Annotated in this window: 57 protein-coding genes, 3 tRNA genes and 1 riboswitch (2 of these 61 only partly in view); of the genes, 32 read left to right on the top strand and 28 right to left on the bottom strand. The window is 61.8% G+C overall.

Going from position 1 to position 56016, the window contains the following annotated elements; translation table 11 throughout:
* Positions 1–353: the 3' end of a glucose-6-phosphate isomerase gene (locus C816_RS11210; RefSeq protein ID WP_016322502.1), read on the top strand. Its footprint begins 985 nt before the window's first position; the window shows 353 of its 1338 coding nt (coding positions 986–1338); the start codon falls outside the window, past its left edge; the stop codon is at positions 351–353.
* A gap of 181 nt (positions 354–534) precedes the next feature.
* Positions 535–945, top strand: coding sequence for a hypothetical protein (locus C816_RS11205; RefSeq protein WP_016322501.1), 411 nt, complete (start codon positions 535–537; stop codon positions 943–945).
* A gap of 309 nt (positions 946–1254) precedes the next feature.
* Here the strand turns inward: C816_RS11205 and C816_RS11200 are convergent, their stop codons facing one another.
* From C816_RS11200 to C816_RS11165, 8 genes are all read right to left on the bottom strand, one after another.
* A complete protein-coding gene (locus tag C816_RS11200) occupies positions 1255–5712 on the bottom strand; it encodes an S-layer homology domain-containing protein (RefSeq protein ID WP_016322500.1) in 4458 nt (1485 codons plus the stop codon).
* Between the two features lie 678 nt (positions 5713–6390).
* Positions 6391–7662, bottom strand: a complete 1272-nt coding sequence (locus C816_RS11195) for a hypothetical protein (protein ID WP_016322499.1) — start codon at positions 7660–7662, stop codon at positions 6391–6393.
* Positions 7663–7761: 99 nt separating this feature from the next.
* Positions 7762–8079 carry a hypothetical protein gene (locus C816_RS11190; RefSeq protein ID WP_016322498.1) on the bottom strand — a complete coding sequence of 106 codons (318 nt, stop codon included), beginning with the start codon at positions 8077–8079 and terminating at the stop codon, positions 7762–7764.
* Positions 8080–8518: 439 nt separating this feature from the next.
* Positions 8519–9115, bottom strand: a complete 597-nt coding sequence (locus tag C816_RS11185) for a TetR/AcrR family transcriptional regulator C-terminal domain-containing protein (RefSeq protein WP_016322497.1) — start codon at positions 9113–9115, stop codon at positions 8519–8521.
* A 187-nt stretch (positions 9116–9302) separates the two neighbouring features.
* Complete coding sequence (locus C816_RS11180; RefSeq protein WP_016322496.1) at positions 9303–10613, bottom strand: glycosyltransferase; 1311 nt, start codon at positions 10611–10613, stop codon at positions 9303–9305.
* A gap of 253 nt (positions 10614–10866) precedes the next feature.
* A complete protein-coding gene (locus C816_RS11175) occupies positions 10867–11760 on the bottom strand; it encodes an SIR2 family NAD-dependent protein deacylase (protein ID WP_040655461.1) in 894 nt (297 codons plus the stop codon).
* On the bottom strand, positions 11684–12496 hold the full coding sequence (locus C816_RS11170; RefSeq protein ID WP_016322494.1) for a protein-ADP-ribose hydrolase: 813 nt from the start codon (positions 12494–12496) through the stop codon (positions 11684–11686). Before C816_RS11170 ends, C816_RS11175 begins: the two co-directional genes overlap by 77 nt.
* 61 nt (positions 12497–12557) lie before the next feature.
* A complete protein-coding gene (locus C816_RS11165) occupies positions 12558–13349 on the bottom strand; it encodes a hypothetical protein (RefSeq protein WP_016322493.1) in 792 nt (263 codons plus the stop codon).
* A gap of 289 nt (positions 13350–13638) precedes the next feature.
* Between C816_RS11165 and C816_RS11160 the strand changes: the two genes are divergently transcribed.
* The 6 genes from C816_RS11160 to C816_RS11135 all read left to right on the top strand — a co-directional run bounded on the left by C816_RS11160 (position 13639) and on the right by C816_RS11135 (position 16410).
* Entirely contained in the window at positions 13639–13953 is a 315-nt protein-coding gene (locus C816_RS11160) for a winged helix-turn-helix transcriptional regulator (RefSeq protein WP_016322492.1), read from the top strand.
* 44 nt (positions 13954–13997) lie between these two features.
* Positions 13998–14663 carry a Crp/Fnr family transcriptional regulator gene (locus C816_RS11155; protein ID WP_016322491.1) on the top strand — a complete coding sequence of 222 codons (666 nt, stop codon included), beginning with the start codon at positions 13998–14000 and terminating at the stop codon, positions 14661–14663.
* A gap of 74 nt (positions 14664–14737) precedes the next feature.
* The gene (locus tag C816_RS11150; protein ID WP_016322490.1) at positions 14738–14986 is read left to right on the top strand and encodes a ferredoxin-thioredoxin reductase catalytic domain-containing protein; all 249 of its coding nucleotides are present in this window, start codon (positions 14738–14740) and stop codon (positions 14984–14986) included.
* Entirely contained in the window at positions 14958–15278 is a 321-nt protein-coding gene (trxA, locus tag C816_RS11145; protein ID WP_016322489.1) for a thioredoxin, read from the top strand. Before C816_RS11150 ends, trxA begins: the two co-directional genes overlap by 29 nt.
* Positions 15279–15399: 121 nt before the next feature.
* On the top strand, positions 15400–15615 hold the full coding sequence (locus C816_RS11140) for a hypothetical protein (protein ID WP_155978995.1): 216 nt from the start codon (positions 15400–15402) through the stop codon (positions 15613–15615).
* 225 nt (positions 15616–15840) lie between these two features.
* Positions 15841–16410 (top strand): hypothetical protein, encoded by a 570-nt coding sequence (locus C816_RS11135; RefSeq protein WP_016322488.1) that lies wholly within the window; start codon positions 15841–15843, stop codon positions 16408–16410.
* A 109-nt stretch (positions 16411–16519) separates the two neighbouring features.
* Here the strand turns inward: C816_RS11135 and C816_RS25340 are convergent, their stop codons facing one another.
* Together C816_RS25340 and C816_RS11125 are read right to left on the bottom strand one after the other, a co-directional pair.
* The gene (locus tag C816_RS25340; protein ID WP_256378407.1) at positions 16520–16642 is read right to left on the bottom strand and encodes a hypothetical protein; all 123 of its coding nucleotides are present in this window, start codon (positions 16640–16642) and stop codon (positions 16520–16522) included.
* A 425-nt stretch (positions 16643–17067) separates the two neighbouring features.
* Positions 17068–17277, bottom strand: a complete 210-nt coding sequence (locus tag C816_RS11125; RefSeq protein ID WP_016322486.1) for a ribbon-helix-helix protein, CopG family — start codon at positions 17275–17277, stop codon at positions 17068–17070.
* Positions 17278–17737: 460 nt separating this feature from the next.
* Here C816_RS11125 and C816_RS11120 point away from each other — a divergent pair, with 460 nt between their 5' ends.
* The 7 genes from C816_RS11120 to spoIIP all read left to right on the top strand — a co-directional run bounded on the left by C816_RS11120 (position 17738) and on the right by spoIIP (position 22997).
* Positions 17738–17929: a DUF1540 domain-containing protein gene (locus C816_RS11120; protein ID WP_016322484.1), complete on the top strand. Its 192-nt coding sequence runs from the start codon at positions 17738–17740 to the stop codon at positions 17927–17929.
* A 256-nt stretch (positions 17930–18185) separates the two neighbouring features.
* Positions 18186–18542: a sulfite exporter TauE/SafE family protein gene (locus C816_RS24915; protein WP_016322483.1), complete on the top strand. Its 357-nt coding sequence runs from the start codon at positions 18186–18188 to the stop codon at positions 18540–18542.
* Positions 18539–18919, top strand: coding sequence for a sulfite exporter TauE/SafE family protein (locus C816_RS24910; protein ID WP_016322482.1), 381 nt, complete (start codon positions 18539–18541; stop codon positions 18917–18919). Before C816_RS24915 ends, C816_RS24910 begins: the two co-directional genes overlap by 4 nt.
* A 28-nt stretch (positions 18920–18947) precedes the next feature.
* Positions 18948–19047, top strand: a riboswitch (TPP riboswitch).
* Positions 19048–19422: 375 nt separating this feature from the next.
* Positions 19423–19959 carry an energy coupling factor transporter S component ThiW gene (gene thiW / locus C816_RS11105; RefSeq protein WP_016322481.1) on the top strand — a complete coding sequence of 179 codons (537 nt, stop codon included), beginning with the start codon at positions 19423–19425 and terminating at the stop codon, positions 19957–19959.
* 76 nt (positions 19960–20035) lie between these two features.
* The gene (gene thiM, locus C816_RS11100; RefSeq protein ID WP_016322480.1) at positions 20036–20839 is read left to right on the top strand and encodes a hydroxyethylthiazole kinase; all 804 of its coding nucleotides are present in this window, start codon (positions 20036–20038) and stop codon (positions 20837–20839) included.
* Between the two features lie 233 nt (positions 20840–21072).
* On the top strand, positions 21073–21765 hold the full coding sequence (locus tag C816_RS11095; RefSeq protein WP_016322479.1) for a hypothetical protein: 693 nt from the start codon (positions 21073–21075) through the stop codon (positions 21763–21765).
* 56 nt (positions 21766–21821) lie between these two features.
* The gene (gene spoIIP / locus C816_RS11090; protein ID WP_016322478.1) at positions 21822–22997 is read left to right on the top strand and encodes a stage II sporulation protein P; all 1176 of its coding nucleotides are present in this window, start codon (positions 21822–21824) and stop codon (positions 22995–22997) included.
* 3 nt (positions 22998–23000) lie between these two features.
* Here spoIIP and C816_RS11085 read toward each other — a convergent pair whose 3' ends face one another.
* Positions 23001–23936, bottom strand: a complete 936-nt coding sequence (locus C816_RS11085; protein ID WP_016322477.1) for a radical SAM protein — start codon at positions 23934–23936, stop codon at positions 23001–23003.
* A 159-nt stretch (positions 23937–24095) separates the two neighbouring features.
* Here C816_RS11085 and C816_RS11080 point away from each other — a divergent pair, with 159 nt between their 5' ends.
* The gene (locus C816_RS11080; RefSeq protein ID WP_016322476.1) at positions 24096–24509 is read left to right on the top strand and encodes a winged helix-turn-helix transcriptional regulator; all 414 of its coding nucleotides are present in this window, start codon (positions 24096–24098) and stop codon (positions 24507–24509) included.
* Positions 24510–24551: 42 nt separating this feature from the next.
* On the opposite strand, the gene C816_RS11075 is transcribed toward C816_RS11080, so the two are convergent.
* Complete coding sequence (locus C816_RS11075; protein ID WP_016322475.1) at positions 24552–24974, bottom strand: RNHCP domain-containing protein; 423 nt, start codon at positions 24972–24974, stop codon at positions 24552–24554.
* Positions 24975–25250: 276 nt separating this feature from the next.
* On the opposite strand from C816_RS11075, the gene C816_RS11070 reads away from it, so the two are divergent.
* The 3 genes from C816_RS11070 (at position 25251) to metA (ending at position 28731) form a co-directional block, all read left to right on the top strand.
* Positions 25251–26015, top strand: coding sequence for a ZIP family metal transporter (locus C816_RS11070; RefSeq protein ID WP_016322474.1), 765 nt, complete (start codon positions 25251–25253; stop codon positions 26013–26015).
* Between the two features lie 491 nt (positions 26016–26506).
* Positions 26507–27793 carry an O-acetylhomoserine aminocarboxypropyltransferase/cysteine synthase family protein gene (locus tag C816_RS11065; RefSeq protein WP_016322473.1) on the top strand — a complete coding sequence of 429 codons (1287 nt, stop codon included), beginning with the start codon at positions 26507–26509 and terminating at the stop codon, positions 27791–27793.
* The gene (metA, locus tag C816_RS11060; RefSeq protein ID WP_016322472.1) at positions 27793–28731 is read left to right on the top strand and encodes a homoserine O-acetyltransferase MetA; all 939 of its coding nucleotides are present in this window, start codon (positions 27793–27795) and stop codon (positions 28729–28731) included. The genes C816_RS11065 and metA overlap by 1 nt, the downstream gene beginning before the upstream one ends.
* A 113-nt stretch (positions 28732–28844) precedes the next feature.
* Here metA and C816_RS11055 read toward each other — a convergent pair whose 3' ends face one another.
* Both C816_RS11055 and prfB read right to left on the bottom strand, forming a co-directional pair.
* Positions 28845–30224, bottom strand: a complete 1380-nt coding sequence (locus C816_RS11055; RefSeq protein ID WP_016322471.1) for an MATE family efflux transporter — start codon at positions 30222–30224, stop codon at positions 28845–28847.
* Positions 30225–30431: 207 nt separating this feature from the next.
* A complete protein-coding gene (gene prfB, locus C816_RS11050) occupies positions 30432–31556 on the bottom strand; it encodes a peptide chain release factor 2 (protein ID WP_016322470.1) in 1125 nt (374 codons plus the stop codon).
* Positions 31557–31650: 94 nt separating this feature from the next.
* Here prfB and C816_RS24905 point away from each other — a divergent pair, with 94 nt between their 5' ends.
* Positions 31651–31815 carry a hypothetical protein gene (locus C816_RS24905; protein ID WP_196803636.1) on the top strand — a complete coding sequence of 55 codons (165 nt, stop codon included), beginning with the start codon at positions 31651–31653 and terminating at the stop codon, positions 31813–31815.
* Between the two features lie 1138 nt (positions 31816–32953).
* A complete protein-coding gene (locus C816_RS11045; RefSeq protein ID WP_040655451.1) occupies positions 32954–36502 on the top strand; it encodes an S-layer homology domain-containing protein in 3549 nt (1182 codons plus the stop codon).
* 215 nt (positions 36503–36717) lie between these two features.
* Here the strand turns inward: C816_RS11045 and C816_RS11040 are convergent, their stop codons facing one another.
* Positions 36718–37638 (bottom strand): reverse transcriptase family protein, encoded by a 921-nt coding sequence (locus C816_RS11040; RefSeq protein ID WP_016322468.1) that lies wholly within the window; start codon positions 37636–37638, stop codon positions 36718–36720.
* A 314-nt stretch (positions 37639–37952) separates the two neighbouring features.
* Between C816_RS11040 and C816_RS11035 the strand changes: the two genes are divergently transcribed.
* The 3 genes from C816_RS11035 to C816_RS21835 are packed head-to-tail and all read left to right on the top strand — an operon-like array spanning position 37953 to position 40068.
* Positions 37953–38432 (top strand): RNA polymerase sigma factor, encoded by a 480-nt coding sequence (locus C816_RS11035; RefSeq protein WP_016322467.1) that lies wholly within the window; start codon positions 37953–37955, stop codon positions 38430–38432.
* Positions 38419–39312 (top strand): zf-HC2 domain-containing protein, encoded by an 894-nt coding sequence (locus C816_RS11030; RefSeq protein WP_016322466.1) that lies wholly within the window; start codon positions 38419–38421, stop codon positions 39310–39312. Before C816_RS11035 ends, C816_RS11030 begins: the two co-directional genes overlap by 14 nt.
* Before the next feature lie 45 nt (positions 39313–39357).
* Complete coding sequence (locus C816_RS21835) at positions 39358–40068, top strand: hypothetical protein (RefSeq protein ID WP_016322465.1); 711 nt, start codon at positions 39358–39360, stop codon at positions 40066–40068.
* A 138-nt stretch (positions 40069–40206) separates the two neighbouring features.
* Here the strand turns inward: C816_RS21835 and C816_RS11020 are convergent, their stop codons facing one another.
* Positions 40207–41865, bottom strand: coding sequence for a ribonuclease J (locus C816_RS11020; protein ID WP_016322464.1), 1659 nt, complete (start codon positions 41863–41865; stop codon positions 40207–40209).
* A gap of 631 nt (positions 41866–42496) precedes the next feature.
* Between C816_RS11020 and C816_RS11015 the strand changes: the two genes are divergently transcribed.
* Positions 42497–43348, top strand: coding sequence for a DegV family protein (locus tag C816_RS11015; protein WP_016322463.1), 852 nt, complete (start codon positions 42497–42499; stop codon positions 43346–43348).
* Positions 43349–43417: 69 nt separating this feature from the next.
* Here C816_RS11015 and C816_RS11010 read toward each other — a convergent pair whose 3' ends face one another.
* From C816_RS11010 to C816_RS10990, 5 genes are all read right to left on the bottom strand, one after another.
* Positions 43418–44794: a hemerythrin domain-containing protein gene (locus C816_RS11010; RefSeq protein WP_016322462.1), complete on the bottom strand. Its 1377-nt coding sequence runs from the start codon at positions 44792–44794 to the stop codon at positions 43418–43420.
* 320 nt (positions 44795–45114) lie between these two features.
* Positions 45115–45190, bottom strand: a tRNA-Thr gene (locus tag C816_RS11005).
* A gap of 163 nt (positions 45191–45353) precedes the next feature.
* Positions 45354–47273, bottom strand: coding sequence for a heavy metal translocating P-type ATPase (locus C816_RS11000; RefSeq protein WP_016322461.1), 1920 nt, complete (start codon positions 47271–47273; stop codon positions 45354–45356).
* Between the two features lie 194 nt (positions 47274–47467).
* A complete protein-coding gene (locus tag C816_RS10995) occupies positions 47468–47686 on the bottom strand; it encodes a cation transporter (RefSeq protein WP_016322460.1) in 219 nt (72 codons plus the stop codon).
* Positions 47687–47721: 35 nt separating this feature from the next.
* Positions 47722–48084 (bottom strand): ArsR/SmtB family transcription factor, encoded by a 363-nt coding sequence (locus C816_RS10990; protein ID WP_016322459.1) that lies wholly within the window; start codon positions 48082–48084, stop codon positions 47722–47724.
* 158 nt (positions 48085–48242) lie between these two features.
* On the opposite strand from C816_RS10990, the gene C816_RS21830 reads away from it, so the two are divergent.
* A complete protein-coding gene (locus C816_RS21830; RefSeq protein ID WP_016322458.1) occupies positions 48243–48698 on the top strand; it encodes a PaaI family thioesterase in 456 nt (151 codons plus the stop codon).
* Between the two features lie 17 nt (positions 48699–48715).
* On the top strand, positions 48716–49537 hold the full coding sequence (locus tag C816_RS10980; protein ID WP_016322457.1) for a mechanosensitive ion channel family protein: 822 nt from the start codon (positions 48716–48718) through the stop codon (positions 49535–49537).
* 91 nt (positions 49538–49628) lie between these two features.
* Here the strand turns inward: C816_RS10980 and C816_RS24900 are convergent, their stop codons facing one another.
* From C816_RS24900 to C816_RS10960, 5 genes are all read right to left on the bottom strand, one after another.
* A complete protein-coding gene (locus C816_RS24900; protein WP_242832186.1) occupies positions 49629–49727 on the bottom strand; it encodes a DUF1905 domain-containing protein in 99 nt (32 codons plus the stop codon).
* 162 nt (positions 49728–49889) lie between these two features.
* The gene (locus C816_RS10975; protein ID WP_016322456.1) at positions 49890–50102 is read right to left on the bottom strand and encodes a DUF1905 domain-containing protein; all 213 of its coding nucleotides are present in this window, start codon (positions 50100–50102) and stop codon (positions 49890–49892) included.
* A 69-nt stretch (positions 50103–50171) separates the two neighbouring features.
* Complete coding sequence (locus C816_RS10970) at positions 50172–50924, bottom strand: XRE family transcriptional regulator (RefSeq protein ID WP_016322455.1); 753 nt, start codon at positions 50922–50924, stop codon at positions 50172–50174.
* 491 nt (positions 50925–51415) lie between these two features.
* A tRNA-Tyr gene (locus C816_RS10965) sits at positions 51416–51500 on the bottom strand.
* Positions 51501–51510: 10 nt separating this feature from the next.
* Positions 51511–51586 (bottom strand) — tRNA-Thr (locus tag C816_RS10960).
* Between the two features lie 104 nt (positions 51587–51690).
* Between C816_RS10960 and C816_RS10955 the strand changes: the two genes are divergently transcribed.
* From C816_RS10955 to hpf, 5 genes are all read left to right on the top strand, one after another.
* Positions 51691–51879: a hypothetical protein gene (locus C816_RS10955; protein ID WP_040655448.1), complete on the top strand. Its 189-nt coding sequence runs from the start codon at positions 51691–51693 to the stop codon at positions 51877–51879.
* Positions 51876–52109 (top strand): hypothetical protein, encoded by a 234-nt coding sequence (locus C816_RS10950; protein ID WP_016322453.1) that lies wholly within the window; start codon positions 51876–51878, stop codon positions 52107–52109. The genes C816_RS10955 and C816_RS10950 overlap by 4 nt, the downstream gene beginning before the upstream one ends.
* A complete protein-coding gene (locus C816_RS10945; protein ID WP_016322452.1) occupies positions 52090–52386 on the top strand; it encodes a sigma-70 family RNA polymerase sigma factor in 297 nt (98 codons plus the stop codon). The genes C816_RS10950 and C816_RS10945 overlap by 20 nt, the downstream gene beginning before the upstream one ends.
* Positions 52387–52547: 161 nt before the next feature.
* Positions 52548–53432, top strand: coding sequence for a YitT family protein (locus C816_RS10940; RefSeq protein ID WP_016322451.1), 885 nt, complete (start codon positions 52548–52550; stop codon positions 53430–53432).
* A 410-nt stretch (positions 53433–53842) separates the two neighbouring features.
* Positions 53843–54391, top strand: coding sequence for a ribosome hibernation-promoting factor, HPF/YfiA family (gene hpf / locus C816_RS10935; protein WP_016322450.1), 549 nt, complete (start codon positions 53843–53845; stop codon positions 54389–54391).
* Between the two features lie 244 nt (positions 54392–54635).
* On the opposite strand, the gene C816_RS10930 is transcribed toward hpf, so the two are convergent.
* Both C816_RS10930 and C816_RS10925 read right to left on the bottom strand, forming a co-directional pair.
* Positions 54636–55661 (bottom strand): ABC transporter substrate-binding protein, encoded by a 1026-nt coding sequence (locus tag C816_RS10930; protein WP_016322449.1) that lies wholly within the window; start codon positions 55659–55661, stop codon positions 54636–54638.
* A gap of 78 nt (positions 55662–55739) precedes the next feature.
* Positions 55740–56016: the end of an ABC transporter permease gene (locus C816_RS10925; RefSeq protein WP_016322448.1), read on the bottom strand. The gene runs 479 nt beyond the window's last position; the window shows 277 of its 756 coding nt (coding positions 480–756); the start codon falls outside the window, past its right edge; its stop codon occupies positions 55740–55742.

The raw sequence follows: 56016 nt of genomic DNA, 5'->3' as shown, positions 1-56016 counted from the left end.
CGGAGCACCAGCTGTACGTTCCCCGGGACGAGGACGACGGCGACGGGCTGAACTTCCTGGCGGGCAAGCCCATGGACTTCATCCGGGACCGGGCCATGGAGGGCACCTTGCTGGCCCACACCGAGGGCGGCGTGCCCAACCTGATCGTGGAGGCCGGCGGCAAGGACGCCCGGAGCCTGGGCCAGCTGATCTACTTCTTCGAGTATGCCTGCGGCCTCTCCGGCTATTTGCTGGAGGTGAACCCCTTCGACCAGCCCGGCGTGGAGGCCTACAAGAAGAATATGTTCGCCCTGCTGGGCAAGCCCGGCTACGAGGAGCGGAAGGCGGAGCTGGAGGCGAAGCTGAATAAGTAAAAATCGGAGGGCGGCGCCGCAGGGCGCCGCTTTTCGCCCTTTTTCGACAGGCGCGCGTAGAAATTTTGTGAATAAATCCCAAACTCGCGTTTTTTGCATTGTTTTTTTCCGGGGACTATGGTATCCTTAACATATCAAAGTCTCCCCGAACGGAGATTCTAAATGACAGGAGTGATTTGATATGGTCAGACTGATTATGGGCACGAAGGGCTCCGGCAAGACCAAGCAGCTCATCGAATTGATCAACAACGCGGCAAAGGACGAGCCCGGCCACGTGGTATGCATTGAGGCAAACCGCAATATGACATATGATATTCACTATCATATCCGCCTCATCGACGCGCAGGAGTACAAGCTGGACAACTACGATCTGTACCGGGGATTCATCAGCGGCCTGTACGCCGGCAACTACGACATCTCCCATGTGTTTATCGACAATCTGCTCAAGACCGTGGGCCAGGGCATCAACGGTGAGACCGAGGCGTTTTTGAACTGGCTGGACGCCTTCGGCGAGCGCAACGGCATCAAGTTCACCGTTACCATCAGTGCGGATGTCTCCGCCGCCACCGAGGGGATGCAGAAATTCCTGTAAGGAAGCCCTCTGTCTGCGGAACATAAGCCGCCGCGGGACGCGCGGACAGCAAGACGAACCGGCGGCAGGAAAACAAAGACTGCGAAGAGCGGCGCTGCGAAGGCAGCGCCGCTCCTGTTTCCGGCCGAATGCGTCCGCGGCCGCCAGAATTGACGGCGGGCGGGAATCCTCCGCTGGCCTGCGGCGGCGTCGGGAGCACGCCTTTTTGCAAAGCGGCAGGGATTTGGGCTGCTGTAAAGGATGGGGAAAGGCCCCCGGCTTTCGCCGGGGGCCTTTTTGTTCAAGCAATCATTACCTGAGTACCAGCGCTTACGACACGGACACAGTGATGGCAAAGGCATCAGCGGTGATTGTCTTGACGGTAGCGGTCACAGTGATTACGGCCAACGTGCCCGCATCACCTGCACCGGTAGAAGCTACGCCCGGGGTAGTCAGCTCAACTGTGGCTGCTTTCTCGCCCGTAGTCTCGAAAGAACCCTTGGTGCTGGTGACAGTGGCGGTCTTGCTCTCGAAGGTCGTCTCAGTGAGATCAGCGGCGGCATCCTGGGTCAAGGTAAAGGTGATAGTATCACCCACAGAGACCTTGGCGGGAATGGTGCCGCCAACGGTCCAGCCAGCCACGTCGTCGCCACCGGCGATATTGGCCTTGGCCAGAGTGGCAAACAGCTTGACAGCAACCTTGTTGGCGCTCATCATCTCGCTGCCGTTCGCAGGTGTATAGCCCACCTGGATCTCCGCGGCGTCCGTAGTGCCTGCGGCATCCCAAGCCAGACCACTGGCATCAGCGGCCAGAGTTCTGGTAGCCACATTGTTGTTTTCCTCGGTGCCGTAGGTAACCTCAACCTGCAGGCCCGCATCCTCAGCGGCGGCCTTTACAGCGTCAGCGTCACCGTCGTACTTGACCTCGAGCGTAATGTCAGCTGCGCGCGCGGCCGGCAGAATCTCGACCTTGGTCACGTCGGTGCGCTCCTGAACCTGCACATAGATCACATCGCTGTCAGTGCTCTTGACGAGCTTGGTGAAGGTCGTGCCGGTAGCTCCGGTCGTGAGCACGAAACCATCGGGAATCTTCGTGAAGTGCGTGGCGTTCAGATCGGCGAAGCCGGCAGCATCCAGGGTGAGGGTAACATTCTGATAGCCCACCTGGCTGCTGGCCTTGGTAGTATCGTTGGTAAAGTCCGTAGAATAGGCCACGCGCACGGTCTTGGTGCCGGTAGTGGGCCCTTCTCCGCCGCCGCCAATGAGCTCATACTCGAAGGTCACGCTCTTGTTGGCGGCGTTCTTCTCCCAGGTGACGGGGATGCTATCCAGCTTGGGCTGGTAGCCGGCCTTGATGGGGGCGCCGTTCAGGGTGTCGGGGTTAGCGACATCCACGATGGTGCCGACGGCGGGCTTGGCAACCTGGATGGTCCGCCAGTACTCAGCGGCGTCGCTGCCGGGGAACCTGACGTTGATGATCACGTCCATGGTGGCGCCGCCGACGTTGGTGTTGTTGCGGTTCTGCACCATGGTGTCAGAGTAGAACACGATCCACTCGGCGACGCCCTGGCTGTTCAGAACGGCGGTGATGATGCCGCGGAACTCCTTGGTAGCGGCAGAAGTGGTGTCAGCGTCGCCCAGGCTGTCAATGGCCTCCTGAACAGTGCTGTACGCACGGGTTTCCATATCAGCCTTCTGAGCGCCCTGCTCATCCACATAGCCCTCGGGCTGAATCACAACGGCCTTGGCGTCGCGGACGAAGTCCACGCCGTAGTCGTGCTGGCTGGCGTCAATATACAGGGTGCGGCCCTGGAGCTTCAGGGTGCCCATCTGGGTGGTCTTGAAGGTGAAGTCGTTGGAATAGGCGGCCTTATGCTCCTCGGCGTTGTTCCGGGGACGCTCAACCCACGTGAAGACGGTGACGGTATCGCCGGTGGCGGCATGGGTCGTACCGGTATTGCCGGTCAGAACCACATCGTAGACGGTCTCGTTGTCCTTCACCTTATGACCGCCGGTCAGGACCTCGGCGAACGGATAGCCGTAGATCTTGTCGGTAGCAGAGGTGGCGTCGGTATCGTCGCGGTCCAGCTCCTTCACGTCGGTGACGATCTCGCTGTCGGCGGCCTTGTAGCGCAGCTCAACGATCTCGAACTGGTTGTTGCGCATGGTGTCGATGGTGCTGGCGAACTTGCTCTCGGCCTCCTGCTTGACAACCTCGCCGTTGATAACGGCCTCGAACTGCCAGTAGTAGGTGCCGTTCTCATAGCGCTCGTACTTCACGGGATCGAGAATGTAAGCCTTGGTGCCGTTGTTGCCCTCGGCCTCGCCCAGGATGACGGCGCCGATGATAAAGTTGTTCTTGTCAAACACGGCGTAGGCGTTTTCGCCCAGGTAGCTGTGGTCGCCGTTCTGAATGTAGTTGTTCTGGGGATTGGCAGCAACGTCGGTCGTGGACGTCCAATTGTTGGCGGGAGTAGCAGCCAGAGCGCCGCCCTTGGAGGCACGGTAGTCGCCCACAACACGGTCGGTCAGCCGGGTGATGATGTCCACATCCTGCACGCCGGTGTAGACGCCGTTGACTTCGGTGATGGCCTTGGTGATCTTGCCCTGGCCGACGCCGGAGCCAACATAAGCGCCGCTGACATCGTCGGTGTCCACAGTGATGAAGACGGAGTCATCCTCGCCGTAAGCGCGCATGGAGGTCAGGTCAAATTTGGCGGGACCAGCACCGATGTTCACGGTGCTGTTGACGTAGGTCATGGTCTCGCCCATCAGCAGAGCCTCGTCGTCATCCACGCCGTCCAGACGCAGCTTGGCGCAGTTCATCTTCAGCTCGCTGTCGGCGGCGTTGTCGGTCTTAGCGGCCAGCATCATGGCCTCGCCGTCCTTGTTCACACAGGGCTTCAGGGTGTACACGCCGGCCTCGGTCACGGTGTAGGTGTACCAGCGGTTCAGCAGGAACACGCCGTCACTGGCGTTGGTGCCCCAGGTCTGATAGTAGGCCTGCGCATTGGTGTCGCCGTTCGAGGTGACCATGCTCTCGATGTTCTTGTTGGTATCCTTCACGTTAACGGTCATGGTCTCCATGGTGCCGTCCAGGAAGATGCCGGAGGCCTCAGCCGTCTTGATGGAGAGGTTGCTGTTGCGCATGTCGTAGCCGGTCACGAACACATACTGACGGGTGCCCTCGAACAGGTCGATGCCGATGAAGTAGCCGTACTTGTCCAGGTACACGTTGTAGGTGTTGGTGGTCAGCAGGTCGGCGTCGTACTGGTTCAGAGTGTCGGCGTCATAGTAGGCGCGGTTGCTCTTCTTGTACTCGTTGCCGTTGGTGGTCAGGGTCTTGGGATAGAGGGCGGCGGTGTTGTCGTCCTTGCCGTTGGAGAACTTGGTGACAGTGCTCTGCTCCAGGATCTCGGGCTCCTCCAGGTCAACGATCTCCAGCAGAGTGGTGTCCTTGTCGGACATCCGCACCAGATAGAAGGTGTCGCCGGTGACGTCGGCGGCCTCGGGAACGTCCTCGGAGTGGGCGCTCTTGCTGACGCTGACAACGCCGCTGGAGGTCAGGCCCTTGAAGATCTTGAAAGAGGCGGTCTCGCGGCTCTCGTTGTAAGAGCTGGTGGCCTGGCCCAGCCAAGTGTGGATGGAGACAATGCGGATGATCTCGGCGTCGTCGTCCTTGAAGATCTCGGTGAGAACGCCGTTGCCGGTGATGCCCAGATCGTCGGTGTTGGAACGCTTCAGCTCGGCGGAGGCGATCTCCTCATCCGTGCCGGCATAGTTGTACTGAGCATAGTCGGTGGAAGCGGTACCGGTGCTGTTGTTGGCCTCGTGGCCGTCGACATAGACCTCGAGGTCATAGTCGCGGATCACGGCGGAGCCCAGCAGGTCGTACAGGTCGCGGCCGGAAACGCCGGTGGTGTAGGTCTCCAGCAGCTTGTCGGTGTCGGTCCAGGTGCCGATCTGCACCTTCTTGTCGTACACCCAGGTGTGGGCGGGACGCTCGAACTTGTCGCTGTCGGGAGCCTTCACCAGCTTGCTGAAGTACTCCTCGGCAAACTGGATGATCTCATCCTCGCGGATGTTGTTCACCCGGCTCTGCTGAGACTTCCAGGTACGGCTCTGCGCGCCGCCGGAGGACAGAGTGACCTCAGTGCCGTTGATGTTGGTGGTCAGGCGCTGGCCGTACTCCACCAGATCAGCCTGCAGAGTGTTGAAGGCGTACAGGCAGGCCTCCTCACGGGTCACGGCCTTGATGCCGTTAAACTCCTCCACAAGGCCCTTGTTCAGGCCGATGCCGATGGCCTGCTTGGCCACGTTGATGGACCAGTTGGCGCCAACGTAGCTCTCCAGAGTGGCGTCATAGCCCAGGGCGCCCAGCAGCATCTTCATGAAGGCGTAGCCGGTCAGGGTGCCGCCGGGACGGAAAGAGCCGTCGGCGTAGCCGCTGATGATGCCTTCCTTCTGGCAGTAGGCGATGTAGCCGGCGAACTCGCCGTTGGCGGGCACGTCCCGATAGGGGGCGGTGTCCGCGTGCAGCTCGGCGGCGGTGGTGGGACCCAGGATCAGGTTGCAGATGATCTTCGCGGCAGCCTGACGGGTCAGGGTGTTTGCGGGCTTGAAGTCGCCGTCGGCATAGCCGTCGACCACTCCAATTTCGGAGATCACAGCTACGGCTTCATCATAGGTGATGCTGTCGTCGTCCGTGAAGTCCTTGGCCCCGGCGCTGACGGTCACGAGACTCATGACCATAACCAGCGTCAGGACCAGAGAGAGAAATCTCTTCATGGGGTATCCTCCTTTTTTAATTTTGCGAACCGTCCGCCGGAGGGCTTCGGGAACCGTCCGGGCTTCGTGCCGGGGCTAGCTCCCCGCCGCCGGGCCTGTAACCGGTGACGGGGTCCGGCACCAGGCCGGGAAGAGCGCCGGAGCGTCCAACGCCCGCTTCGCAGGTTCAATTTACCAGCCCGAATTTGGTCTGTCTACGATTTCGGGCCTTTTGTTAAGAAGGTGAAAAACGCGGCGCAATGCGCTTTTGCGGTTTGTCGGGAGGGAATAACAAGGGGGGTCATGGGGCTGGGGCATGCTCAGAGGGGGGATGGTCTGCACAGGGGGGAATGGCCCGCACAGGGGGGGATGGCCCGCACAGGGGTGCGGGCCCCACAGTGGAAGTGCCCAGCACCATAGCGGGGCTGGGCACACAATGGAAGTTCCCCTGCCTCACAGGGGGGCTGGGTCCACAGTGAAAGCTCCCTGCCTCACAGGGGGGTCTGGGTCCACAGTGAAAGCTCCCGGCCTTACAGAGGAGTTTGGTCCCGCAATGGAAGTTCCTGGAAGGGCGGAGAGGGACAAAATCAGGACCTGTACTCAACAGATGTGAATACAGGTCCTCAAAGTGGTACTGTCCATCAACGGGAGCCGGCACTGATTTGTGGGGCCCGCACCCCTGTGCGGGCCATCCCCCCATTACTCCGCCTTCCTCTCCTCCGGCGGAGGGAGAAAATATTTCTGCCCATCCTGGGCCAGGGCCCCGGCGGCCACCATGCGCTTTAACAGCAGCGTGCACTGGCGGGGCTCAATGCGCAGCAGGCCGCAGATGTCCTGCCGGTAGGCAAAGCCCGCCTGCTCCAGATAGCCCACCACGGCGGCGGGCTGCTCCTCCGGCGGCACCACCGTGCCGGGGAGGTAGTATTTGCCTCCCACCCGCACCAGCCGGCCCAGGTCCGTCAGACGCCGCAGGCGGCCGTAGACGGCGGTCTTGGACAGCCCCAGCAGGGTCATGATCTCTCCCCGGGAGACGGGCCCCCGCCGGGCAGCCAGGTCCAGAATTTTGGCGTCCTCGTCCTCCCGGGTCTCGTCCCGCCGCAGGTCCCGCAGGGAGACGTGCTCCATGCCGCCCCGGATCAGCGCCGCCCGGGTGATGCGGGACAGCCGGGGCAGGTCCAGGGGACGGCGGGACTGGGCGGTCAGCAGGACATGGGGGCCGCAGTCCGCCTGGCGGCGCCGGGTGTCCAGCAGCAGACGGTGGGCGGCGTTGGTCAGGGAAACCTCCCGGTCCGGCAGGCGGAGGACGTTTTCCGCAAAGTCCACCTGGTCCCAGGTCAGAGAGATGATCTCCACCGCCTGGAGGCCCAGCTGCCAGGTGAGCCACAGGGCCAGTCCCGCGGGCGTGTCCCGCTCGGCCTGGAGGACCTTCCACAGCTTGAACTCGTCCACCTGGGCGGTCTCTGCCCGGGCGGCAGGCTTTTTCTCCGGCACAAAGGCGGCGAACCGGGCCTGGAGGGCGGCCACTTCCACGCCGCTGATCCGAGCCACGGCGGGCCAGTCCTGGGTCTCCAGCTGGCGGATGATCCAGTCGTGGCGCAGGTCCATCAGCCGCACCCCGGTCTGGCCGCCCCGGTCCAGGGCCGTCCGGGCCAGACGGGAGATGGACTCCGGCCGCAGCGGCCTGCCGTCCCGGCTGGAGGCTGCGGCGAAGGGACTCTCCTCCGCATGCCGTTCGTAACGGCGCCAGAGATACGACCGCAGCTCCGGCGCCAGGGGAACCATTCTGTCCGGCAGCTCCAGGCGGCTGTCCAGAAACGAGACCTGCTCCCACCGCAGTTGGGCGATTTCGTCCCGGGTCAGGCCCGCCAGCCACGCCAGACGAAGGATGACGCCTCCCGGCCCGGCGGGCTCCTGCGCCAGGATGCGTTCCATAGTGGCCCTGTCGGGCCGGGTGAAAACGTATTCCCGCACGGCGTCCTCCTTTCCCGGCGGCCGGTTTTGTTATGAACGCATGACAACTCCGGCGGAATTTTGGAAAAATCCGCCAGCGCATAGAACGCCGGGACGGTCTCAGGGGCCGCCCTTTCGCCGCGCCGCCGCCCGGACGCCGGTCAGATCCCAGCAGCCATGGGGCGTAATCAGTCCGCCGGAGAGACGGCCGTCCTGAATGGTAAAGATGGCGTCATAGGGCTCCAGGTCCACCGGCGAGCGCAATGTGCCTGAGATGAAATACTTTCCGCTCTCCAAAAGGCTGCCGGAGAAGCGGTTGCGGTGGCCCAGGAGACTGAAGCTGCCGGAGACGGACCGGTCGTCCTCCTGCAGCAGGAGCTCCCCGGCCCGGGGGCCCAGCTGGCTCTGCAAAACGACTATGTAGAGAAGCTTTTTCACAAAATCACTCCTGTGCAACAAATTATAGCGATATACAGACTTTCCAAAAACAGTCACATTTTGTCAAAACGTCTGTTTTCTGACAGAATTATGTAAATTGTCAAAGAAAAAGCGGACAGGAAGACCTGTCCGCTCTGTTAGCGTTGCGCAATTAGGGCTGTTTGAAAATTGGCGAAATGGCGGATTGGCGCAGGAATTTCAACGAATCTCAAGACACGGCTGCGCCGTCTCGGCGGAAAATGCACCGGGACGGTGTTTTGCCAATCTTCAAACAGTCCCTAAAATCTGGACCTATGACCAAAAATGCCGGATCACGGGATTTTTTCAGCGGTCCCTTAGCGCAGAACAGCGGAAAGGGGACCTGCGCAGAGGATTTTTACAGCTGTAACTCCTTGGGCCTTGTTTGAAAAATATCAAAACGCCCAAATGACGGATCTTGTCATTTATCAACCTGCTCCCGTTGTCCCCATCTGGGAAAATTCTGCCACACCGCGCCCAGCATGCCCAGCCGCACCGATTCCTCCACACGGGCCGTCAGGGCCTCGGGGGTCTGCCGCAGGTCTCCGCAGAGCCAGCTGTCCAGAAGGCCCAGAAACATGGCGGCGGCGCAGGCGTCTATCCCGGCGGGCGGAGACAGCTCCTCCTCGCCGCACCGGCGGCGGTAGTATGCGGAGGTCTGCTCCAGCAAACGGGCGGCGGCGCCGCCGAACATCCGCTGCAGCCCCGGCCGTCCCAGCGTGTTCCGCACGGCCAGACAGTAGTCCCGGTTTCCGGAGATGTAACGCAGCAGGTCCTGAAATGCCTGCTGCCATGTCAGGCAGTTTTCCTGCCGCGAGGACAGGGCCGCCCCCTCCTGTTCCACCGACCAGGCGAAGAGGTCGTATACGTCCGTGAAGTGGTAGTAGAAGGACTGCCGCCGGATGCCGCAGCGCTCCGTCAGCTCCCGGACCCGGATCTGGTCCGGGGATTTTTCCCGCAGCAGTGTCCGCAGGGCTGCATCCAGCTGGGATTTTGTTCTGTTTTTCACCTCTTGCATGGAAAGATACCTCCTGTCTCCGTTTGGATAAGGATACCTCTATTTTCCGCTCTCCGTCAAGATACGACCACATTGTCCGCCGGCGGGCATCCGGCCCGCAGACGAAAAGGTCCGGCCTCCCGCAGGGGGGAGGCCGGACCTGATATGCTTGATTGACGAGGGACCTTCCGATCCCTCCGCGGCGGCGTTACTGCAGCACGTCCCGGATATTGTCCTGGACCCGGCCGGCGAGACGCTCGTACTGCGCGCGCTCCTCCGGGCTGAAGCCCGCCAGCCTCGCGGCGGCATAGTCCTGCCGGGCGGTCTCCAGATCGGCCAGGAGGGAGGCGGCGTCAGGGGGGAAGCTGATCTCGATCCGCCGCTCCCTGCTCTCCGGCTCCCGGAACTCCGCCGCCGTGACCAGGCCCTTTCCCTCCAGGCGGTTCAGCAGCATGGACAGAGCGCCCCGGGAGAGCCCCGCGAAGTCAGCCAGCTCCCGTCGGGTGCCCGCGCCGGACTGCCGCAGGCACAGCAGCAGCCGGGCCTCCTGGAGGGAGAGGCCGTTTTTCAGGGCGGCGGGCTCCAGATAGTAGTCCAGCAGCTTCCGCTCCCGGAAGCGGTCAAAGAGAAGTCCCTTCCCCTCCAGGGCGGAGGAGGAGATCCGCACCCGTTCCCGGCCCAGCCGCGTGGCGGCAGGGAGGGGCGGGACGGCGCCGTCCTGGGCGGCGTCAATGAGGAAGCGGCAGATTTTCAGGCGCTGCCGCTGGTACTCCTCCTCGTCCAGAACGGTTTTGTAAAACTGATTGTAATACGCAAAGACCGTCAGCTTCATCTGGACGGTTTTGGAGATGCTCAGCCCCTGGGCACACAGGGACCCCTTGGTCTTTACATAGTAGTAAACGGGCACGTGCAGGGCGAAAAAGCGCCGGGCGTGGCGGATGTACTCCAGGTTGAACATAAAGTCCTCGCACCAGCTGATGGCCGGGTCCATCCGGAGGCGGTATTCCTCCACAAGACTGCGGCGGTAGAGCTTGTTCCACAGCACGCCGTAGTAAAAGTCCGCGGGGTTCTCCATCATGCAGGCGGCGTACTCCTCCCGGGTCAGGACCCGCGTCTCGCCGATGTCCCCCTTGTGGGAGAGCCGCTCTCCCGCTACGCGGTAGAAATCGGATACCACCAGGTCGCACTGGTGCTCCTCCATGGCCCGGACCAGCAGCCGTGTGGCGTCGGGCGTGATCCAGTCGTCGGCGTCCAAAAACTGGAGGTAGCGGCCCCGCGCCCGGTCCAGACACAGGTTCCGGGTGTCGGAAACGCCGGAATTCTCCTTGTGGATCACCTGGACCCGGCTGTCTTTGGCGGCGAATTCGTCGCAGAGGGCGCCGGAGCCGTCCCGGCTGCCGTCGTCCGCCAGAAGCAGCTCAAAATCTTCGTACTCCTGGTGCAGGACGCTCTCCACACAGCGGCGCAGGGCGGCCCCGGCATTGTAGACGGGGACAATGATGCTGACGGATGGACTCATAAAAACACTCCTAGAGCAGTTCACGGAAATAATGAGAAAAAAGGAAGCGAGGACGGGGATCGCAGGGCAAGGCGGAGGACGCAGGCGGGCTGACGCCCGCCAAGGATGACAACGCAGTCATGCAATTCCCGGACCGCTGAACTTTTCTCAGTATTTTCGGGAACTGCTCTAAGCCAAAAGAGACGGGCCGGGGATGAAAAATCCTCGCAAAGCGCTGTTTTTATGATACCACAAAATGCCCTGACTGCCAACGTCAAGGTTCACAGGCGTCCGCCCCGCCGCGCAGAGCCGCCAGAACCCGGCCTATGTCGCCGTCCAGGCAGACAGAGCGCCCCGCGATTTCGGCGGGACAAAAGCTCTGCCCCAGATTGACGCAGGCGTAGACCGCCTCCGGGTTCCGGGCGGCTTGCTGCCAGAAGGCGTATTTGATAATCCCCGGAGTATTCATCCCCACGCCGAGCTCCAGGTACAAAACGGCGCCCCGGCGATGGCGGCGCAAAAAGTCCTCATACCGCCGGGCGGCGGCGAACCAGCCTCCGTCCTGCACAAAGGCGTCGTCCGCCCGCAGGTTCATGGCCGCAGGCCTGCCGCATCTGGGACAGCGGGGAATCAGCTCCGCTGGGACCCGCATGTCCCGCTGCTCCGCCCACATTCTGCGCACGGCGCCCTCGTTGTCCCAGGTCTCCTGGCAGCAGGGGCCGGAGCATTGGAACAGGCCGTAGTCCCCCTGGGTGTAAAAGAGCCTCTCCTTGTCAAACCCCGCCAGCTGAAATTGATGGTCCACATTGGTGGTGAGGATAAAATAGTCCCTGCCCTCCAGCAGCTTCAGCAGATCCCCATACGCCGGCCCGGGGGCGCGCGCGTAGCGGTTCACCATGATGTGGCGGCTCCACCACGCCCAGTACTCCTCCGGCGAGGCAAAGGGGTAGAAGCCTCCGGAGTACATATCCTCAATGCCGTATTTTTCGGCGAAGTCTTTGAAATGCGCCTTAAACCGTTTCCCGGAGTAGGCGAGCCCCGCCGAGGCGGACAAGCCCGCCCCCGCGCCGACTGCCACGGCCTCCGCTCCGTCAAGCGCCGCTCTCAGGCGGCCGGTCTGGTCCGAGGGCGCGGCGGTAGACCGCCTCGTCCGTATCTGTGAAAACATTGAAAATCACCTTCCTGATAACCGAGTTCCCCCGGAGAAACTCCGTGACAGTCTCCACGGCGATCCCGGCGGCCTCCTGATTGGGGAAGTGAAACTCCCCGGTGGAGATACAGCAAAACGCCACGCTCTCCAGCCCGTGCTCCGCCGCCAGACGCAGGCACGAGCGGTAGCAGGACGCCAGTTCCTCCCTGTCCCGGCGGGTGACACGGCCCTGGACAACGGGTCCCACAGTGTGGAGGACATACCGGGCGGGGAGGTTGTATCCCCCGGTCAGCTTGGCCTGTCCGGCGGGCTCCGGATGGCCCTGGGCCCGCATGATCCGGCCGCACTCATCCCGGAGCTGGAGGCCCGCCGCCGAGTGGATGGCGTTGTCGACGCAGCCGTGGCAGGGGCAGAAGCAGCCAAGCAAAGCGGAGTTGTCCGCGTCCACGACGGCGTCCGCCCGGAGGCGGGTGATGTCCCCCCGCCACAGGGCCAGCCTGGGGTTTCCGGCGGTGACAGGCAGGCTGTCCGCCTCCACCGCGCCCCGGGCCTCCCGCTCCTCCGACAGCAGAGCGTCCTGGAGGGCCAGAAAGTCCCTCCGCAGCGGCATGGGCGGCCGGACGTTCATCAGACTGCGGAGCAGCCGGCGCTGGGCGGCGTCGTCCGGGGGGAAGCCACCCGCCTGGAGGCGGTACTCCGGCATCTCCGCCAGCAGCATATCGTTCAAATTGCGGATGGCCGTCAAGCGGTCCATTTCAGTCCCTCCTATCGCGGGTCCTCCCCCGTCGGGTCCGGGGGAGGACCCCTGTGCAAAATCAGCTGAAGAAAAATCCGGCGGTCATGTCCAGGTAGTTCTCCCCGCCGTAGGCCGGATACCGCTCCCGGACCGCGGCCTTGAAGGACGCGCCGTCTTGGCAGGAGGCGGCGATGGCCTTCAGCTGCTCCAGGTAGCCGATTTTGGTCTCGGCGTCCTTCAGGTCCTCCGGGGTGTAGTGGGAGGTGAGGATCAAGCTGCGCCCGGCCTGGATATAGCCCCGCAGCTGGGCGATCATGGCGTCGGCGCAGTCCGCCCCGGCCACAATGGAGTGGCAGTCGTGGCCCAGCATGTGGGTGTAGACCGCGTTGATCTCGGGAATCTCCACATCATAGGCCTCCGCCGTCCGGCGGATGACGAAGCGGATGCCGCCGATGGCCGTCTCGCCCTCGGCAAGGGTGTGGGTGACGGTGTGGACGGAGCTGTCAAACGCGCTGCCGAAGGCGGCGGCAAACTGGTCGATCAGGGCTTTTCCGCCGCCCTGGCGGGCGTACTCCGCGGCGTTGGCGGTGGCGTACTTGGGGGCGTCCGGCAGGAAGGAGGCGCCGGCGCCGTGATAGGCGATCAGCACGCCGGCCACGTCCCGGCCCTCCAGGTAGGCGTTCAGCGCGGCGACGCTGCTGACAAAGCAGGGGGACTCGATGACGACGAACCGCCCCGCCTTCTCTACAAGAAACACCTCGTCGCCGAGGGGGTCGCCGGTCTGGTAGGCGTGGAGCTTCATGCCGCCGAAGTTATAGATGCGCATCTCGCCCTGGCTCAGCCGGACGGTGGTGAATGTCCTCTTGTTCATAATGTATACCTCCGTAGATGTGTCGTTTGCGGCGGGGGTGTTCCCCGCTCCTGTGTCTGCATCATACAGCGGTGAAACGCCTTTGAAAAGTACGCACAATTTTGTGGCATAGTTACCCCGCGGTAACGATTGAGCGGTTACCGGTGGGTGACCATTGAATGCCTGCAAGCCTTTGCGGGCCGGGGACGGAGGCGGGAAAATTTTTTCTCTCCGCCTTGACCCCGGCCCGGCCGGTACGGTAAAATAGGGCGGTACGGCAATTTGGAAACCAGGAGACGGAGGAGAGATTATGACACTGCCAGCCTGCCCGGTGGAGACCACGCTGACGCTGATCGGCGACAAGTGGAAGGTGCTCATTATCCGGGACCTGATGCCGGGGACCAAGCGGTTCGGGGAGCTGAAAAAATCCATCGGCGGCGTGAGCCAGAAGGTGCTGACGTCCCAGCTCCGGCAGATGGAGGACTGCGGCCTGCTGACCCGGACGGTCTATCCGGAGGTGCCGCCCCGGGTGGAGTACGCCCTGACGGAGCTGGGGCGCAGCTTAAAGCCTGTGCTGGACGCCATGCAGGACTGGGGCGAGGCCTACAAGGCCAACAGTCCCTGACCCGGCGGGGCGGACGGCGCTTTGGTTGACAGGAGGAGCGAAACATGAAGGAAAAGCTGCTTTCAGATGCCTATCCCTTTTGGGAGCGGCTGTCGGCGGAGGAGCGGGCGGAGCTCTTGCAGAGCGCGGCGCTGGTGTCCTATCGGAAGGGGGAGTGCGTCCATCGCTCGGACATGGGCTGTACGGGGGCGGTACTGGTGCTCTCCGGGCTTCTGCGGGTGTACATTGTCTCCGAGGAGGGGCGGGAGGTGACGCTGTTCCGCATCCGCCAGGGGGAGCCCTGCGTGCTGGCGGCCTCCTGCCTGCTGGACGCCATCCAGTTCGACCTTGTGATTGAGGCGGCGGAGGCCGCAGAGGCCGTTGTGATCCCCGCCGGCGTGCTGCGGCCCATCATGGAGAGCAACCCGTATGTGGGCCTCTATATGTACCGCCAGGCCACGGAGCGGTTTTCCGAGGTGATGTGGATGATGCAGCAGATTTTGTTCATGGGGGCTGACCGCCGGGTGGCCATCTTCCTGTGGGAGGAGACGGCGGGCAAGGGCCAGCGTACGCTGCGGATGACCCAGGACGAGATTGCCCGGAACATCGGCAGCGCCCGGGAGGTAGTCTCCAGGGTGCTGAAATATCTGGCGGAGGAGGGCGCGGTCTCTCTGGGCAGGGGCCTGGTGGAGCTGAGGGACCCGGAGAAGCTGAGAAAACTTTTTGAATAATGTGACCCGGTTACATACACCGCCCCCTCTTTTTGATATACTAGGGATGTCAAAAAGAAAGGGCGGTGTTTTGAATGAAAGCGGCGATCTCCCTAAACCCGGACGCCGAGGTGGTCAGGAGCGTGCGGGAGGGCCTGGAGCGCACGGGGGGCTACTGCCCCTGCCGGCTGGAGCGGACGGAGGCCACCAAGTGCATGTGCCGGGAGTTCCGGGAGCAGGTGGCGGACCCCAATTTCGAGGGCTTTTGCCACTGTATGCTCTACTACAAATCCTACGAAAAAAAGGAGAATGAACATGAGAGAAGTAAACGGAAAGAACTTTGAGCAGGAGGTTTTGCAGTCCGACCTCCCCGTGCTGGTGGATTTTTACGCCGTTTGGTGCGGCCCCTGCCAGATGATGGCCCCGGTGGTCCACGAGCTGGCGGAGGCGTACGAGGGGAAGGTGAAGATGGTGAAGGTGAACGTGGACGAGGCCCAGGACCTGGCCATGTCCTACGGCGTGAGCAGCATCCCCACCCTGGCGTATTTTGAGGGCGGGCAGCTGAAAGGCGTCTCCGTGGGGTTTATCCCCAGGGAGGACCTGGAGCGGAAGCTGGCCGAGTGGGAAAAGGGCTGACGCCTTCCCCGGCGGTATGAAAAGAAGGGAGAGGAGGAGCCGTAAGGCTCCTCCTCTTGGACTGTTGGAAAAATCCCGCCGGACGTTTCCGGCAGTCTGAGTATTAGGCCATGTTTGATAAATGGCAAAATGCGCAGCGACGAGAGATTTTTTTGCCGATCAAGGCGATTTGACGCCGGCATACTCTGCGTATGGCAAGGAAAATCAACGCAAAGCGGCGGAAAAAGATCCGTCGCTTGGGCGTTTTGACATCTTTCAAACATGGCCTATTCAAGAAGCACAAAAAATTTTCAAAGGTTTTGTCCGGTTTTGGCGATTTTCAGACACTATATATTGAGCAGGCCTGGAAACCGGAGAACCCGTCCCGTCAGGGACGCGAAAGGAGTGGTCTGATGCAGTAAAACAAAAACGCACGAAATTGGAAATAAATAGTATTTTGACTTCAATGGGTTCTTCACTGGAGAACGGCCAGGCCTTGTTTAATAAATGGCGGAAGGCTCAGCGGCGAGAAATTTTTTCGCTTATCAAGGCCTAATAACCGCTATGTTTAGGAGGTTTTTTTATGGTTACATCTAGCATCCTGGATCGATTTTGGGTAAAGCCATCCGGTGTCCACAAAATGGCCTATCTGGTGCCCAAGAAGGGGGCATGTAGTCTGGAAAGCCTGTTCCCTGAGAAGGCGGCCCAAGACAAGGAGAATCTGCGCGCTTTCATGGAGGATGTAAAAAAGAATGGGACTGCCGTTCAGCTGACAAAGGAGCAGATCAGCCAGCTCTCGGAGAAATTCGAGCCCAACGATATGACCTATGAGGACTATCGTGCCTTCGTCGATCAACTCTGCGACTGGGGCGTTCTGCGCCGGGAAGACGCTCAGTATGTCTCGGTCGGCCCTCAGATGGGGGGGCTGGACCTGATCCCAGTGGACTTTGCTGAGCCTATGGGAAAAATTACACCGGCAAGAAATTATCAGCATTTTGACAGTTGCTTCTCCTCAAGCGGCGGAAACGCGCTGGTGTGGGCACGGTATTTGGCCAGCTTTGAGGACTTTAACCCTGATACGGGTTCCTTTGAGCGTGGTAGAAGCTCCATTTTGTTTGGAAAGATCCGGGATGTTCTGGAGATGATGCGGTAGTCCCGGTGTCAGAGCTTTCATCTCGCGGTAATTCTGAAAGACACGCTAAAAAATAAATTGAGATTTTCTGCTGTTAAGTCAGAAAATTCCCAGCTTCAGAGGAGGAGCCTTACGGCTCCTCCTCTATTTTGATCGTTCCATGCTCTTTTTCATAAGCGGCGATATACTGTTCCAAAGCCACCTCCATCTCTTTTGTGGCGGAACGGTGATGGATTTTGCCGATCCATTTCATTTTCGCAATAACGTCCTCCGAGACACGCAAGGAAAACGGGGTATAATAATTTCCCACAGCAATACCTCAATCATAATGATGTCAATATTATATCAATTCAATTAGAATTCATATTGACATCTATATGATGTCTGTTATAATGAGCATTATGGATTATTTTAATATTGACAAAAAATGATTTGCCGCAATTGCGAGCACTATATTCGTTACTATATGAGGCTGAATCATACGTTTTTCAGCACCCCTGACGGCCGCTGCGGACTTTCGCCGTTTGAGCTCCGGCATTTTCGGTCTCGCGGCTGTCTATATTTTTCCAGGCCCCGAAATCCTCCCGACTAATCACCGCCCGCGCACACTAGGCCTTTTTTCAAACAAGGCCTGGAGCAGTTCCCAAAAATAATGAGAAAGAAGGAAGAGGAGGCGCCTTACGGCGCCTCCTCTTCCTTCTTTATGATACAGTTGTCTGCCGCAAATTTCAAAAATATTCCAATCAACTCATTTCTGGTCCGGCCGGTTTCTTTGGCGATGGAGTCCAGCTTTTCCACAGTCTCTTCACGGACGCGGATGGAAAATGTACGGTATCCATCTTCTCCTTTTTTTCGTTTTGCCTTTTCGCCCAAAACAAGTTTGTCCATTTTATCACCGTCCTTATATCATATTTTCTACTTGAATTCCAAAGAAATATATATTTATAACATATACCCGCATGAAAAAGCACATTCCTCGCGGCCCCGGCTCTCAACGATCTGCAATTTCGAATTTTTTATAGACTAGAGGTGTTCATATGCCAAACCAAACCTGCGAAAACTGCAGACACTTTGTCCAGCACTATGTAAAAGACCGGCGCTCCAAATTTGTGCCCATTTACGAAGGCCGCTGCGGACATCCGCAGCTGAAAGCCCGGAAAACAGACACGCCGGCCTGTGAAAGATTCTCTGCCAGAAAAAGCAATACATAGTTTCTCCGCCGCCCGCGCACACTAACGCCACTGAATCGAAAACACGGCGCGCGGTCAGACGGAACAAGGCTCCGTCCCGCACCGCGGGCGGAGCTTTTGTTCAGTGTTCCAATAAAACACATCGGGAGGAATGGACCATGACCAGAGACTGCACCAACGGCGGCTGCGCCTGCACCCCCAACCAGAGCATCAAGTGCACCGTCAATAACTGCGCCCATCACTGCCAGGACACCCAGTACTGCGGCCTGAACACCATCCAGGTGGGCACCCATGAGACCAACCCCACCATGGTGGAGTGCACCGACTGCCAGAGCTTCAAGCTGAAATAAAGAGGGGACTGCGTCTCCCCCTTTAGATTCTCCCTCGCCAGTCTGCGGACTGGCGGACGCCGCCCCGGGCGGCTGGGTCAATGTATGTTCGACAGGTACACGCCCTGCCGAACATGATTGAAAAACCTTGCTCTGCCGCAGGCAGAGCAAGCGGGGAAACCTGGGTTTCCCCTGAATCCCCTTCCTGCGGGCGGGCGGCCCGGCGGGCCGTCCGTCCACTCGGGAGCGGGGGTACATACGATGGGGAGGGATTGCTTTGAGGAAAAACAGCTGGGCCGCCGCCGCTGCCGGCGGGGCGGCTGGGGCCGCCAACGGGCTTTTCGGCGGCGGCGGGGGGATGGTGTTTCTCCCCATCCTCTCCCGCTGGGGCGGACTGGAGCAGCGCAAGCTCTACGCCACCTGCGTGGGGGTCATCTTTCCCGTGTGCCTGGTGTCGGCGGCGGTGTATCTCCTGCGGGGCGGTGTGTCCGTCATGACCGCTCTGCCGTATCTGGCCGGGGGACTCATCGGCGGTTTCTTCGGCGGAAAGCTCTACGGCAAAATCTCCACCAAGTTCCTCAAGTGGCTCTTCGCCGCCTTCCTCTTCTACGCGGGGGTGAAATATCTGCTGTGACGGACTGGATTTTTCCCTTCCTCTGCGGCCTGGGGGCCAGCGTGATCTCCGCCTGGGGCGTGGGCGGCGGGACGCTTTTGCTGCTGGTGATGACCCTCTTTTTGGGCGTGGACCAGCGGACGGCCCAGGGGATCAACCTGCTGTTCTTTCTGCCCACCGCCGTCAGCGCCCTGGTGTGCCACTGGAAAAACGGCTACTTGGACAAGCCCACCCTGAAAGCCGCCGTCCCCCCGGCGGTGATCCTGGCTCTGGCGGGGGCCTGGGCCGCCACGGCCCTGGATGTGGAGCTGCTGCGAAAGCCCTTTGGGGTCTATCTTCTGCTCTCCGGCGTCAGCCTCGTGTGGCCGGGAAAGAAAAAGGGCGGAAAAGCCTCTTGACAGCCCCGGCGAAAAATGCCATAATGACCATGAAAAACAGGGGAGCCGAAAGGCTGAGAGGAAGCGCCGCTTCGACCCTTTTACCTGATGTGGGTAATGCCACCGTAGGAAGTTTTCATGGAAGCTCCAGGCGGATTCCCACATGGGAGTCCGCCTGTTTTTGATTTCCTTGACAGAGAGGAGCGTGGGGAGAGGTACATAACAGGCATCCCGGTTCACCGGGAGCGGGCCGAGGGGGAGCGCCCTGGGCCCGGGCCATTTGACAGCGATGGGAAGCCGTGTTCCGGCGTGAGAGGGGGCCAGCAAGCCCCGACCGAATTTTCCAGCGGGCGGAAGAACCGTCCGCAGCCTTGCCCTGCAAGGGGAAAACGCTGTCCCCGCCGCTGTTTTCTCCCTGCCCGTCTTTTTCCCGAAGCGGAAAAAGAGACAAAAAGAGCCCTGCCGCGCCCCTGGCACGGCAGAGAGGTCTTTTTGAAATCCGATCTGTAAAGGAGTTGTTTTTTATGATCGTCACCAAATACTGTTCTCCGAAATCTACGAAAAAGCTGGCCTTGGCCGGCGTGCTGTGCGCCGTGGCAATAGTGGGCAGTATGTTCTCCTTCCCCGTGTTCGGCAGCAAGTGCGCCCCGGTACAGCACATGGTCAACGTCCTCTGCGCCGTGTTCCTGGGGCCCTGGTACGGCCTGGGGGCCGCCTTCGCGGCCAGTCTTTTGCGCAACCTCCTGGGCCTGGGAAGCCTGCTGGCCTTTCCGGGCAGCATGTGCGGCGCGCTGCTGTGCGGCCTGGCCTGGAAGAAGTCCAAAAATCTCTGGCTGACCCTGGCGGCGGAGGTCTTTGGCACCGGCATCATCGGCGGCCTCCTGTCCTACCCCATCGCCGTGGCCTTCATGGGCGTGGACGCCGGCACCGTGGCCTTTTACGCCTATGTGGTGCCCTTCCTGGTCTCCACCGTGGGGGGCTCTATTCTGGCGGGGGCACTGGTGTTCGCCCTGCAAAGGAGCGGGGCCCTGGGCACCATGCGTGGCGCTCTGGAGCACTGACCGCGGCAATTTCCGCTGAGCCCGGTCCCCCGACCGGGCCATCCCCGGGAGATCCATTTTTAAGGGAGGGAACCCCATGCCGGACTTCACCTGTCTGGACCGGATTCGGGCCCGCAGGCCCCTGATCCACTGCGTCAGCAACATCGTCTCCGCCAACGACTGCGCCAATCTGGTGCTGGCGGCGGGGGCCGGCCCCATCATGGCCCACGCGCCGGAGGAGGCGGCGGACATCACCGCCGCCAGCGCCGCCGTGGTGCTGAACACCGGCACGCCGGACGAGGCCCGGTTCCGCACCTGCCTTTTGTGCGGGAAGGAGGCGGCCCGTCTGGGCCGGCCCGTGGTCCTGGACCCGGTGGGCGTTGGGGCCAGCCCCTGGCGGCTGGAGCGGGTGGGGGCGCTGCTGGAGAGCTTTCCTGTCTCCATCCTCCGGGTGAACCTGGGAGAGGCCCGGGCCCTGACCGGAGGCGGAGGCGGGGAGGCGGGGGTGGACAGTCCCGCTCCCGCCTCCCTGGAGGAGCGGGCAGACGCCGCCCTGGCGCTGGCGAGGCGGTACCGGGCCGCGGTGCTGCTCACCGGGCCGGAGGACCTTGTCGCCGACGGGGAGAGCGTCCAACAGGTCTTCGGCGGGAGCCCGCGGATGACGTCTGTTACCGGGACGGGATGTATGCTGTCGGCCCTGTGCGGCGTGTTCGCCGCCGTGGAGCCAGCGCCCATGGCCGCGGCCCTGCTGGCCTCCGCCTTCTGGAAGACCTGCGCCCGCCGGGCGGAGGAGCGGGCCGGGGGACGGGGTCCCGGCAGCTTCCGCACGGCCCTGCTGGACGCCGCCGGGACGCTGACTGCGGCGGACCTGGCGGCAGAGACAGATGCGAAGACAATGTAAAAGGCCGCGCCGACAGGCGCGGCCTTTTACATTGTGCCGAACGCGCCGGACGGTGCTCCGGGGATGCACTTGTCAGAGGCGCTTTCACCAAAGATTTTATGCAGAGCCCGCCCCTGCAAAACCGCAAGACCAAATGGCGGATAATAAAAGGCGCGGCCGGACGCTCCCGGCCTGTCCGGCGTATTGTGTTTTCTCCAGGAATTGTCTATAATCGACTTTCGGGAGGGATGCCTATGTTTATGTTTTTATTTCGAAAAGACCCCCGGCTCCCGCCGGACAGGCATGCGGAGAGGGATTTGCCAAAAGAGGCCTTGCAGGCTCTGCTGACAGAGTACTCCTCTCTGCGGGAGGAGGCGCAGCATGACGACACCCATCAAATACAGCTTGTGACGATTACATTTTCCACATTGGCTGCAGCTGCCGGCGCCGCGGCTGCTCTTTTCAGCGAAGTGCCCGAGAAAACAAGCGTGTTCTTCGCCTTCGTCGTCCTGCCGTGCCTTGCGATGTTCATGGGGCTTTTGTGGATTGATCTGATCTACCGGCGGACCCGTTTTGGATGCTACACCAGACTTCTGGAGGATAAAATCAACGCTCTGCTGCAGCCCAATGCACAGCCGCCCCAACAATTCATGGCATGGGAGCACTGGCTGCAGGCGCTTGAAGAGGAGTCCGGTTCCTTTGGGCAGACCCGGTTTTTTCGGGGCTGCATTGTGACTGGAAGCTGGGTTGCGGCACCTTTTTTGATTATGGCGGCCTATTTCCTCCTGGAGGACGGCCCGTTTTTCGCCGCGCTTGAAAGAGTTCACGGCATCTGCCGCACATATTGGCCGGTTACAATTTTCATGCTGGCAGTCTACGCGATTTATTTTTCCCTCTATTTCATGTTCGTGAGGAGAATCCTTCAGTTTCCGTCCAGGGACGCCTGATTGCCGTGATTCTATTTTCCGCCGCCGCCGCATAGGTTGTCCCAGAGGTGATGCACATGAGAAAAAAGCCCATCCTCCCTGCCGGACTCCTCCGGCGGCTGGAGGCAGGAGTCGTGGGGGCGGCGGTGCTGTGGGCGGCGGCGGTCACAGCCGGCAGCGACACCGCCGCCGCGGCCCTCTCGGCCCTGCGGGAAGCTCTGCCAATGGGGGCGCTGCGCTGGGAGCTGGGGGACCTGTGGCCGCAGGACCAGCTGTCTCCCGCCGCCGTGCTGGCCATCAGCCAGGCGCCGCTGCTGCTGTCCGCCCGGGCGGAGGTGGCGGAGCTGTGGCAGAGCGCGGAAACGGCGCCCCCCGCGGCGGCGGACGAGGAGACAGAGGAGGCCGCCCCTACCCCGGTGGAGGAGACGCCCCTGGACGTTCCATCCCCCGCCGCGGCGGAGGACAACGGCGTTCCCGCCCGGACCCTGGTGCCCAACGACCCCAGCGGCTACACCGTCTTTGGGCGCTGCTACATCAGCAATTCCACGGACTATGAGATTCCCCTCACGGCGTTGGGGGAGCCCTTCGCGGCAACTCTTACCGACGAGGAGCCCCAGATTTTAATCATCCACACCCACGGCAGCGAGGCCTACACCCCCGCCCCGGGGACGGAGGTGGTCTGGTCTGGCGACTACCGCACCACGGACACCCGCTACAACGTGGTGAAGGTGGGGGACGAGATGGCGGCGGTGTTCGGCGAGGCGGGGATCTCTGTCCTCCATGACCGGACGCTGTACGACTATCCCTCCTACTCCGGGGCCTATGACCGGTCCCTGTCGGCCATTCAGAGCTATCTGGCCCAGTATCCCTCCATCCGCTTCATCCTGGATGTCCACCGGGACGCCATTGAGGACGGCCAGGGCAACCAGTACAAGGTGGTCTCCCCCGTCGAGGGCCTGGGCACCTCCGCCCAGATGACGCTGGTAGTGGGCAGCGACGGCAGCGGCCTGATGCACCCGGACTGGATGGAGAACCTGCGGCTGGCGGTGGCCCTCCAGCAGGATATATTGGCGGAGTACCCCACGCTGATGCGGCCGCTGCTGCTGCGCAACTCCCGGTACAACCAGCACGCCACCACCGGGTCGCTGCTGGTGGAGGTGGGGGCCGCCGGAAACGCCCCGGAGGAGGCGGCCCTGGCGGGCCGGATTCTTGCCCAGCGCATAACGGAGGTGCTGCGGGCCCAGAGCAAGTAGATCTCACAGGTGGGGAAGGCTTTTTCGGTATTGCCGCAGGGCCTGCTCTCGGGCGGGGTCCCCGGCCTCGTCCAGCTTGGCCAGCAGGGCGGCGCGGTCTTTTGGCAGGTCCCCCTGGACCACCACGGCGTTGGAGGCCCCCAGCGTGGCGAACCACACGGGGATCTCCAGCCGCTCCACCAGGGTCCGGACCTCCTCCAGCTTCTCCACCTCGCTCTCCTCCGACCAGCTTCCCGCCTGCATCTCCCTGTACAGCCGGGACTCCGGGAAGACGGTGAGCATGGAGGAGCCGATGATTTTGGGGTGGGTCCGGTTGAAAACCGCCGCCGAGGCGGCGGCCCCCTCGGCGCCGTGTCCCGCCCCGGGGAGGCCCGCCAGATACATGAAGCAGTAGTCGATTCCGGCGCCGTCCAGGCGGCGGCACTGCTCCACGATGTCCTCCGGTTCGTACCCCTTGTCCATAAAGCGGAGAGAGGGGCCGTGGCCCGTTTCCACGCCGATGCTGAGCCCCGTATAGCCCAGCTCCCGGAGGGCGCGCAGTTCTTCCTCCGTCTTTCTGCCCGCGTCCGTCACCCGGGCGAAGCAGCCGATGGTCCCGCAGGCGGGGAGATACTGCCCGATCAGGCCCGCGATGTGTTTCAGCCGGTCGAAGGACAGGGCGAAGGAATTGGCCCCGGTGAGAAAGACCCGGCGGACCCCGCCGGGCTCCGGCAGGCCCTGGAGCAGGGCGGCCAGCTTCCCCATGGGGTCGTGGGCCGTCATCTGGGCCTCCCGCAGGTCCGCCTCCACCGTCTGCGGCGGCGTCATCCGGAAGCGGAAGGGCAGATCGTCGTAGAGGGTGCAGAATTTGCAGCGGTGCCAGGTACAGCCCGCCGTCACCTCCAGCAGGAGGGAGCCGGCCTCGTAGGGCGGCCGCCAGATGGTTCCCGTGTAGTGCATGTTCATCGCTCCTTTCCCCTGCAATGTAACAGGGAAGAGGGGGGTTCGCAAGTACGGTCTTTTTTCGGCGATACTGTCTTTTTTCGTACCAAAGCCTTTTCCGCAGGCCGCCGGGATGGTATACTGGTCTCCAATCCAAGCGCAAAGGAGGCGCGTTCCGTGTCGGAAAACAAATTCAGCGGTCCGGAGGCCCTGGCCCGCTGCGTCCCCATGAGCCGGCTGCAGTCCGTTCTCTCCGGCAAGTGGAAGATTTTGATTTTGTGGTACGTGGCCTTTTACAAGGTCCAGCGGTTCGGCCAGCTGCTGCGCCGCCTGGACGGCGTCACCCAGTCCACCCTGACAAAGCAGCTGCGGGAGCTGGAGGCGGACGGCTTCCTCTGCCGGCAGGTCTACCCGGAGGTGCCGCCGCGGGTGGAGTACACCCTGACGGAGCTGGGAGAGGGCTTTATGCCGGTGCTGGAGGCCATGCTGCGCTGGAGCGAAAAAAACCTGTGCCCGCCGGGGTATGTGAGCCCCTATGGGGAGGGGCCCCGGGACCTGGGGGACGGGACGGACAGTCCGGTGCTCCAATGACGTGGAAAGGGCGGGACATCTTTCGATGTCCCGCCCTCCGGCTTATTCCAATATTTCACTTCCGGCAAGACCCGCCAGTTTATGCAGGTGCTCAATGGGAAACGGGGGAGCGGCCATGGGCCGCGCCGCAATGGACAGCAGCTTCATGGGATTGTCGTCCGCCGCCACACGGTTGGAAGACAGCGCTCCGCACCGTTTGCAGCGGTGGATGACCGCCCACTCCCCGCCCTTCCGGACCCAGACCGCCACCGGCTCCATCAGCCCGCCGCAGTCCGCCGCCCGGTCTCCGGGCTCGATGTCCAAATGCAGACTGGTGAGGCAGTTGGGGCAGTGGTTGCGGTGTCCGCTTCCGGCCCCCTCGGGGCCCACGGGCCAGCCGCAGGCCTTGCAGGTGAAGGCATCGCCGCAGGGATGGGTCTTGTAATAGCCTTTTTGGAATGTCTTTCTCTTGTTCTCCCGGTTCATGGGGTGATTCCTCCTGATAGAATTGATGCAATCCTATGGGAGGCAGGTTTTGCGCGAAATGTGTCCTGACCTCCCGGTCAGACCACACGCTCCAAGTGTTTGCGCTTCATGGGGCACAGCTCCTTCTCTCGGTTGCTCTGTCCCGCGGGACAGGCCGGAATCAGAATACCATATTGCCCCGCCGCCGTCAACCCTGTCACCGATTCCTCTGCCGCCGCCTATACTGGCATACGGGCGGTGTTCCGCCCGAACCTGAATCAAAGGCGGAGATACGCTATGCTGCAATCTTTACAATGGGCGGCTTTGGGCACCGGGTTCACCTTTTTGATGACCACCCTGGGCGCCGCCACGGTGTTTTTCCTCTCCGGGGAGCCGAAGCCCCGGTTTCAGCGGGCCATGCTGGGCTTTGCCGCCGGGGTGATGACAGCGGCCTCCGTGTGGAGCCTGCTGCTGCCCGCCATCGACCAGGCGGAGGGGGACGGGCGGTTCCCCGGCTGGCTTCCGGCGGCCGCCGGGATGCTGCTGGGGGTGGTGTTCCTGGCGGCTCTGGACGCCATGCTGCCCCATCTGCGGCGAAACCGGGAGCTGACCGACGACGCCTGGCGGCAAAACACGCTTCTGATGACCGCCATCACGCTACATAACGTGCCAGAGGGCATGGCGGTGGGGCTGGCCTTCGCCCTCGCGTCCCAGGGGGAGAACTTCGCGGGGGCGGCGGCCCTGGCCATGGGCATCGGCATCCAGAACTTTCCCGAGGGAGCAGCCATCGCCCTGCCCCTGCGGCAGGAGGGCCGCAGCCGCTTCCGGGCCTTCTGGGGCGGCATGATGTCCGGGATCGTGGAGCCGCTGTTCGGCGTCCTGGTGGTGCTGGCGGCGGCTTGGGCCCAGCCGCTGATGCCCTGGCTTTTGAGCTTTGCGGCGGGAGCCATGCTGTACGTGGTGGTGGAGGAGCTGGTGCCCCAGGCCCACAGCCGGGCAGGCACCTGCGGGTTTGTGACGGGGTTTCTCATTATGATGGTGCTGGACGTGGCGCTGGGGTAATTTCTCGATCAGATCTGCGCCGCCCGCGTTCAGTCTCTCAAATTCCTGTCCCAGTCAGGCAGGCAGCGGCCGCACGGCAAAATCTTGTCTCGGAAAAAATCTCTCGCCGCTGCGCATTGTGCCGTTTATCAAACAGGGCCTAAAGGGCAAAAATCCGCGGTTGACAAATCCGCCGCCGCTTTTTATAATATTCTTCAAAGCGATGACGGAGAGGGACGGGGATGCGAACCCTCAGAGAACCGGCGGACGGTGCGAGCCGGCGGGAACGGTCCCCAGCGCCTATGGCTCCTGAGCCGGACGTTCGATAAGGTAGGGCGTCCCGTGTCCGCCGCGTTAGGGCGGAGGGGCTGTTGGGCCCCGTGAGGGGCGTCCGGCCGCGAGGCCGGCGCAATTTGAGTGGTACCGCGGAAGCAGCGGCTTTCGTCTCAAAGAACTTCTTTGGGACGAGAGCCGCTTTTTCGTCCCGTGCATACCGGAAAGGAGCAACAGCCATGAGCAATTACCGTCCCGAAACCATCTGTGTCCAGGGGGGCTACACCCCCGGCAGCGGCGAGCCCCGGCAGATTCCCATCATCCAGTCCACCACCTTCAAATACGCCACCTCCGAGGAAATGGGCAAACTCTTTGACCTGGAGAGCAGCGGCTATTTCTACTCCCGCCTCCAGAACCCCACCTGCGACTATGTGGCCGCCAAGATCGCCGCCCTGGAGGGAGGCGCCGCCGCCATGCTCACCTCCTCCGGTCAGGCGGCCAACTTCTTCGCCCTTTTTAACCTGGCCTCCTGCGGGGACCACATTGTCTCCTCCTCCAGCATCTACGGCGGAACCTTCAATCTCATCTCCGTCACCATGGCCAGGATGGGCGTGGAGGCCACCTTCGTCTCCCCGGACTGCACAGCGGAAGAGCTGGAGGCGGCCTTCCGGCCCAACACCAAGGCCGTCTTCGGCGAGACCATCGCCAACCCCGCCCTGACGGTGCTGGACATCGAAAAGTTCGCCGCCGCCGCCCACGCCCACGGCGTGCCCCTCATTGTGGACAACACCTTCGCCACCCCCGTGGGCTGCCGCCCCTTTGACTGGGGCGCGGACATCGTCACCCACTCCACCACCAAATACATGGACGGCCACGGGACCGCCGTGGGCGGGGCCATTGTGGACTCCGGCAGATTCGACTGGATGGCCCACGCGGACAAGTTCCCCGGCCTCTGCACCCCGGATGAGAGCTACCACGGCATCACCTACGCCGAGAAATTCGGCAGAGAGGGGGCCTTCATCACCAAGTGCACCGCCCAGCTCATGCGGGACCTGGGGTGCACCCCCTCCCCCCAGAGCGCTTTCTATCTGAATCTGGGGCTGGAGAGCCTCCATGTGCGGATGCAGAGGCACTGCGAGAACGGCCAGGCCGTGGCGGAGTTTCTGGCGGCGCACCCCAAGGTGGCCAGCGTCAGCTACTGCGGACTGCCCGGAGACAAATACCACGCTCTTGCAAAGAAGTACCTGCCCCGCGGCTCCTGCGGCGTAGTGTCCTTTGAATTGAAGGGCGGGCGGGAGGCCGCCGGGATCTTCATGCGCCATTTGAAGCTGGCGGCCATCGAGACCCACGTGGCCGACGCCCGGACCTGCTGTCTCAACCCCGCTTCCTCCACCCACCGGCAGATGACCGACGAGCAGCTCGCCGCCGCCGGCGTCCCCGCGGGCCTGATCCGCATTTCCTGCGGCCTGGAGAGCGGAGAGGATTTGATCGACGACATCCGGCAGGCGCTGGAGGCGGTGAACTGATGCCCATTAAAATTCCAAACCGTCTCCCCGCCACCAAGACCCTGACGGAGGAGAACATCTTCGTCATGACGGAGACCCGGGCCATTACCCAGGACATCCGGCCGTTACAGATCCTCCTTTTGAACCTGATGCCCACCAAAGCGGACACGGAGACCCAGCTGGCCCGGGTGCTGGGCAACACGCCCCTCCAGATCGACCTGGAGCTCATCGCCCCGGCGGGACACATCTCCCGAAACACCTCCCAGGAGCACATGCTGTCCTTCTACAAGACCTTCGCGGAGGTGCGGGAGCGGACCTTTGACGGCCTGGTCATCACCGGCGCGCCGGTGGAGCACCTGCCCTTTGAGGAGGTGGACTACTGGCCGGAGCTGTGCGAGATCATGGAGTGGAGCAAGAGCCATGTCCACTCCACCCTCCACATCTGCTGGGGCGCCCAGGCGGGGCTGTACTACCACTACGGAATCCCCAAGCGGCAGCTGGACTGCAAGCTCTTCGGCGTCTTCCGGCACACCCTGGAGGACCCCAATTTCATTCTTTTCCGGGGCTTTGACGACACCTTCTGGGTTCCTCACTCCCGAAATACCACTGTGGACCGGGAGGACATTGAGGCCGTCCCGGAGCTGAAAATTCTGTCCAGCTCCCCGGAGGCGGGGGTCTACGCCGTCAAGACGGCCCAGGGACGGCAGGTGTTCCTCATGGGCCATGCGGAGTACGACAGGGACACCCTGAAAAAAGAGTACCTGCGGGACGTGGCCGCCGGGGTGGACATCCGCCTCCCAAAGCACTATTTCCCGGAGGATGATCCAGGGCGGGAGCCTCTGGTCCGCTGGCGCTCCTGCGCCCACCTGCTCTACGGCAACTGGCTGAACTACTGCGTGTATCAGACCACGCCCTACGACATCGGGGGCATTCGCCGCGGCGTCCGCACGGACGAGTGAATAAAAGCGCCGTCTCCAGCCGGAGACGGCGCTTTTATTCAGTCAATATAGAACAGTCGAATTTCTGTCCGAATCGGGACACGACTCCGCGGGCCGCTGACTTGGGGAGATTTTCAGTCCGCCGTTCCGATCTGCGCCTCCACCCGCCGCATGGTGCGCCGCAGGAAGATGATGCTCAGCACCAGGGAGACCACCTCCGAGATGGGGAAGCAGAACCACACCAGATCCAGCACCCCCGTCCGGGCCAGAAGCCACGCCGCCGGCAGCAGCGCCACCAGCTGGCGGCAGACGGAGCAGATCAGCGTATATATCGGGTTTCCGATGGCCTGGCAGACGGAGCCGGCGATGATGTCGAAGCCCGCCAGCAAGAAGGAGTAGCTGATGACCCGCAGGGCCACCGTGCCAATGTCCAGCATCTCTGCCGAGGGGCTGAAAAAGCCCAGCAGGGTCTCCGGGATCAGGTTAAAGGCCGCGCAGCCCAGGCACATGATTACCGTGGCGGTGACGGCGGTGAGCTGGAAGGTCCGCTTCACCCGGTCCAGCCGGGCGGCGCCGTAGTTGTAGGAGATGATGGGCACCATGCCGTTGTTCAGGCCGAACACGGGCATGAAAATGAAGCTCTGGAGCTTGAAATAGGCTCCGAAGACGGCAGTGGCGGTGTCGGTGAAGCCCATCAGGATCTTGTTCATGCCAAAGACCATGATGGAGCCGATGGACTGCATCACGATAGAGGGCACTCCCACCCGGTAGATCTCCCGGACGATGGCCCGGTCCGGGCGGATGTCCTTGACGCGGATATGGATGTCCTTGTTGTACCGCAAATTGATGATAAGGCCGATGCAGGCGGCGACGATCTGGCCCAGCACCGTGGCGGCGGCGGCTCCTGCCACCTCCATGCGGGGAAAGCCAAAGAGGCCGAAGATCAAAATGGGGTCCATGACGATGTTGATTACTGCGCCGATCAGCTGTGTAACCATGGAGAATACCGTCCGCCCCGTGGACTGGAGCAGCCGCTCAAAGCAGAACTGGCTGAAAATACCGATGGACAGCCCCAGGCAGATGCGGGCGTAGTCCGTGCCGTAGTCCACAATGGAGGCGATGTCCGTCTGGGCCAGGAAAAAGGGGCGGGCCAGCAGGACACCGCAGACGCCGAAGATGATGGCGCTGAGGAAAAAGATAAAGATACCGGTATTGGCGGCCCGGTCGGCCTGGTCCTGGTCCTTCTCCCCCAGGGAGCGGGAGAGAAGGGCGTTCATGCCCACACCAGTGCCGCCGCCCACGGCGATCATCAGGTTTTGCAGAGGGAATGCCAGAGAGACGGCGTTCAGGGCGTCCTGGCTCAGCCGGGCCACGAAAATGCTGTCCACCACATTATAGAGGGCCTGGACCAGCATGGAGATCATCATAGGCACCGCCATGCCGGCCAGCAGCGGACCGATGGGCATCACGCCCATCTTATTCTCTTGGGTTGATTGCTGAGGGTTATTTTTCATCTTTGCAGTCCTTTCTGTATACACAGGGGTTCACTGAAAAAGGACGCGGCTCTTTCAGCCGCGCCTATTAAAGGCTCGAGAGGGGGGCTGTACCGTGGAAGCTTGGGGGAATGGGGGGAATGTAGGAAATGGAAAGATTGGGAAGATGGGGAGGGATGGCCCGCACAGGGGTGCGGGCCATCCCCCCTCAACCATCCGGCATCAGGATTACTTTTTCAGCTCCCCGGTTGCCAGCTGAGTCAGATAGGCATTCAAAAATCCGTCCAGGTCCCCGTCCATCACGGCGTCGATGCCGCCGGTCTCATAGCCTGTGCGGGTATCCTTTACCATCTGGTAAGGCATGAACACATAGGAGCGGATCTGGCTGCCCCACTCGATCTTCATCTGCACGCCCTTGATGTCGGAAATCTTCTCCGCGTGCTGCTGGGCTTTCAGCTCCAGGAGCTTTGCCCGGAGCATCTTCATGCAGTTGTCCTTGTTCTGGAACTGGCTCCGCTCCTGCTGGCTGGCGACCACAATGCCCGTGGGCTTGTGGATCAGCCGCACGGCGGAGGAGGTCTTGTTGACGTGCTGGCCGCCGGCGCCGCTGGCCCGGTAGACCTGCATCTCGATGTCCTCCTCCCGGATCTCGATGGTCTCGTCGTTCTCGATCTCCGGCATGACCTCCACGGCGGCGAAGGAGGTCTGGCGGCGGGCGTTGGCGTCAAAGGGGGAGACCCGCACCAGGCGGTGGACGCCGTTTTCGCTCTTCAAAAGGCCGTAGGCGTTCTCACCCTCGATGGAGATGGCGGCGGACTTGATGCCCGCCTCGTCGCCGTCCTCGTAGTCCAGAATTTTGTAGGTGAAGCCGTGGCGCTCCACCCAGCGGGTGTACATGCGGTAGAGCATCTGGGCCCAGTCCTGGGCCTCGGTGCCGCCGGCGCCGGCGTGGAACTGCAAAATGGCGTTGGAGTTATCGTACTCCCCGGAGAGGAGGGTGGTCATGCGGGTCTCCTCCACCTGGCGCTCCAGGGCGGCGCACTCTCCCTTGAGCTCCTCCAGGATCTCCTCGTCCTCGGCCTCCTGGCCCATTTCGCAAAGGGCGGTCAGGTCCTCCCAGGCAGTGAGGAGCTTTTCCTGCTTTGTGACCTTGTTCTGGAGCTGCTTGAGGCGCTGCTGCACCTTCTGGGAGCGCTCCAGGTCGTTCCAGAAGCCGTCCTGGGCGGTCTCGTCCTCCAGCCGCGCGGCCTCCTGTCGGGCGCTGTCGATGTCCAGGGCGGCGGAGAGCTTGTCCAGCTCGGGGCGCAGGTCCCGGAGTTTTTGTTTATAGGCGTCGTATTCGATCAAAGCCATAGCGTTTCTCCGTTTCTTCCAATTTCATTAGCCATAGTATTATATAGGAGGAAGATTTATTTGTAAAGGGAAACCTTTTCGAGAGGGGGAGGTTTTGCTCGCCCTTGCGGGCGGGGGGATTTTTGCCATGATGATGGCTGGGCAGATGCACCCCCCATTTTCTCTTTTTCTGCGCGCAGAAAAAGAGAAAACGGGCCGTGCACGGTCCAAAAGAGAAAAAGACTTTTTGGCGCTCGCGGGAGTGTTTCGCTTTAATTGAAGGCGGTCAGCAGGCTTGATGCGTGGACGCAGGGATGTTCTTCTCTTCCCGCGCTTCGCGCCTGGCTGGGTCCATGTGAGATGGTGCCCTATTCTACCGGCCTTCTTGCAGCAGAACTGCGGGGCCAGCAGCCCTCTGCTGGTCATCTTCTCTCAATCTCCAGCACTTTCGCAGAAGACTTGTGGGGCCCGGTCCCCTGACCGGGCCATCCCCCCCAACTCCCCCTGCACTTCCTGCGGAACACCCTGTAGGGGCCGGGCTCTGACCCGGCCCGTTCCCCCGATTGCCTCCGCACCTCCCAACCATCACCGATTTTTGCCTGCGCCGAGAAATTGAAATATTTACCAGGCCAGGCTCCGACGGGGCGGGACCCGCTGGGGCCTGACGGTTTTCACCAGATTGTTACCGATCTGATACGAAAATGTTGCAGGTTGTTCATAATTTGTTCATGATTTTAAGGGCGGTTTCAGCTATCTTTTAGAGAGGTATATTATGTAACCTGTAAGTACCCGCGATCCGACATTTTATGGAGGGATTCTTTATGAATGGATTATGGAAAAAACGTATACCGGCGTTTCTTTTGACGCTGGTGATGATCGTCAGTTTGATGCCTGCGGCGTTGGCGGATGAGCCAAACGACGAAAATACCTCTCCGGAAGGACATACCCATTCCTTTAGTTGGGCAACTACCAAAGAGGCAACCTGTACAGAGGCCGGTGTGCGGACCGGAACCTGTACTGTCTCTAACTGCTCAGAAACAACAACAGAATCTCTTCCGTCTCTAGGCCATCAAATAGGTTCCTGGACAACAGATACAGAAGCGAATTGTACTACCCCCGGTTCTCAATCCGCAATCTGCTCTCGCTGCAATGAGACGCAGACCCGGCCAATCAATGCGTTGGGGCACAAGTATGGCAATTGGACGACAAATAAAGAAGCGACCTGTACCGAAAAAGGTGAGCGTACGCGCGTATGCGAGACTTGCGGTACTCCCCAAACAGAGCCCCTGCCGCTCGCTGAGCACACCTACAATAATTCCAGCATTACTGAGGTCCCCGCCACTTGTACCAATGATGGTTCCAGAACTTATACCTGCGCCGTATGTCGCAAAGTCGGCAAAACAGAGGCCATCAAAGCTTTGGGTCATACAGACGCAAACGGAGACGGCAAATGCGACCGCATTGGATGCGGTGCCACTGTCAGCCATGTCCACACCCCCGGCAGTTGGCAGAAAAACGACACCATGCACTGGCATATTTGCAGCATCTGTCAGACCCGGATGGATGAATCCGCCCACAGCTATACGCTGAATAACAATACAACCTGTATTTGCGGTGTTGTGAAGGCGGCCAATACCTTTACCGTCCGTTTCTACAACGGCAGCACTGTTGTCAGCACTCAGACCGTTGCCCAAAACGGCTATCCCACCGTCCCCAGCCCTCCCACCAAGGGCACCGGCTATGTCTTCAAGGGCTGGGTCACCTCCAATCCCGGAAACACCCTCTGGACCAGCGCCACCTCCATAGCCAGCCCGGCCACCCAGGCCATAACCAAAGCGACGGACTACTATGCCATTTACAGCGTGTCCGCCACCGCCGCCGCTGCCTCGGTTTCCGCCACCACCAACATCGGCGGCCTCCTTTGGAACCAGATCAACACCCGCTGCACCAGTTCCTACGGCATGACCCCCGTCTATGTGCGGTTTTCCTCCCTGCCCAGCAGCACCTACGGCACCCTGTATTCCGACAGCGCCCAGAGCCGCGCCGTGGTGACGAATTCGGACTATCAGTACACCGGATTCCTCTCCATGACTTTTAAGGCCGGCACCGCCAGTGGGTACTCCCTGGGCTATACCGCCTATGACGCCACAAGGAGCAACTCCATCTCCGGCACCATCACCATCGGCGGCACTACTACCTCCAACAAGATCGAGTACACCGTGGCGGCGGGCCGGTCCAAGACGTTCAGCGCCACCGATTTCCGCAATGTCTACCGGGCCGCGGCGGGAAGCGACACCAACCTCTCCTATGTGGTGTTCTCCGCCCCCAGCGATTACAGCGACTTCGGCGCGGTGACCAACGGCTCCCGTACCTTCACCCAGCGCAACCTCTCCGACGACGAGTTCTATTACAGCAACTCCAAGGACGGGGATTACCCCCTGGATTCCACCGCCTTCAAGGCGGACAGCAACGCCAAGAGCGGAACCCTGAAGCTCTCCTTTGTGGCTTACGGCAGCGGGAACAATGTCTCCGGCACGGTGGAGATCACCATCACCGGCACCGCCAAGGGCGACGTGACCTACAACGTGAGGCCCGGCCGCCAGGAGACCTTTAACGCCAAGGACTTCAACGACGCCTTCCAGAAGGTCTTCGGCGACAATCGCACCGACATCACCCACGTGGTGTTCTCCGCCCCCAGCAGCTATGACAGCTTCCGGGGCCAGCTTCTGGTGGGGAGCAAGACCTTTACCCGCAGCACCCTCAACGGCACTAAATTTTACTTCGATACCCGCAGATACGGCGACTACGACCTGGATCTGCTGGCCTTCAAGGCGGACAGCAACGCCAAGGAGGGCGACAGCATCTCCATTCCCTTCAAGGCCTACTACGACACCGGCAACAGCGACTATGAAAACTGCACCCTGGTGATCAACATCGGCGACGGCGTGGCCGGCGGCGGCGACATCAACTACGACGTGGCCCCGGGCAAGACCGTGGAGTTCAAGGCCAAGGACTTCTGCAACTACTACGAGGACAATGCCTCCGACGACTTCGACTATGTGGAGTTTGACCAGCCCGACTCCGACGCCTTCTCCCAGGGCGCGCTGCACCACAACTACGGCACCAACTCCGCCAAGTCCTTTACCCGCAGCAATCTGGACGACTTCAAGTTCTACTACAGCCCCGGCAGCAAGGACTACGGCATCGGCAATCTGACCTTTGCGGCCAACAACAGCTTTAAGGACACGGTGATCCTGGACTTCACCGCCTACGGCACCAGGGGCCGCTCCGTCAGCGGCACGGTGGCCGTCCGCTCTACGGAGAGCGGCAGCGACGGCGACGTCACCTATACGGTGATTCCCGGCAAGTCCGTGGACTTCAAGCGCACCGACTTCAACACCTACTTCCGCAAGAAGTACAACAGCACCGTCAGCTACGTGTCCTTCGAGCGGCCCAGCTCCACCGCCTTCAGCAACGGCACGCTGTACTGCGACTACGGCACCAACGACCAGACCTCCTTCAGCCGCAGCGAGCTGAGCGGCACCCGGTTCTTCTACAACAAGAACGACATGGGCAAAAAGGATTACTACCTGGATGAGCTGACCTTTGTGGCAAATTCCAGCTTCAAAGGCTCCATCACCCTCAACTTCACCGCTTACGGCGAGCGGGACGACGAGTACGTGGAGGGCTCCGTGGTCATCAAGGCCGACGGCGCCGCCGCCGTCACCTCCAGCTACACCGGCGGCATCCGCTACGCCACCATCACCGGCACCAATGTCCAGATCAACGCCAACGACATCGCCCGGTATTTCCGCAAGTCCTATCCCACCTATAATCTCCAGTACGTGACCCTCAACGGCGTCCCCGCTGCCGGCAGCCTGTACTACAACTACTACAATGCCAGCAGCTACGGCACCACCAGCCGCACCCAGATCACCTCCGCCAACTACGCCGGCCAGAGCTTCTACCTCAGCCCCACCTCCACCAGCCAGTACGCTCTGACGGAGCTGACCTACGTGCCCAGCGGCACCAGCTACTGCGCCAGCATCCCCTTCACCGCCTACGGCACCAGCGGCGTCAGCGTCACCGGCAGCATTCTCATCAGCGTCAGCCGCGCCGCGGTGTCTGAGGTCTACGGTGTCACGCCCAAGAACACCGCGGTGAGCTTCCCCGCCAGCTCCATTTACAGCGCGGTGCTCAGCGCCACCGGCTCCGCTCTCAGCGGCATCCAGCTGCTGGAGCTGCCCGCCGCCACCACCGGCACCGTGTATATCGGCACCGGCACGGACCGAGCAGACACCCGCACCATGTACACCTACGCCTCCGGCGCCAATCAGATGAGCCTGCTGCGCTTTGTGCCCACCGCCAGCTACACTGGCTCCGTGGAGATCCCCTACGTGGCCCTGGACGCCAACGGAAACGCCCTGGCCACCGGCTCTTTCTCCCTGGGTGTGCTGAACAACCGCAAGACCCTCAAGGACGTGAACAGCTCCACCTGGTGCTACAAGTACGTCATGGAGCTGACTGACCAGAACGTCATCTCCGGCTACACCGACGGCAGCTTCAAACCCAACAGCACCGTCACTTACGGCGCGGCGCTGAAGCTCATCATGCTGGCCGCGGGCTATTCCGAGCAGGCCCCCACCGGCACGAACGTGTTCAGCGGTTATCTGTCCAAGGCCCAGGCGGACGGCATCGTCACCCGCAGCAACGTGAACCTCTCCGCGCCCATCACCCGCCTGCAGGTGGCCCAGCTGGCCGCCGGCGCCTTGAAGCTGAGCACCAGCAACCTCTCCAGCGTGAAGCCCTTTACGGACACCTCTGATGTGTACGTCCAGGCGCTGAACGCCGCCGGCATTGTGGAGGGCTACTTCTCCAACGGTACCAGCACCTTCCGGCCCAGCAATACCCTGACCCGCGGTCAGATGTCCGCCATTGTGTGGCGCATGAACGAGTACCGCAAATAACAGTCAAAGTTTAGGGCCGCCCTTTTCAAAGGGCGGTGGGGGTGCGGGGGCAAAGCCCCCATGGCTCCAGACAGTGTCCAGAGCCAAGCTCCCGATACAATGCAAAAAGAGCGGGACGGCTTCGCCGTCCCGCTCTTCATCTCACCAGGTCTTGTCTAATAAGCGGCGGAAAAAGATCCGCCGCTCTGCGCATTTTGCCATTTTTCAAACAGAGCCTAAATCCTCCTGCGGCGTTCCTCCAGCAGCCACCGCCTCGCCTCCAGCGCCCAGGCGCAGTCCGGGTCTGCCTGCAGAACATACCCCACCCGGCCCAGCAGCCGGTTCAAGCAGGCCTCCGGCGTCAAACCGACGCCAGTCCTCGCCAGGTGGTCCTCCAAGCCGAAGCGGCGGCAGCAGTACACCGCCTGCCGGATGGCCCGCCGTTCCTCCCGGGGAACACGCACCTTTTCATTCACCACCAGGCCCGTCACCGTCTGCCGCTGTCCGGCGGAACGGAGACGGGTTTTTCGCTCGTTGAGGAAAAAGCCCAAGTCACGCAGCTCCGCCTCCGTCACTGCCCGGACACCGGATAAATCCTCCCCGGAAAAGGTCAGATCGTCGCAGTAGCGGGTGTAGACGATGCCCCGCTCCCGGCACCAGCCGCCAACCCGCCGGTCAAAGTCCCGCAGCAGGATGTTGACAATGGCGGGAGACGTGGGCGCGCCCTGGGGCAGGGCGTCCCGGTAATAGCACAGCATGGTCAGCAGCACCCGCAGGGGCTCGGAGAAGATCTCCGGCGGAAAGACGGCGTCCTTCACGGCGGAATAGCGGACGCTGTCAAAAAAATGGCGGATGTCCAGCCGCAGGACCTGGGGCCGTCCCACGTGCCGGGCGGCATTGCAGACGGCTCCGCCGCCGTAGCGGTAGGCCGTGGCATAGGGGGACACGGGCATGTGGACCAGCAGATTGTTCAAAATGGCCCGCTGGACCCGTTTCAGGGCCTCGTCCGGCACGGTGAGGCGGCGGACGCCGCCGTCCGCCTTGGGGATCTCCACTGTGCGGTAGTGGGCGGGCAGGCTGTTGCTGAGGGCGTAGAGGGTTTTGAGCTCCACGCCCAGGTCTCTGGCCAGGGAGGCGGCCTCCCGGTATACGATCATATGAGGAGGCCCCCTCTCCGGCGCTTCGGAACAAAACCATCTGCATGTCGGGCCGCGGAGCGGTAGCAAGAGCACGGTGCAGCCGTGCGGTTCTACCTCGGAGCGGCGCGGCTGAGCGGAGCGAATACGGTGGGTGTGCGAAAACCGGACGGCGACACGCCGCCGGCGCCAATCGAAATTGGACGGTTCCTTTTGTTCCGTGGGACTATGATACCCCTTTTCCCTGGAAAAGACAAGTGTGCTGAAAAAATTTGAAATGGAGCTGTAACGAATCGCCCCCTAATCCGATATATACCCAGAGAGGAGGCGGGGAAATGGAGGAGCTCTACCAGCAGTATGTGCAGATCGTGTACCGTTTCCTGCTCTCCGCCTGCCGCGATCCCCGGCTGGCGGAGGACCTGACCCAGGAGACCTTCCTCCGGGCCTGGGAGTCCCTGGAGCGGTTTGACCACAGCTGCCGGATATCCACCTGGCTGTGCCAGATCGCAAAGCACGCCTTATACCAGCATTGGGAGAAATACGGGCGGGAGCGTCCGGAGGAGCCGGACCCCCGGCTCCCCGCCCCGGAGGACACGGAGACCCAGGCTCTGCGCCGCATCGAGCTGGCGGAGGTACTGGAGGCATACCGGGCTCTGGGGGCGGATATGCGGCGGGTGGTGGCCCTGCGGGCCATGGAGGGACTGGCCTACAAGGAGATCGGGGAGATCATGGGAAAGAGCGAGAACTGGGCTCGGGTGACCTACTTCCGGGCAAAGGAAATTCTGGCAAAGGAGGCCCATCATGAAGAATCCTGACTGCGACATCATCTACGACCTGCTGCCGTCCTATATTGACGGCATCTGCACCCAGGCCACCCGGCAGTGTGTGGAGGCCCATCTGGCGGCCTGCCCCGCCTGTGAGGAGCGGGCCAGGCGGCTGCGGGAGACCGCAATCTCCGGGGAGAGCCTGGAGCGCATCGCCCTGGACGCGGCGAAGAAGATCAAGCGGTGGGCCGTCTGGCGGACCATTGTCCGTCTGGCGCTGCTGCTGCCCTTCGTCACCTTCGCCAGCCTGGGGCTGAACCTGGTCCTCCAAGGCCGGAATGTGATCTTTACCGGGCAGTTTCTGCCGAAGCAGGGCTTCGGCCTGCTGGCGGTCTGCCTGCTCATCTGCGCCGTCTCTCTCCGGGGGCGGAAATCCGGCCTCCAGCGGGCGGACCGGCGGGCGCTGGCCCTGTCTCTGGCCAGTACGGCCGCCAGCTTTGGACTGATGCTCTACAGCTATTTCGCCTTTTTGGGCAGGCTGTGGGACACCGAGCCAGTACCGGCTTTCTTCGGCCTGATCGACCCCGGCCATGCCGCTCTGACGATGCAGGTGCTGTATGGGGAGCTGTTTTTCCTCCAGGCCGCCGTCTTTCTCTGGGCGCTGGTGCGCCTGCGGAGGCGGGGCGTCCACACCGTGCCCGTCCTGCAGGCCACCATGACGGGTATGATGCTTCCAATGTGCTATCTCATGATGCTGTGCAGCATGAATCTGGACTTTGAAAGGGGGCCCGCGGTGATTCTGTATGTCCAGCTCAGGGACACCGGGACCGCGCTCCTTATCGGGGCCGGCGGCATCGCCGCGGGATTCCTGGTCTCAAAATGGCGGGGGCGGGAAAAGAAAGGCTTGCCATTTGGGAAAGACCTGCTATAATAAAAGTATCAAAGAGCGAAGTCCGCGCTGACAGGAGTGGATGATATGATCGGCGGAGTTTCCGGCCTGAGTTTCTACTACAATCCCTATCAAAGCACCGCCGCCAAGCCGGCGGAGCAGTCCCAAAACGCCCAGAGGACCGGCGGCGTCTGGACGGCCCGGAAGCCCGCCTCTCCGGAGACCCCGGTGCAGCCGGTGCGTCCCGCTCCGGCAATCAGCGGCAACGAGGCCGGGTCCGCCCGGCTGGGCCTGCCCATCCGCCAGGGTGCGGACCCGGTGGAGATGGCCGTGCGGATGCGCATCCAGTACGGCGAGCCCACGCCGGATGGCGTCCAGAATGCGGCGGAGTCCCAGGACGGGCAGACCGCTCTGGGCGCGGAGAGCGTCCAGAAGGCCCTGGAGGAGGGCGAGTGCCAGACCTGCAAGGAGCGGAAGTATCAGGACGGCTCCGACGACGCCGGCGTCTCCTTCAAGACCCCCACGGCGATTGACCCGGACCAGGCCGCCTCGGCGGTCCGGGGCCACGAGATGGAGCACGTCTACCGGGAACAGGCCAAGGCCCAGCGGGAGGACCGGGAGGTGGTCAGTCAGAACGTGACCTACCACTCCGCCATCTGCCCGGAGTGCGGCAGGGCCTATGTCTCCGGCGGCACCACCCGCACGGTCACGGCGGCAAAATCAGAGCCCCAGGGGGAGGACCAGCAGAGCGGCCAGAACCAGGAGGAAGCCCGTACCCCCTTCTCCGCTGTGGCGTAATTTCAACCGAATGAAAAACCGGATGGACGGCAGCCCCGTCCATCCGGTTTCTTACGCTGTATTTATCAGGCCTTGTTTGATAAATGGGAAAACACGCAAGCGCCAGATCTTTTTCCGCCGTTCTGCGCCTACAGCTTCTTACAGCCGTGTCACCACAGGGATGACCATGGGACTGCGCTTGGTGTTCTTAAAGAGGTAGCTGCTGACAGCGGCCTTCACCGCGCCCTTCAGCTCGCCGTCGTCCCGGCCCCGGCGGCGGGTGACGCCCTCCGCCGCGTCCAGGGCCACGCCCTGGAGGTCCTTCATCAGATCCCCGGACTCCTTGACGTAGATGAAGCCCCGGGTGATGATCTCCGGCGGGCTCAGCAGTGCGCCGTTATGGGCGGACACGGGCATGACCACCACTACCATGCCGTCCTCGGCAAGGCGCTTGCGGTCCCGCATGACCACGGCTCCCACGTCGCCCACGCCGGAGCCGTCCACGTACACCTCTCCCGCGGGGACGGTGCCGCCGATTTTCAGCGTCTTGGCAGTGAGCTCGATGACGGAGCCGTTCTCCGCGATGGCGATGTGGTTGCGCTCCACGCCCATCTGCTGGGCCAGCTGGCTGTGGATCTGGAGCATCCGCTGCTCGCCGTGGAGGGGGACGAAGAAACGGGGCTTCGTCAAAGCGTGGATGATCTTCAGCTCCTCCTGGCAGGCGTGGCCGGAGACGTGGAGCATGTCGGCCTTGTCGTAGATCACGTGAACGCCCTTGCGGAACAGCTCGTTGATGACCCGGCTCACCGTCACCTCGTTGCCGGGGATGGCGGAGGCGGAGATGATGACCTTGTCGCCAGGGCCCACCTCCACCTGCTTGTGCTGAGAGAAGGCCATGCGGTACAGGGCGCTCATCTCCTCGCCCTGGGAGCCGGTGGTGACGATGACCTGCTTGTTCTTGGGCAGGCCCTTGATCTTGTTGATGTCCATGAGGGTGTTCTTGGGCACCTTCATGTAGCCCAGAGTCGTGGAGACCTTCATGATGTTCTCCATGGACCGGCCGGTGACGGCAACCTTGCGGCCAAAGGCCGCCGCGGCGTCCAGCACCTGCTGGATGCGGTGGACGTTGGAGGCGAAGGTGGTGACGATGATCCGCTCGTCACAGCCCTGGAACTGCCGCATGAATGTCTGGCCCACGGCGCTCTCGCTCATAGTGTAGCCAGGGCGCTCCACGTTGGTGGAGTCGGCGCACAGAGCCAGCACGCCCTCCTTGCCCAGCTCGCCGAAGCGGGCCAGGTCGATGACCTCCCCGTCGATGGGGGTGGAGTCGATCTTGAAGTCGCCGGTGTGGACCACGGTGCCCATGTGGGTGTGGATGGCAAAGGCCACGGAGTCGGCGATGGAGTGGTTGACATGGATGAACTCCACATTGAACTTCCCCGCCCGCACGGTCTTCCCCGGCTCCACGGTGATGAGCTTGGTGGACTTCACCAGCCCGTGCTCCTCCAGCTTCAAGGAGATGAGGCCAGCGGTGAAGCGGGTGCAGTAGATGGGCATATTCACCTGCTTGAGGACGTAGGGAATGGCGCCCACATGGTCCTCGTGGCCATGGGTGATGAAGAGACCGCGGATGCGGGCGCGGTTTTTGATGAGGTAGGTCACATCGGGGATGATGAGGTCGATGCCGTACATGTCGTCCCCGGGAAAGGCCATGCCGCAGTCCACCACAATAATCTCGCCGCCGTACTCATAGGCGGTCATGTTTTTGCCGATCTCGTCCAGACCGCCCAGGGGAATGATTTTCAGTTTTTCTGCCATAGATACAATAAACTCCTTTGAACTCTTGGAACCTGTATTCCATAGCCGGGAAAAGCCGAATGGGCGGGAAAAGACCGCCCAGACGGCGTTCGACGGCTGCAAATGCAGATTCCTGATATGTAACAGAGGCTCCAAAGGACACGCCCGAGCGGCACAGCCGCAAATGGGCGCACGCAAAGAAGAGACGTCCGTCGCCTGCGCGGCCCCGTTTCGCCGGCAGGGGTTCGGTCACGTCATGTCCGAATGTCCATATTGAGCTTCTGTGATCTATTCGACCGGCGGGAAACCGCGTCCCGTGCCGGTAAAATATCAGAAAAAGGGCGGAGGACCCAGGGCATATTTGGAAAGTGTCAAAACGCTGAATCAGCGAACTTTTTCGCCGCTGCGCATTTCGCCATTTGTCAAACAGGGCTCCTCAACGCCTGATTTTAGCTAGTATATCACATTTGGCCTGGTTTGTATACATAAATTTTTCTCATTTTCTGTCGAGGCGCAGGGATCTTTCTGTTGTAATTTCCGGAAAAGCGTGATATACTCCGGTAGCTCGCCGAAGGGGCGGCGGCGGGAAGACGGCGGTCCGTTCCCCGTTCCGCTCCCTTGCGCAAAAGTATCTTTGAATCGAGGAACCGCTATGAAAATACGCGTCATCACCGACTCCGCCGCCGACCTGCCCCTGCCCTGCCGTCCGGAGGTCACCGTCCTGCCCATGACCGTGACTTTTGGGGAGGAGCAGTTTCTGGACGGCGTGAATCTGACCCACCGCCAGTTTTACGAGAAGCTCATCGAGGGGGACGTTCTGCCCGCCACCAGCCAGATCAACCCCGCCCAATTTGAGGAGGCATTCCGGCAGGCCGCGGAGGCGGGAGAGACGGTGGTGGCCGTGGTGGTGTCCTCCAAGCTCTCCGGCACCTTCCAGAGCGCCTGCATCGCCGCGGAGGAGTTCCCGGGCCGCGTTTTCGTGGTGGACAGCGAAAACGCCACCATCGGCGAACAGATCCTGGTACAGCGGGCCCTGGCCCTGATGGATCAGGGGCTGGACGCCGCCGCCGTCGCCGGACGGCTGGAGGAGGAGAAAAAGGACATCTGTCTGGTGGCCCTGCTGGACACCTTGGAGTATCTCAAGCGGGGCGGCAGGATTTCCTCCTCCGCGGCGCTGGTGGGCGGACTGCTGTCCGTCAAGCCGGTGGTGGCCGTGGAACACGGCGAGGTGGTGATGCTGGGCAGGGCCCGGGGTTCCAAAAACGGCAGCAACCTGCTGGTGCAGGAGATCCGGAAGACCAGGGGCGTGGACTTTGAAAGGCCCTATCTGCTGGGGTACACGGGGCTGGAGGACAGTCTCCTGCAAAAGTACATTGCCGACAGCGCGGCGCTGTGGGCGGAGCACACCGACGCCCTGCCCGTGGGCACCGTCGGCGGCACCATCGGCGCCCATGTGGGCCCGGGAGCCGTGGCGGTGGCCTTCTTTCAGCGGTCTGACGGCTGAGCGCGTGTGAATAGGGATCAAAAAGAAAAACCTCCGGCCGGGCCGGAGGTTTTGACATATGCGGGGCGGTCAGCCCGTTTGCTTTTCAAAGAAGGCGTCGATTTTCCCCTTGAGCTCCGCCGGCTTTAAGTATTTCAGCAGGTATCCCGCCGGCTTTAGAGACAGCAGCTGCTTCACCACCTCCGGGTCTCCCCGGCCGGTGAGAAAGACCACCGGGATGTCCGCAAAGGACTTCTCCAGGCGGAGCATCTCCAAAGTCTGTTTTCCGTCGCAGACGGGCATCTCGTAGTCCAGCAGGACCAGGTCCGGCCGGTTCAGGGTGATGGTGCGGATGGCGGCCACACCGGATTCCACCAGGGTCACTTCGTAGTCGTCCTGCAGCAGCTGCTTCATGGCCTGCCGGATGGTCATGGAGTCGTCCACCACCAGGACCTTGCGCCGGTTGCTGGCCGCGTCCTGGGCGGCCTGCTCCTCCCGCTTTGTGAGGTAGTGCTCCACCTCGGACATGGCGTTGTCCGCCTGGAGGGGCGTGACCACGCCGCTCTCCAGCAGATGGGGCGCGATGGCGCAGTAGGCGAAATACCCTGCGCCGCCGGTGTTGAACAGCAGGCTGACCTGGGGCTTCTCCCGCTCGAATACCTGCCGGAACTGCTCGTAGGTCAGCAGGTTCTCCTCTTTCAAGTTGTAGGTCTTCCACTCCGGGAAGTACTCTGTAAGCCGGCCCACGAACTGCCGGGTGGTATATCTGGCGGCGTTGAGGAGCATGGTGTCCAGCCGGTTGGTCCGCAGACCCATGACCTTGCCCACTGTGTTGATCAGCAGCTTCTCCTCAAAGACCATGAGAATCTCCTGGCGTCTCTCGTCCCGCTCCGTCCCGTAGGCCAGACGGCAGTACACGCCCCGGCCGAACTTCTCGCCGCCGTAGGCGTCGCTGATTGCCTTGGACTCCAGGTGGAACATATCGAACACCAGCTGGATGATGGTCTTCTTCACCGCCGACAGCTGCTCATTCGGCAGGAGATGCTCCCACTTGCTCACCTTGCCGCCGGTGATGGCGTGGTCCTCCGTCATGGTGTGGCCGATGAGCCAGCCGCTGCACACTCCCAGAAAATGGGACATGGAATCCAGCGAGTAATTGGTCCGCTCCAGCTCCTCCTCCAGGGCGGGAAGCGTATTTTCCCGAAAGTCCCTGTGGATGAGGCGGTGCCGCTCAAGCCCCTCGTAGCCGATGGAGGCCATATATCTCTCCTCGTCCGCGAAGTGCTTGACAGCGTGGCCCTTGAAATACTTGATTCCCTCCTGGCACGCCCAGCGGCTCTTCTCCTCTTCCCCTTCCCCGTCAACGGCAAAGAGCTTATTGATGATTTTGAACAGCCGCCGGTGTTCCTTATCGATCTCCTCTACTCCGATATTGTACTCTTCCTGCCACACCAATTGATTATCCATATGGCCCCTCCTTTGACACAGTCAAGCACATGGAAGCTGCATTCACAGGCGTTGAAGGCCGTCCGGACGGGTCTATTCGCGCCGTTCCTCGTTAAGTTTTCTTGAAATGCATCCAGTATTTCTGCGGGCATTTGCCTTGGGCGGCGGGGAAATCCCCCGCCCATCCGGCACTCCTCACCGATGAATACAGCTTCCTATTGTCCGGAAACAGTTCCCGTCGGATCTCCGGCGGAAGAAATTGGCAGAACGCAAAGAAATTCCCCCGCCCGGCGGAGCTTTCCGCCAAGAGCGGAAGCGAGCAGCAAGGGGAATTCCTGAGCTGGAGCTAGTGGGGTGACTCGAACACCTGACCTGCTGATTACGAATCAGCTGCTCTACCGACTGAGCTACACTAGCGGATCGATTGCGTTAGTATCTTAGCATATCGCCGCCAGGATTGCAAGCCCCAAAACAAAAAATATTGCCCGGCGGAAGATCCGCCGAATCCTCCGCCGGGCGGTATCTGTCGAACCCCGTATCACAGCCCCGACCGCCGGGGCTGGCGGTTTCACTGCGGGGTTTATTTTCCGAATTCCTCCACCCGCAGGCAGCGGGTGGCGTTGAGAATGGCCAGGAAAGCCACGCCCACATCGGCGAATACCGCCGCCCACATGGTGGCCATGCCGAAGGCGCCCAGAATCAGCACCGCGAACTTCACGCCCAGGGCGAACCAGATGTTCTGCTTCACGATCCGCAGCGTCTTGCGGGAGATGCGTATGGCGGTGACGATCTTGGCGGGGTTGTCGTCCATGAGGACGATGTCGGCAGCCTCAATGGCGGCGTCGGACCCCAGGGCGCCCATGGCGATGCCCACATCCGCCCGGGTCAGAACCGGCGCGTCGTTGATGCCGTCGCCCACAAAGGCCAGCGCCGCCCCCGGGGTCTTGTCACCCAGCAGACGCTCTACCTGCTCCACCTTGCCGGCGGGCAGCAGCTGGGCATGGTACTCGTCCAGCCCCAGGTCCCCGGCCACGGCCTTGGCCGTGGCCTCGGTATCGCCGGTGAGCATGACCGTCCTTTTCACGCCGGCGGCTTTCAGGCCCTCCACCAGGGTTTTGGCCTCGGGCTTGGGCAGGTCGGAGATGATAATGTGTCCGGCGTAGACGCCGTCCACCGCCACGTGGACAATGGTTCCCGGCAGCTCGCAGGACTCCCAGCGGACGCCCGCCCGCTCCATCAGGCGGCTGTTACCGGCGGAGACGGCCCTGCCGTCCACCCTTGCGGCGATGCCGTGTCCGGCGATCTCCTCCACGTCTGTGACCCGGCTGCCGTCGGCCTCCCCGCCCCACGCCCTGCGGAGGGAGAGGGAGATGGGGTGGCTGGACCAGCTCTCCGCCAGGGCCGCGTACTCCAGCAGGGCCTGCTCCGCAAAGTCCCCGGCGGGGTGCAGGGCAGTGACGGTGAAAGCGCCCTTTGTCAGAGTGCCGGTCTTGTCCATGACCACTGTCTCCGTCCTGGACAGGAGCTCCAGATAGTTGCTGCCCTTTACCAAAATGCCGCACTTGCTGGCTCCGCCGATGCCGCCGAAAAAGCTCAGAGGCACGGAGATCACCAGGGCGCAGGGACAGGAGATTACCAGGAAGATCAAGGCTCTATGAAGCCAGCCGGTCCACGCCGTCCCCGCCAGAAAGGCGGGCTGGGACGCCGCCGGCACCACCGCCAGGGCGATGGTGGGAATCAGGAACAGGGCCAGGGCCGCCAGGGTGACGCAGGGGGTGTAGTACCGGGCGAAGCGGGTGATGAAGTTCTCGCTGGCCGCCTTCTTCTCTCCGGCGTTTTCCACCAGGTCCAGAATCTTGGACACGGTGGACTCCTCGCAGGGCTTGGTGACCTGCACCCGCAGGAGACCCGACTGGTTCACGCAGCCGCTGATGACATCGTCGCCGGGGCCCACGTCCCGGGGCGCGGCCTCTCCGGTGAGGGCGGCGGTATCCAGGGCGGAAACACCCTCCAGCACCATGCCGTCCAGGGGCACCCGCTCGCCGGGCCGCACCACCACGACGGACCCGACCTCCACGTCCTCCGGGTCCACCTCCTCCAGGGAGCCGTCCCCGCGCTCCAGGTTGGCGATGTCGGGGCGGATGTCCATCAGGGCGGCGATGGACTGGCGGGACTTGCCTACGGCGTAGTCCTGGAAGAGCTCGCCCACCTGGTAGAAGAGCATGACGAATACCGCCTCGGCGTACTCGCCGGTGCCAAAGGCCCCCACGGTGGCCAGGGCCATGAGAAAGTTCTCGTCAAAGACCTGGCCGTTTCGGATGTTGCGGAGGGCCTTGTAGAGCACATCCCAGCCGATGACGGCGTAGGGGACGAGATACAAAAGCCACAAAAGCGATATGCCGTCGGGCAGGGGCGGCAGGAGCTTGACAATTGCCAGCAAAGCTGCCGCCGTCAGAATCCGGATCAGCATTTTCTGCTGCTTGCGGGTGAGGTTTTTCATTGGGAGCGCCTCCTTAAGAAAGTCTGTGGTTTCCTTCTTGCATTTCTCTCTCGGGTCTGCTATACTGGAGGCGATCAGACGGCAGGTTTCAACGCCTCCTCTGGGTTTTTGCAGGCTCCCTGTGGTTTGTCAGGCCGGGGGCCTGCTTTTCCCCGCTTTCCGAACGGGCCCGCTCAAAAGCGGGCCCGTTCGCTTTACAGGTTGATGATACAGTCCGGCTCCACCTTTTTGCAGACGGCGACAACCTCTTTCATGATGTCGTCAAAGCGTCCGTCGTCGGCGTCAATGGTCATCTTCTGCGCCATGAAGCTGACGGTGGCGTCGTTCACGCCGTCGATCTTCTTGATGGCGTCCTCCATCTTGGCGGCGCAGTTGGCGCAGTCCAGGTCGGTGAGTTTGTAGCGCTTTTTCATAATCAATTCCTCCAAAATGTAATTTTGCGGGGGATTCACTCGGATACGTGCTCCAGCCCCTGGTCGATGATGGTTTTCACGTGGTCGTCCGCCAGGGAATAGAACACTGTCTTGCCCTCCCGCCGGGACTTCACCAGCCGGGCGTTTTTCAGCGCCCGCAGCTGGTGGGAGATGGCCGACTGGGTCATGCCCAGCAGTGAGGCAATGTCGCACACGCACATCTCCGCCTCAAACAGGACGTACAAAATCCGGATGCGGGTGGAGTCTCCGAAGATCCGGAACAGCTCCGTCAGGTCGTACAGGGTGTCCTCCCCAGGCAGCTGGCCCCGAACCCGCTCCACGATCTCCTCATGGGCGTGGATGAAGTCGCAGCACTCCACATTGTAACGGTCCTCCATGGCCGCCTCCTTTCAACTGAACAATTGAACGACTGTTCATATGTTCATAATACTACCGCCGCCTGCATTTGTCAACCGCATTTTTGAAAAAACGTGGAAAAGTGGAGACAGGCGTGATATACTTGTGAAAAACTGATTTCAGAGGAGAGCAGACCGCCATGGACGATTTACTGACAAACACCCGGGAACGCCTGTCCCGCAACGCCTTTATGCGCTACAACCATATGGAGCTGGAATCTGTCCAACCGGACCGGGCCGTGTTCCGGCTGGACATCCGGCCGGAGAGCCGGAACCCCTTCGGCATGGTCCACGGCGGCGCGCTGTACACCCTGGCGGACAACGCCGCCGGCGTGGCTGTCCACACCGACGGCCGGGCCTATGTGACCCAGGCCGGCTCCCTCCACTTTCTTCGCAACCAGTCGGAGGGCACGGTGCGGGCGGAGGGCCGCGTCCGCCACCGGGGACAGTCCACCTGCCTGGCAGAGGTGGACATCACCGGCGGGGACGGGGCGCTGCTGGCCACGGGGGAGTTCACCTTCTTCCGTGTGGACCCGGACCTGGTGGCGCAGCAGGTCCGGGAGACCCGGTTCCCGAGGGATGACGGGAACGCATAAGGGGGGAGGGAAGCTCTGTGGGAAATTTTGATGTGGGGGCCCTGCTGTCCGCCTCGGTGGGGAGGGTGTCCGTTGGGGACATTCTGACCGCTCTCATCGTGCTGGCGGTCTGCCTGGTGGTGATCCGGCTGCTGATGAAGCTGGCCCGCCGCCTGCTGTCCGCCTCCAGGCTGGACGGCAGGGTGCAGAAGTACCTGCTGTCCGGCATCCGGCTGGTGCTGTACCTGCTGTCCGCCATTATCGTAGTGGAGAGCCTGGACATCAACATGACCTCCCTGGTGGCGCTGCTGTCCGTGGCCTCTCTGGGGGTTACTCTGGCGGCGGAGGACGTGCTGTCCAACGTGGCAGGGGGACTGGTGATCCTCTCCGCCCACCCCTTCGCCATCGGGGACTATATCGAGGTCTCCGGCACCTCCGGCGCCGTGGAGGAGATCACTCTGAACTACACCAAGCTGGTGACGCCCGACGGCCTGCTGGTGATGCTGCCCAACAAGTCCCTGGCGAACTCCCAGATGACCAACTACACCGCCCTGGGCCGGCGGCGGATCACCTGGAAGATCTCCGCCGCCTACGACGCGCCGACGGAGACCGTGAAGGACGCCTGCCGGAAGGCCCTGGCGGCCACGGAGAACGTCCTGGAGGACCCGGCCCCCACCGTGCGCCTCTCCGCCTACGGCGGCAGCGGCATCGAGTACACGGTGTACTGTTGGGCGTCGTCGGAGGACTACTGGGAGGTCCACTTCGCCCTGGCGGAAAATCTCAGGGCGGCCTTCGGCGAGGCCGGGGTGGAGATTCCCTACAAGAAGCTGGATGTCCATATCCTGGGGGACAATCCCTGACAAAGCTGCCAAAAAACGAAAAGAGCTTGCCTGAAAGCGGAATGTCTCCGTCTCTCAGGCAAGCTTTTTTCAAAGTAAAATTCCTGGGCGTTCACCGCCGCCTCACCACCACATGGACGGTGTCTCCGCCACCTTTCCCCAGGGCGCTCCGGATGGATTTGAGCATCCCAATGATATATAGTTGAAGCACTTGAAAATCCGCAATTTGCGGATTTTCAACCAGCGGGTCGTTGACCCGCTGAACGGGCTCTGCCCGTGTGCTTCCCCTATGAAGTCAAACACACGGCCGTTTACACGGTCCCTGGCGGCAGCAGAACTTCCGCCAGATTGAAAAGAATCGTTCTGATTCTTTTCAAGTGTGTTGACTATAGCAGGTATCCCCCGTTCCGTCCCTCACGCCCATATTGACAATGCTGCCGTCGTAGGCGATCCCGTCGAACAAAACGCGGACCTTCACCCGCCCGGCGGCAAACTCCTTCCGGATGTCCCAGGGAAAGACAACATACGCGCCGCCGTTGTCGTGTAGTTCGTGTATCTCGGCATGAAATTCATAGGAGTCCTGCACCGAATCCCTCCCTTTCAGAACGCGGGGTCTCAATCCGTCCCTGTGTAATTTTGCCGCCGGAGGGCGGAACTATCCCCGCCCCGGCAGGGGCGGCGCGTGAAGGATCACCCGCCCGAAGCAGGCCAGGGTCCGCCCGCTGCCGGAGGTGAACACCGCGTCGGCATCCGCCCTGGCCCGGTTCAGGGAGAAGAGGTACACAGTCCCCGCCGGGTCCTTGTAGTACTGCTTACAGAGGATGTCCCCGTCCACACAGAAAATTCCCACATCCCCGGGCCGCAGAGGGTCCCGGTTCACATAGGCCAGATCGCCGTCCTCAATATAGGGCGTCATGGAGTCTCCCTGAATACGCACGGCAAACTCCGCCGCCAGAGGCACATCCCCCGCAACCTCCAGATAATCGAAATCCTCCCCGAATACCGGCGCGGCGTAGCCTGCCGCCGCGGGAGAGCGGTAGAGCGGAATCACCCGGGGCTCCGCCTCCGCCGGACTGCTCTCCACCTCGTCCCGGTAGGCGCAAAGCGTCCCCACCACGGAGCGCACCGACTCCCGCCCCCTGGCGGACAGTCCCCGATACTGCTCCAGCAGCTGCCGCTCGGTCCGGTCCAGCACCAGCGCACCGCCGCGGAAGCTGTCCTGAAACAGTGTGTTGGGGTCCGTCTCCAGGCAGTCAAACAGCCGCAGCAGCACCTCCTCCTTGGGAAAGCTGACGCCGCCCTCGTAATTCCCCACAGCGGACCCGGAGATTCCCATCATAGCCGCCAGCTCCGCCCGAGAGATCCCCAGCTCCTCCCGCCGCGCCCGCATCCGTTCACCAAACCGCATCGCCGCGCCCCCTTTGAAAGTCCTCAAAATCCCGGAGACTTCGAAAAATCAGAAGTCAGGCAGAAACGGAAAATCAGCCTGAATTTACAGCTGCTCTTTTGAAAAGCCCAAATTCCCGCTCCCGTCCATCCCAAAGATTTTAAGGATAATTCTGCTTCCTGCTATCAGTGTACCCCATTTTCTTGTTACCGTCAATAAATTTTCACAAGAATCTTGTTAATCCCCACTTGACACAACAAGATTCTTGTGATAACATAGTCATATCAACAAGTTTCTTGTAACTCCACCCCGCGCCCCTGGGGCGCGTCCCGATTCCGGACAGGCCGAAAGCGGCCCGAAGGAGGGGGGTGTCTGCGGGGGAAACCTTTCCGGGTTCCCCCTGCGGGATTTCAATCATCCCGCCCGCAGGCGGCAGCCACCTTCCGGGCCAAAGGCCCGGAAGGTGGCCCCCCACCAAAACAAAAAAACACGCCGAAGCGTGCTTTTTGTTTTGGTGGGGGAGGGTGGATTCGAACCACCGAAGTCAGTGACAACAGATTTACAGTCTGCCCCATTTGACCGCTCTGGAACTCCCCCATATGAAATTTGGAGCTGGTGGACGGATTCGAACCCCCGACCTGCTGATTACAAATCAGCTGCTCTACCAGCTGAGCTACACCAGCAGTTCCAACAGCATTGATTATGATAGCAGATAGATCTCGTTTTGTCAACATCTTTTTTGGTTTTTTCCAGCAGGTTTTCAAGATTTTTTGAGGGAGTGATGGGTTTGTATCCTGACAAGCGCCGCCAGAGGCGGCAGACGCCGCTGTGCGCCCTGTGCGGACAGCAGCTCACAAAGGGGGAGGCGTACTGGTTCTGCGGCGGCGCCGGCGTGTGCGCCGTGTGCCTGCCGGACCTGATCCGGCGGGGGCCGGCCCCCTGCCGGAAGATCAGTGGAAGGGAGGATGGACAATGACGCTGCTGGAGATGTCCCGGGAGTACGGAGCAAGCGCCGAGATAATCCACGCCCGGGTAGTGGAGCTGCGGGCCATGGAGCGGGCCCAGACCGACGGCGAGGCTGCCCGCCGCCTGCGCCGGCGCGTTGCGGAGCTGATGCCCATGTGGCGGGAGATGCGGGAGCTGGCCGCCCTGACCGCCCGTTATTACGAAAGGAGTTATCACAAAAATGAAAAATACACGCTTTGAAAACCGCAGCAGCGAGTGGCTGGGGGACATGACGGTGTGGCGGCGGGCCAATGCCGAGGACAACGGCGAGCAGATGACCCGGCTCCGCCGGAACCTGCGCCTGGCCCGGGAGAGGGAGCTGACGGAGCGGCAGCGGGAGATGGTGGCGCTGTACTACGACCAGGGGATGACCATGCCCCAGATCGCGGAACGGTTGGGGGTAAACCGTTCCACCGTATCCCGCACCCTCCGGCGGGCCCGGGACAGACTTCACCGCTTTTTGCGGTATACTCTGTGAAGCCTCTCCATGAATCCCGCTGAAGCAGGGGCGATTTTCTGTGCAATTCGCAGGGCGGTTTCCTCTTGTGTTTTCCAAAAAAGCCCGTATAATCGGACGTAGGGAGCAGTCATACTATTACCATATGGAAAACGGGGCGCAAAGCCCCGGGAGGAGACGCCATGATTTACAATACCCTGCACAACCGCTGGCTGCGGCTGGTGGCCGCTGTTTTTGGCGAGCTGATCTGCGCCGTGGGCGTCAGGCTGTTTATTGTGCCCCTGGGGCTGTACAGCGGCGGCCTGATGGGCGTTTGCCAGCTTTTCCGCACTTTGATGCAGACCTATATGGGCCTGGACTTCGGCAGCAGCGACATTGCCGGCATCCTGTACTTCACCCTGAACGTCCCCATTCTGCTCTTCGCCTATAAGACCCTGGGAAAGCATCTGGTCTTCAAGACTCTGGTGTGCACCCTGAGCTATTCCCTGTTTTACAGCATGGTGCCCACCCCCGCCGCGCCCATCGTGGACGACTATCTGACGGCCTGCCTGCTGGGGGGCATTCTCAACGGAATCGGCAGCGGCATCGCCCTCACCTGCGGCGGCAGCGGCGGCGGGCTGGACATTGTGGGGCTTTGCCTGAGCAAGCGGGGCAGCCGCTTTACCGTGGGCAAGTTCTCATTGACCTTCAACTTCTTCCTGTACGCCGCCTGCCTGATCCTGTTCCTGCCGGAGATCGCCATTTACTCCGTGATCTACAACTACTTCTCCGCCATCGTGCTGGACCGGATGCACCAGCAGAACGTCAGCGTGGAGGCGCTGATCTTCACCCGGGACGACCAGGACAAGCTGGCTCACTTTATTATGGAGAAGCTGGGCCGGGGCGTCACCTATTGGAACGGCGTGGGCGCCTACACCGGGACGGATGTCCATGTGCTGTGCGTGTGTCTTTCCAAGTACGAGATTGAGGAGCTGCTCCACACAGTCCACGCCATTGATCCCCACGCCTTCGTCACCATGCAGGAGGGCGTGCGGGTCCACGGCAACTTCCGGCGGAAACTGGACTGACCTGCGGCCTGTGAAGCGGGAGGACAGGCGGGGACAGCGCGAAAGGCCCGCAGACAAAAAGAGCGAAGATTACGGGAGCGGCGCGGCGCAGGCGGCGCCGCTTGCGTTTTGGGAGAACGGCTTGCCGCAGCCCCGTCCCTCCGGAAGGCATAAAAAGGGGCCGCCCGGCGACATGCGCCGTGCGGCCCAAGCGGGTGGGATATTGGAAAGCTTCCTGGATTATCTTACACCTTGGGGAGCGGTTTTGTAAATAGGAGCTTTTGGCGAATTGCCACTTCTTTTGTCGAACCAGGGCGGAGGAAAAGAATTTGTGCTTTTTCAACACAACCCCCTTTTCAAAAACCAACACATATGTTATACTACACAAAAGGGAGGGTGCGCCTCCCGTCCACACGAAAGGAGCGATCTCGATGAAGTACACCTACACCTGTAAGAAAGTCTCCCTGAACAACTCCATCAAGGACTACGCCGAGAAAAAGATCTCCAAACTGGAGAAATATCTGCGGGACGACAACGCCACCGCCCACGTGCTCTTCTCCGTGGAGAAGGACCACCTGTGCGCTGTGGAGGTCACCATCCGGGACGGCGGTACGCTGCTTCGGGCCCAGACGGAGGCGCCGGACGGGGATATGCGCGGCGCCGTGGACGCCGCAGTGGGGTATATCGAGCGTCAGATCTTGAAGAATAAGACCCGCCTGTCCAAGCGTCTGCGGAGCGAGGGCTTCCCTCCCCCGGCTCCGGCAGACGATTTCGAGGTGGCGGAGGAGAAGGAGTTCCCCATCGTCCGCACCAAGCGCTTCGCGGTGAAGCCTATGAGCGCCGAGGAGGCCATTTTGCAGATGAACCTGCTGGACCACAGCTTCTTTGTGTTCCGCAGCAGTGACGACGACAGCCTCTCCATCGTCTACAAGCGCAAATCCGGCGGCTACGGCCTCATTGTCACGGACGAGGAGGAATAACGAAAAATTCAGACGGGGAGGCCGAAAGGCCTCCCCGTATTTAGCGGGCAAAGCGCGGCGCAGAACGCCGGCTGCTCAGGCGCGCTCCGGCAGATTTTCCGGCCCTGCCTGGACCGGGCGGACTTCACGCCCCGGACGCAGAGGGCGTGGCGCCAGAATGAGGCGGCCATGGCGGAACCGTTTGCGACCGCTCTGCGGGCAGAATCAAGACCGGCGGGAGGCGGCAGGCCTCCCGCCGGTCCTGTCAAAACGCCAGATTCACCCGCACCTCGTCCAGCGCCGGGGCCCGGTCAATCAGTCCCTGCTCCAGCATCCAGGCGATGTTCTCCTCCCAGCGCCCGTCGGACTGGGAGAGAAACGCCGCCTCCTCCGTCTCCATCATGGGCAGGAGCGTCGCCATGCTGGACCGCTCCACCGTCTCCGACAGGGGGAAATTCTCCTCGTTCTGGTTGGCCAGGAGGATCGCCAGGGCCTCCTCCGGGTCCGCCTGCATATCGGAAAAGCCCCTGGCGCTGGCCCGCAGGAAAGCGGACAGCGTCTCCCCGTCCCGCTCAATGGCGTCGTCGTTTGCCAGGAACACGCCCTCGTAGTAAGTGGGTACGCCGTAGTCGTCCAGGTCGAACCAGCTGACGGCAAAGCCCTCCTCCTCCATCTGAGGCACCTCGTGGTTGACAAGGCAGCCAATGGTGGCGTCCACGCTGCCGGTGGTCATGGAGCTCATGAGGTCAAACCCCACGTCGATCATGGTCACGTCGCTGTAATCCGCTCCCGCGTCCGCCATGATGCTGCGGACAATTGCCTCGGAGAGCTCCGTCCCGGCGTAGCCGACAGTTTTGCCCACAAGGTCCGCAGGGGAGGCGATGCCCTTCTCCTCCAGGGAGAGGACGATGTTCAGCGGCCCCTGGACCACGGCGCCGATGGACTTCACCGGCACGGCCTGGTTGGCCCGGGCCTGGATTACGTCCTGCTGGTAGTAGAGGCCCACGTCCGCCTTCCCTGCCGCCACCAGAGAGATGGCGTCGTTGGCGTTGGAGGGGAAGCGGATATTCACCTGCAGTCCCTCGTCGGCGTAGTATCCCTTCTCCATGGCCACGTACAAAAAGGCGTGGAGGGCGTTGGGGTACCAGTCCAGCACCACGTCAAGCTCCCGCAGCTTTGTTCCGCTGCCGGTAATCACTTCCGTGGGACCGTCGTCCCCGCCGATGACGCCCACGGAGCACCCGGACAGCAGCAGCGCCGCTGCGGCTAAAAGCGCAAGTATCCGTCTCATAGCAAATCTCCTTTGTCTCGTCACAAATGTTATCCCGGGGGCGGCCGGCGGCCGCTCTCCCGATATTCTGCCGTTTCCTCAGCTCTCGCCCCGCCACTTCACGACCCGCTTTTCCACCAGGCCCACCAGGCCCGCCGCCGCCATGGCCACGGCGCTGAGCAGCACAATGGGGGCGAACACCCCCGCCCCGTCCAGCTGGGTCATCATCCGGCGGGAGAAGTACCCAAGACCGCTCTGGGCCCCCAGCCACTCCCCGATGGCCGCGCCGATGATGCTGATGGGCACCGCCATCTTGACGGCGGAGAAGAAATAGGGCAGGGCGCAGGGCACCTTAATTTTGCGGAAGATGTCCCAT

Source organism: Oscillibacter sp. 1-3, assembly GCF_000403435.2.
In the GTDB taxonomy this organism is placed as follows: Bacteria; Bacillota; Clostridia; order Oscillospirales; family Oscillospiraceae; genus Oscillibacter.
The sequence above is the reverse complement of the archived record's forward strand: the minus strand, read 5'-3'. Positions and strand labels throughout refer to the sequence as shown.

Bases quoted from the DNA above. Each gene is read 5' to 3' on its own strand.
- C816_RS11000 (WP_016322461.1), bottom strand. From the start codon at position 47,273: ATGAAAAACCTCACCCGCAAGCAGCAGAAAATGCTGATCCGGATTCTG.
- C816_RS11185 (WP_016322497.1), bottom strand. From the start codon at position 9,115: ATGCAAGAGGTGAAAAACAGAACAAAATCCCAGCTGGATGCAGCCCTG.
- C816_RS11135 (WP_016322488.1), top strand. From the start codon at position 15,841: ATGGTTACATCTAGCATCCTGGATCGATTTTGGGTAAAGCCATCCGGT.
- prfB (WP_016322470.1), bottom strand. From the start codon at position 31,556: ATGGCTTTGATCGAATACGACGCCTATAAACAAAAACTCCGGGACCTG.
- C816_RS10945 (WP_016322452.1), top strand. From the start codon at position 52,090: ATGAAAAATACACGCTTTGAAAACCGCAGCAGCGAGTGGCTGGGGGAC.
- C816_RS11015 (WP_016322463.1), top strand. From the start codon at position 42,497: ATGAAAATACGCGTCATCACCGACTCCGCCGCCGACCTGCCCCTGCCC.
- C816_RS11065 (WP_016322473.1), top strand. From the start codon at position 26,507: ATGAGCAATTACCGTCCCGAAACCATCTGTGTCCAGGGGGGCTACACC.
- C816_RS11085 (WP_016322477.1), bottom strand. From the start codon at position 23,936: ATGCACTACACGGGAACCATCTGGCGGCCGCCCTACGAGGCCGGCTCC.
- C816_RS11175 (WP_040655461.1), bottom strand. From the start codon at position 11,760: ATGTTTTCACAGATACGGACGAGGCGGTCTACCGCCGCGCCCTCGGAC.
- C816_RS11155 (WP_016322491.1), top strand. From the start codon at position 13,998: ATGAAGGAAAAGCTGCTTTCAGATGCCTATCCCTTTTGGGAGCGGCTG.
- C816_RS11040 (WP_016322468.1), bottom strand. From the start codon at position 37,638: ATGATCGTATACCGGGAGGCCGCCTCCCTGGCCAGAGACCTGGGCGTG.
- C816_RS11120 (WP_016322484.1), top strand. From the start codon at position 17,738: ATGACCAGAGACTGCACCAACGGCGGCTGCGCCTGCACCCCCAACCAG.
- C816_RS21830 (WP_016322458.1), top strand. From the start codon at position 48,243: ATGGACGATTTACTGACAAACACCCGGGAACGCCTGTCCCGCAACGCC.
- C816_RS11150 (WP_016322490.1), top strand. From the start codon at position 14,738: ATGAAAGCGGCGATCTCCCTAAACCCGGACGCCGAGGTGGTCAGGAGC.
- C816_RS11125 (WP_016322486.1), bottom strand. From the start codon at position 17,277: ATGGACAAACTTGTTTTGGGCGAAAAGGCAAAACGAAAAAAAGGAGAA.
- C816_RS11070 (WP_016322474.1), top strand. From the start codon at position 25,251: ATGCTGCAATCTTTACAATGGGCGGCTTTGGGCACCGGGTTCACCTTT.
- C816_RS11165 (WP_016322493.1), bottom strand. From the start codon at position 13,349: ATGAACAAGAGGACATTCACCACCGTCCGGCTGAGCCAGGGCGAGATG.
- C816_RS11095 (WP_016322479.1), top strand. From the start codon at position 21,073: ATGTTTATGTTTTTATTTCGAAAAGACCCCCGGCTCCCGCCGGACAGG.
- C816_RS10940 (WP_016322451.1), top strand. From the start codon at position 52,548: ATGATTTACAATACCCTGCACAACCGCTGGCTGCGGCTGGTGGCCGCT.
- C816_RS21835 (WP_016322465.1), top strand. From the start codon at position 39,358: ATGATCGGCGGAGTTTCCGGCCTGAGTTTCTACTACAATCCCTATCAA.
- C816_RS11030 (WP_016322466.1), top strand. From the start codon at position 38,419: ATGAAGAATCCTGACTGCGACATCATCTACGACCTGCTGCCGTCCTAT.
- thiM (WP_016322480.1), top strand. From the start codon at position 20,036: ATGCCGGACTTCACCTGTCTGGACCGGATTCGGGCCCGCAGGCCCCTG.
- C816_RS10995 (WP_016322460.1), bottom strand. From the start codon at position 47,686: ATGAAAAAGCGCTACAAACTCACCGACCTGGACTGCGCCAACTGCGCC.
- thiW (WP_016322481.1), top strand. From the start codon at position 19,423: ATGATCGTCACCAAATACTGTTCTCCGAAATCTACGAAAAAGCTGGCC.
- C816_RS10950 (WP_016322453.1), top strand. From the start codon at position 51,876: ATGACGCTGCTGGAGATGTCCCGGGAGTACGGAGCAAGCGCCGAGATA.
- C816_RS11075 (WP_016322475.1), bottom strand. From the start codon at position 24,974: ATGAACCGGGAGAACAAGAGAAAGACATTCCAAAAAGGCTATTACAAG.
- trxA (WP_016322489.1), top strand. From the start codon at position 14,958: ATGAGAGAAGTAAACGGAAAGAACTTTGAGCAGGAGGTTTTGCAGTCC.
- C816_RS11035 (WP_016322467.1), top strand. From the start codon at position 37,953: ATGGAGGAGCTCTACCAGCAGTATGTGCAGATCGTGTACCGTTTCCTG.
- C816_RS10930 (WP_016322449.1), bottom strand. From the start codon at position 55,661: ATGAGACGGATACTTGCGCTTTTAGCCGCAGCGGCGCTGCTGCTGTCC.
- hpf (WP_016322450.1), top strand. From the start codon at position 53,843: ATGAAGTACACCTACACCTGTAAGAAAGTCTCCCTGAACAACTCCATC.
- C816_RS11055 (WP_016322471.1), bottom strand. From the start codon at position 30,224: ATGAAAAATAACCCTCAGCAATCAACCCAAGAGAATAAGATGGGCGTG.
- C816_RS11010 (WP_016322462.1), bottom strand. From the start codon at position 44,794: ATGGATAATCAATTGGTGTGGCAGGAAGAGTACAATATCGGAGTAGAG.
- C816_RS25340 (WP_256378407.1), bottom strand. From the start codon at position 16,642: ATGAAATGGATCGGCAAAATCCATCACCGTTCCGCCACAAAAGAGATG.
- C816_RS11020 (WP_016322464.1), bottom strand. From the start codon at position 41,865: ATGGCAGAAAAACTGAAAATCATTCCCCTGGGCGGTCTGGACGAGATC.
- spoIIP (WP_016322478.1), top strand. From the start codon at position 21,822: ATGAGAAAAAAGCCCATCCTCCCTGCCGGACTCCTCCGGCGGCTGGAG.
- C816_RS11200 (WP_016322500.1), bottom strand. From the start codon at position 5,712: ATGAAGAGATTTCTCTCTCTGGTCCTGACGCTGGTTATGGTCATGAGT.
- C816_RS11140 (WP_155978995.1), top strand. From the start codon at position 15,400: ATGGCAAAATGCGCAGCGACGAGAGATTTTTTTGCCGATCAAGGCGAT.
- C816_RS11170 (WP_016322494.1), bottom strand. From the start codon at position 12,496: ATGGACCGCTTGACGGCCATCCGCAATTTGAACGATATGCTGCTGGCG.
- C816_RS11160 (WP_016322492.1), top strand. From the start codon at position 13,639: ATGACACTGCCAGCCTGCCCGGTGGAGACCACGCTGACGCTGATCGGC.
- C816_RS10970 (WP_016322455.1), bottom strand. From the start codon at position 50,924: ATGCGGTTTGGTGAACGGATGCGGGCGCGGCGGGAGGAGCTGGGGATC.
- C816_RS11180 (WP_016322496.1), bottom strand. From the start codon at position 10,613: ATGAGTCCATCCGTCAGCATCATTGTCCCCGTCTACAATGCCGGGGCC.
- C816_RS10990 (WP_016322459.1), bottom strand. From the start codon at position 48,084: ATGGAGGACCGTTACAATGTGGAGTGCTGCGACTTCATCCACGCCCAT.
- metA (WP_016322472.1), top strand. From the start codon at position 27,793: ATGCCCATTAAAATTCCAAACCGTCTCCCCGCCACCAAGACCCTGACG.
- C816_RS11205 (WP_016322501.1), top strand. From the start codon at position 535: ATGGTCAGACTGATTATGGGCACGAAGGGCTCCGGCAAGACCAAGCAG.